Annotated in this window: 40 protein-coding genes (1 of these 40 running past the window's edge); 25 read left to right on the top strand and 15 right to left on the bottom strand. The window is 71.4% G+C overall.

Annotated elements, in window-relative coordinates; translation table 11 throughout:
- Positions 1-1,354 carry the 5' portion of an LptF/LptG family permease gene (locus IPJ95_03230; protein MBK7922629.1) on the bottom strand. Its footprint begins 185 nt before the window's first position, so the window shows 1,354 of its 1,539 coding nt (coding positions 1-1,354); the start codon lies at positions 1,352-1,354; its stop codon lies beyond the left edge, outside the window.
- A 119-nt stretch (positions 1,355-1,473) separates the two neighbouring features.
- Between IPJ95_03230 and sprA the strand changes: the two genes are divergently transcribed.
- From sprA to IPJ95_03180, 10 genes are all read left to right on the top strand, one after another.
- On the top strand, positions 1,474-7,515 hold the full coding sequence (gene sprA, locus IPJ95_03225) for a cell surface protein SprA (protein MBK7922628.1): 6,042 nt from the start codon (positions 1,474-1,476) through the stop codon (positions 7,513-7,515).
- Positions 7,516-7,624: 109 nt separating this feature from the next.
- Complete coding sequence (locus IPJ95_03220; protein MBK7922627.1) at positions 7,625-8,539, top strand: M28 family peptidase; 915 nt, start codon at positions 7,625-7,627, stop codon at positions 8,537-8,539.
- Positions 8,540-8,627: 88 nt separating this feature from the next.
- Complete coding sequence (locus tag IPJ95_03215) at positions 8,628-9,305, top strand: helix-hairpin-helix domain-containing protein (protein ID MBK7922626.1); 678 nt, start codon at positions 8,628-8,630, stop codon at positions 9,303-9,305.
- Between the two features lie 119 nt (positions 9,306-9,424).
- Complete coding sequence (gene pilB / locus IPJ95_03210; protein MBK7922625.1) at positions 9,425-11,140, top strand: type IV-A pilus assembly ATPase PilB; 1,716 nt, start codon at positions 9,425-9,427, stop codon at positions 11,138-11,140.
- Positions 11,137-12,267 carry a type IV pilus twitching motility protein PilT gene (locus IPJ95_03205; GenBank protein ID MBK7922624.1) on the top strand — a complete coding sequence of 377 codons (1,131 nt, stop codon included), beginning with the start codon at positions 11,137-11,139 and terminating at the stop codon, positions 12,265-12,267. Before pilB ends, IPJ95_03205 begins: the two co-directional genes overlap by 4 nt.
- An 18-nt stretch (positions 12,268-12,285) precedes the next feature.
- A complete protein-coding gene (locus tag IPJ95_03200; protein MBK7922623.1) occupies positions 12,286-13,491 on the top strand; it encodes a type II secretion system F family protein in 1,206 nt (401 codons plus the stop codon).
- 173 nt (positions 13,492-13,664) lie between these two features.
- Entirely contained in the window at positions 13,665-14,393 is a 729-nt protein-coding gene (locus tag IPJ95_03195; GenBank protein ID MBK7922622.1) for a hypothetical protein, read from the top strand.
- A 5-nt stretch (positions 14,394-14,398) separates the two neighbouring features.
- Complete coding sequence (locus IPJ95_03190) at positions 14,399-15,136, top strand: ZIP family metal transporter (GenBank protein MBK7922621.1); 738 nt, start codon at positions 14,399-14,401, stop codon at positions 15,134-15,136.
- A gap of 98 nt (positions 15,137-15,234) precedes the next feature.
- Positions 15,235-16,464 (top strand): CoA transferase, encoded by a 1,230-nt coding sequence (locus tag IPJ95_03185; GenBank protein ID MBK7922620.1) that lies wholly within the window; start codon positions 15,235-15,237, stop codon positions 16,462-16,464.
- A 40-nt stretch (positions 16,465-16,504) separates the two neighbouring features.
- On the top strand, positions 16,505-18,382 hold the full coding sequence (locus tag IPJ95_03180; protein MBK7922619.1) for an alpha-glucosidase C-terminal domain-containing protein: 1,878 nt from the start codon (positions 16,505-16,507) through the stop codon (positions 18,380-18,382).
- Between the two features lie 341 nt (positions 18,383-18,723).
- Here IPJ95_03180 and IPJ95_03175 read toward each other — a convergent pair whose 3' ends face one another.
- The 5 genes from IPJ95_03175 to IPJ95_03155 form a co-directional block, all read right to left on the bottom strand.
- Positions 18,724-19,110, bottom strand: a complete 387-nt coding sequence (locus IPJ95_03175; GenBank protein ID MBK7922618.1) for a GxxExxY protein — start codon at positions 19,108-19,110, stop codon at positions 18,724-18,726.
- Positions 19,111-19,209: 99 nt separating this feature from the next.
- Positions 19,210-20,886, bottom strand: a complete 1,677-nt coding sequence (locus IPJ95_03170; GenBank protein ID MBK7922617.1) for an alpha-amylase — start codon at positions 20,884-20,886, stop codon at positions 19,210-19,212.
- Positions 20,856-22,451 carry an MFS transporter gene (locus IPJ95_03165; GenBank protein ID MBK7922616.1) on the bottom strand — a complete coding sequence of 532 codons (1,596 nt, stop codon included), beginning with the start codon at positions 22,449-22,451 and terminating at the stop codon, positions 20,856-20,858. Before IPJ95_03165 ends, IPJ95_03170 begins: the two co-directional genes overlap by 31 nt.
- Before the next feature lie 14 nt (positions 22,452-22,465).
- Positions 22,466-24,418: a 4-alpha-glucanotransferase gene (locus tag IPJ95_03160; GenBank protein ID MBK7922615.1), complete on the bottom strand. Its 1,953-nt coding sequence runs from the start codon at positions 24,416-24,418 to the stop codon at positions 22,466-22,468.
- Positions 24,415-26,487, bottom strand: coding sequence for a glycoside hydrolase family 97 protein (locus tag IPJ95_03155; protein MBK7922614.1), 2,073 nt, complete (start codon positions 26,485-26,487; stop codon positions 24,415-24,417). The genes IPJ95_03160 and IPJ95_03155 overlap by 4 nt, the downstream gene beginning before the upstream one ends.
- A gap of 183 nt (positions 26,488-26,670) precedes the next feature.
- On the opposite strand from IPJ95_03155, the gene IPJ95_03150 reads away from it, so the two are divergent.
- Genes IPJ95_03150 through IPJ95_03140 form a run of 3 tightly spaced genes read left to right on the top strand, consistent with a single transcriptional unit; the run spans position 26,671 to position 29,001 of the window.
- Entirely contained in the window at positions 26,671-28,371 is a 1,701-nt protein-coding gene (locus IPJ95_03150) for a sodium:solute symporter family protein (protein MBK7922613.1), read from the top strand.
- A 7-nt stretch (positions 28,372-28,378) separates the two neighbouring features.
- Positions 28,379-28,597 carry a hypothetical protein gene (locus IPJ95_03145; protein MBK7922612.1) on the top strand — a complete coding sequence of 73 codons (219 nt, stop codon included), beginning with the start codon at positions 28,379-28,381 and terminating at the stop codon, positions 28,595-28,597.
- Between the two features lie 23 nt (positions 28,598-28,620).
- Positions 28,621-29,001, top strand: coding sequence for a hypothetical protein (locus IPJ95_03140; protein ID MBK7922611.1), 381 nt, complete (start codon positions 28,621-28,623; stop codon positions 28,999-29,001).
- Between the two features lie 2 nt (positions 29,002-29,003).
- Here the strand turns inward: IPJ95_03140 and IPJ95_03135 are convergent, their stop codons facing one another.
- The 7 genes from IPJ95_03135 to IPJ95_03105 form a co-directional block, all read right to left on the bottom strand.
- Positions 29,004-30,119 carry a glycosyl hydrolase 53 family protein gene (locus tag IPJ95_03135; GenBank protein ID MBK7922610.1) on the bottom strand — a complete coding sequence of 372 codons (1,116 nt, stop codon included), beginning with the start codon at positions 30,117-30,119 and terminating at the stop codon, positions 29,004-29,006.
- On the bottom strand, positions 30,119-32,743 hold the full coding sequence (locus tag IPJ95_03130; GenBank protein ID MBK7922609.1) for a hypothetical protein: 2,625 nt from the start codon (positions 32,741-32,743) through the stop codon (positions 30,119-30,121). Before IPJ95_03130 ends, IPJ95_03135 begins: the two co-directional genes overlap by 1 nt.
- Before the next feature lie 19 nt (positions 32,744-32,762).
- Positions 32,763-35,240 (bottom strand): DUF4982 domain-containing protein, encoded by a 2,478-nt coding sequence (locus tag IPJ95_03125; GenBank protein ID MBK7922608.1) that lies wholly within the window; start codon positions 35,238-35,240, stop codon positions 32,763-32,765.
- A gap of 39 nt (positions 35,241-35,279) precedes the next feature.
- Complete coding sequence (locus IPJ95_03120) at positions 35,280-36,614, bottom strand: alpha-amylase (GenBank protein ID MBK7922607.1); 1,335 nt, start codon at positions 36,612-36,614, stop codon at positions 35,280-35,282.
- A 159-nt stretch (positions 36,615-36,773) separates the two neighbouring features.
- Positions 36,774-38,357 carry an alpha-amylase family protein gene (locus IPJ95_03115; protein MBK7922606.1) on the bottom strand — a complete coding sequence of 528 codons (1,584 nt, stop codon included), beginning with the start codon at positions 38,355-38,357 and terminating at the stop codon, positions 36,774-36,776.
- Between the two features lie 87 nt (positions 38,358-38,444).
- Positions 38,445-40,016 carry a RagB/SusD family nutrient uptake outer membrane protein gene (locus tag IPJ95_03110; protein ID MBK7922605.1) on the bottom strand — a complete coding sequence of 524 codons (1,572 nt, stop codon included), beginning with the start codon at positions 40,014-40,016 and terminating at the stop codon, positions 38,445-38,447.
- 42 nt (positions 40,017-40,058) lie between these two features.
- Entirely contained in the window at positions 40,059-43,001 is a 2,943-nt protein-coding gene (locus tag IPJ95_03105; GenBank protein MBK7922604.1) for a SusC/RagA family TonB-linked outer membrane protein, read from the bottom strand.
- A 736-nt stretch (positions 43,002-43,737) separates the two neighbouring features.
- On the opposite strand from IPJ95_03105, the gene IPJ95_03100 reads away from it, so the two are divergent.
- The 10 genes from IPJ95_03100 to IPJ95_03055 all read left to right on the top strand — a co-directional run bounded on the left by IPJ95_03100 (position 43,738) and on the right by IPJ95_03055 (position 54,195).
- Positions 43,738-44,616 (top strand): DUF533 domain-containing protein, encoded by an 879-nt coding sequence (locus IPJ95_03100; GenBank protein MBK7922603.1) that lies wholly within the window; start codon positions 43,738-43,740, stop codon positions 44,614-44,616.
- A gap of 98 nt (positions 44,617-44,714) precedes the next feature.
- Positions 44,715-46,340 carry a M20/M25/M40 family metallo-hydrolase gene (locus tag IPJ95_03095; protein ID MBK7922602.1) on the top strand — a complete coding sequence of 542 codons (1,626 nt, stop codon included), beginning with the start codon at positions 44,715-44,717 and terminating at the stop codon, positions 46,338-46,340.
- Positions 46,341-46,493: 153 nt separating this feature from the next.
- A complete protein-coding gene (fae, locus tag IPJ95_03090) occupies positions 46,494-47,042 on the top strand; it encodes a formaldehyde-activating enzyme (GenBank protein MBK7922601.1) in 549 nt (182 codons plus the stop codon).
- Positions 47,043-47,081: 39 nt separating this feature from the next.
- Complete coding sequence (locus IPJ95_03085; protein ID MBK7922600.1) at positions 47,082-49,469, top strand: protein kinase; 2,388 nt, start codon at positions 47,082-47,084, stop codon at positions 49,467-49,469.
- Between the two features lie 89 nt (positions 49,470-49,558).
- The gene (locus IPJ95_03080) at positions 49,559-49,912 is read left to right on the top strand and encodes a transcription initiation protein (protein ID MBK7922599.1); all 354 of its coding nucleotides are present in this window, start codon (positions 49,559-49,561) and stop codon (positions 49,910-49,912) included.
- On the top strand, positions 49,899-51,149 hold the full coding sequence (locus IPJ95_03075; protein ID MBK7922598.1) for an RNA polymerase subunit sigma-70: 1,251 nt from the start codon (positions 49,899-49,901) through the stop codon (positions 51,147-51,149). The genes IPJ95_03080 and IPJ95_03075 overlap by 14 nt, the downstream gene beginning before the upstream one ends.
- Before the next feature lie 68 nt (positions 51,150-51,217).
- On the top strand, positions 51,218-51,955 hold the full coding sequence (locus IPJ95_03070) for a hypothetical protein (protein ID MBK7922597.1): 738 nt from the start codon (positions 51,218-51,220) through the stop codon (positions 51,953-51,955).
- 486 nt (positions 51,956-52,441) lie between these two features.
- On the top strand, positions 52,442-52,591 hold the full coding sequence (locus tag IPJ95_03065) for a hypothetical protein (protein ID MBK7922596.1): 150 nt from the start codon (positions 52,442-52,444) through the stop codon (positions 52,589-52,591).
- Between the two features lie 26 nt (positions 52,592-52,617).
- Positions 52,618-52,863, top strand: coding sequence for a hypothetical protein (locus IPJ95_03060; GenBank protein MBK7922595.1), 246 nt, complete (start codon positions 52,618-52,620; stop codon positions 52,861-52,863).
- A gap of 99 nt (positions 52,864-52,962) precedes the next feature.
- Positions 52,963-54,195 (top strand): RtcB family protein, encoded by a 1,233-nt coding sequence (locus IPJ95_03055; protein ID MBK7922594.1) that lies wholly within the window; start codon positions 52,963-52,965, stop codon positions 54,193-54,195.
- Between the two features lie 114 nt (positions 54,196-54,309).
- On the opposite strand, the gene IPJ95_03050 is transcribed toward IPJ95_03055, so the two are convergent.
- Positions 54,310-55,365 (bottom strand): TerC family protein, encoded by a 1,056-nt coding sequence (locus IPJ95_03050; protein ID MBK7922593.1) that lies wholly within the window; start codon positions 55,363-55,365, stop codon positions 54,310-54,312.
- Between the two features lie 275 nt (positions 55,366-55,640).
- Between IPJ95_03050 and IPJ95_03045 the strand changes: the two genes are divergently transcribed.
- A complete protein-coding gene (locus IPJ95_03045) occupies positions 55,641-56,153 on the top strand; it encodes a hypothetical protein (GenBank protein ID MBK7922592.1) in 513 nt (170 codons plus the stop codon).
- A gap of 62 nt (positions 56,154-56,215) precedes the next feature.
- Entirely contained in the window at positions 56,216-56,752 is a 537-nt protein-coding gene (locus IPJ95_03040; protein ID MBK7922591.1) for an SHOCT domain-containing protein, read from the top strand.
- Positions 56,753-56,758: 6 nt separating this feature from the next.
- Here the strand turns inward: IPJ95_03040 and nhaR are convergent, their stop codons facing one another.
- Positions 56,759-57,658 carry a transcriptional activator NhaR gene (gene nhaR / locus IPJ95_03035; protein MBK7922590.1) on the bottom strand — a complete coding sequence of 300 codons (900 nt, stop codon included), beginning with the start codon at positions 57,656-57,658 and terminating at the stop codon, positions 56,759-56,761.
- Positions 57,659-57,671: the final 13 nt, after the last annotated feature.

Raw genomic sequence — 57,671 nt, 5'->3', positions numbered from 1 at the left:
CCTCGCCCGCGATCAGCCCCACGTAGTAGATGGCGAAGACGAACAGCCCCCCGCCGATCACCAGGCCCATGCCGCCGCGGGGAAAGCGCAGCGCCATCGGGATGCCCACCAGCGCGAACACCAGGCAGGCCACGCTGATCGCCCACTTCTTGTGGACCTCCACCCGGTACTGGTTGGCCCGGCCGCCGGAGGTCTTGATCTCGTCCCGGGCGGCGGAGACCTCCGCCCACGAGGTGAGCGAGGACGGTTCCCGGAGCCCCGGGACGCGGGGGCGCGGCGGGGTGAGGGCCTGCAGCGGCACCACGTCGGGGGTATCGCCGTAGCTCTCCGTGACGGGGTCCTCGAACGCCTCGGGGTGTGTGGCCAGGTCGGCGCTGTCCGTCCCCAGCCTTCGGTCGAGGGCGGCGAATGCCCGGCAGTAGGCCGGCAGGGCGGGGCGGGCCACCCGCATCGGGACCGCCACCGCCGGCAGCACCAGCAGGGCGCGGAGATCCCGCTCCGCGGTGGCCCGCCGGCGGGCCTGGGCCAGGCGCACCTCGTAGTCGGCGCCCTGCACCACCTTCATCATCTCGCAGCTGGTCATCTCGCGGTCGCCGCGCACCCCGTCATTGGCCTCGAGGTCGAGCCGGTTGGAGACGTCGCGCACCCGGATGGTGTTGGTGAGGAAGTCGGTCACCTGCATCAGCGCCGCGTCGCTCTGCCGGAAGGCGTGCACCGAGCCGTCGTACAGCTTGAGCTGCAGGTCGGTGCCCACCTCGGTGAAGCCCATCACGCCGCTGTCGGCGTAGATCACCCGCCGGCTGTCGGTGCCCGCCATGTCGTAGATGGTCACCGAGCGGAGCCGGCCCGAGGTGGCGTCGATCCGGCTGGCCCGCAGGAAGAGCCCGGAGGGGGGGATCTCGTTGATCACCTGCTCCCGCAGCTCGAGGGTCGGCTTCTTCCGCTGGATGTTGATGAGCAGGTTGCGCAGCCGGGCGTTGCTCTCGGGGAGCACCTGGTCGGTGAACCAGAAGTTCACCGCGGTGATCAGCACCCCCGTCAGGATCATCGGGCGGACCAGCTGGCCCACGCTGAGCCCGCTGGCCCGCATGGCGGTGATCTCGCTGTCGGCGGCCAGGTGGCTGAAGGTGTAGAGCATGGCCACGAGCACCGCCATCGGCAGCGTCATGGCGATGATGAACGGCAGGCAGAGCAGGAAGACCTCGCCGATCACCGACCAGGGCAGCCCCTTGCCCACCAGCGCCCCGAACCGCCGGGCGATCTGGTTGAGCAGCATGATGCTGGTCATCGCCAGGAAGGCGAAGGCCAGGGGCGGCACGAACTGGCGGACCAGGTAGCGATCGAGCAGGCGCACGAGCGGCGAAGTCTCCGATTGGTAACGAGTTGTACCCACTCTCTCCGGCCAGTATATTCCCGGTGTCCCGCGGCTACAAGCCTCTTGCTTCCCGTTCCGCCCGAGCCCCTCTCCCGCACGTGCGTCTGCTCGCCTGCGTGGCGCTCCTCCTGGCCGTCCCGGTAGGTCTGGCGGCCCAGGGGGACACGACCTTCACCGCCTGGCTCCGCTTCCGGTCCGCGCCGGGGCTCGCGCTGCGCGCGCCGCCGGTGCTGCGCTCCCCGTGGGACGCGGGGCCCCGCCGCCCGGCCGCCGCGCGGGCGGCCTGGGACAGCGCGGTGGCCGCCGACCGGGACTCGCTCTCGGCGGCCCGGGTCACCGCCTGGCGCCTGCGCCAGCTGTACGGCCGCCGGGCGGTCCCGGGGCAGGATACTACCCCGGCCCGGCGCGGGGCGCTCGGGCTCGACCGCCGCTACGCCGACCTCAACATCGAGGGCAACGCCCGCCTCGAGGTGCGCAGCGAGCGGCTCAAGAACCTGCGCTGCACGCCGGCCCAGTACCTCGACCTCAACTCCGGCTGCCGCGGCAGCTGGAAGGCCCCCCGGCTCGACACCTTCCTGGCGCTGCGCACCGGCGGCCTGATCGGCCAGCGGCTGCACGTCGACGTGGACTACGACACGGAGCGCGACTTCACCGCGCGCAACAACCTGCAGCTCTACTACCAGGGGCTGGAGGACGAGATCGTGCGCCGCGTGGAGGTCGGGACGGTGGTCTTCCGGCCGCCGGCCTCGCGCTTCCTGACCGCCGCGATCCCCGCCAACAACTTCGGCGTCAACGCCACCTTCGACGTGGGCGCCTTCACCTTCCAGGGCATCGCCGCCACGCAGAAGGGCAGCGTGATGGCGGAGCGCACCTACAGCGTGGGCAGCACCGTGGTGCAGCCGCAGGACCGCGAGGCCCGCGACCTCGACTTCGAGGGCAGCCGCTTCTTCTGGGTGGTGGACCCCGCGCAGCTGCCGGGCTACCCGCAGCTCGACATCCTGCAGCTGGCCACCACCGGCCTGCCGCCGGCGGCGACGGTCACGGGGGACGTACGGGTGTACCGCTACCGCCCCCCCTCGCGCAGCGGGGTGAACCCCAACCTCGGCGGCATCAACGCCGTGGCCCTCGGGGCCGACACCGCCCAGAAGGTCACCGCCCAGTGGCAGCTGCTGCAGCGCGACCTCGACTACTACGTGGACCCGACGGGCCTCTGGTTTGCCCTGGCGAGCCGGCTGGACCAGAACGACTACCTGGCCGTCAGCTATCCCAGCGGGGCGGGGCCGGTCGGCACCTTCCCGGCCGCCGACACGCCGGTGCCCCCCGGGCAGCCGCCCCGCGATACGCTGCGCCTGATCGTGCAGCCGCGGGTGGACGCCACCCGCCCCACCTTCCGGCACGAGATGCGGCAGGTCTACCGGGTGGCCGGCGCCGACCTCGACCCGGCGTCCCTCAAGGTCACCCTGAGCATCAACCGGTCGGAGCGGCCGCTGCGCCCGGGCGCCGCGGCGACGTACCTGGCGGAGCTCGGCCTGGCCACGCCCAACGATCCCACCGCCTTCAACCTGCAGGACCGGCTCTTTCCCCGCAGCCGGGACCCCAGCGCGGCGTTCACGATCAAGGAGTCGTACATCGTCCTGCCGTCGGCGCAGCCCTTCGCCGACGCCACGCGCCTGCTGCCGACCGAGCGCAACGATTCCCTGTACCAGACGCCGGGCTACCTGCTCTACAGCGAGGGGCCGCCGGCCAAGTTCGTCTTCCGGCTGCGGTACAACGCCAGCTCCAGCGGGGACCGCTCCACCCTCGACCTGGGGGCCCTCTCGGTCCGTGACGGCAGCGAGACCCTGTACCTCAACGGCCGCAAGCTCGACAAGGGCACCGACTACAGCATCAACTACGACCTGGGCCAGGTCACCTTCACCGACCCCCAGGCCCTCTTCGGCGGCGGCGGCGCCACCATCCAGGCCCGCTTCGAGGAGCGCGGGGTCTTCGCCGTGGCGCCCACCCAGATCTACGGCCTCTCCACCCGCTACAGCCTCGGCGAGACCGGCGGCGTCAACCTGCTGGGCCTCTACCAGGTGGAGCAGAGCGCCTTCAACCGGCCCCAGCTGGGCTTCGAGGCACAGGCCCACATGGTCGGGGGCATCAGCACCGACCTCCGGTTCCGGCCCGACGCGGTGACCCGCTTCCTCGACCGCCTCACCTCCGCGCCGGCCACCGCCCCCTCGCGGCTCGACCTCAACGCCGAGCTCGCCTTCACCCGTCCCGACCCCAACCGCTCCGGCCAGGCCTACCTCGAGGAGTTCGAGGGCGACCCGGGGGTGCAGCTCTCGCTGCGCGAGACGCTGTGGGAGTTCGGCAGCCGGCCGCAGTTCGCCGACGGCGCGGAGGTGGTGCTGGGGAAGACGGCCTTCGACACCACGGACGCGGCGCAGATGACCTGGCAGAACCTGGTCCAGGATCCCTCCAGCGGGCAGGTGGTCCAGCTGCGGGCCCGCGACATCGACCCGCGGATCCAGGTGGTGGGCCAGCAGGACCAGCTCGAGACGGTCCTGTTCATGACCCTGCAGCCGGACACCTCCGCCGGCCGCCTGACGAACCGCGCCCGCTGGAACCTCCCCGCCCGGCTCAACGCGCCGCGCTGGCGCTCGATGGTCACCAGCCTGAGCTCCACCGGCACCGACCTGTCCAAGAACGAGTTCCTCGAGTTCTGGGTGTTCCGGGCGGGGGACCGCTCGGTCGACTCCGCGGGCCTGCAGCTGGTGGTGGACCTGGGCACCGTGAGCGAGGACGCCGTCGCGATGGCGCCGGAGAGCCTCGCGGTCCAGTCCGGTGACTCGGTGTTCACCGGCCGGCAGTTCGTGGGGCTGGGCCGCCTCGACACCGAGCGGCAGTCGACCGGCGTCTTCAACGCCGCGCAGGACGACATCGGCATCCTCGGCGACCGGCCGGACCAGCTGGCGGTGGACGGCGTGCTCACCCCGGACGTCGCGCTGTGCCGCCAGGAGCTGGCCAACGTGGTGACCGTGTACCGCTGGGGCGACCTCGGCGCCCGCTGCAGCAATGGCAATGGCGCGCTCGACGCCGAGGACCTCGACAACGACAACCAGCTCGATGCCACCGGCTCCGGGGAGAACGTCCTGCGCTGGGTGGTCGACCTGCAGGGCAGCCCCTACTTCGTGCGCACCGGCGCGATCGCGGCCGACTCCGGCCAGTGGGAGCTGTACCGGCTGCCGCTCCGCACCGAGGAGTACCGACTCGGCGCCCCGAACATCCGTCTCATCAAGCACCTGCGCATCACCGCCGTGGCCGCGCCCGACCAAGGTGGTCCCGACGTCCGGACCTTCTGGGCGCTGGGGCGCATGCGCTTCCTCGGCTCGCCCTGGGTGCGTCGCTCGGAGAAGCCGGTGCAGAGCCTCGCCGGCGCCACCGACGCCCCGGGCAATGGCGAGGTGGTCTCCTCCACCGTCTCCACCGAGAACATCGAGCTGGGCTACAGCTCGCCCCCCGGCGTCCGCGGCGGGCTCGACAAGAAGGGCGGCGGCAAGGGGGAGTTCGGCAGCCAGGTGAACGAGCGCTCCCTGCGGGTGCTCGCGCGGGAGATCCTCCCCGGCCAGCGCGCCGAGGCCTACTTCCGCTTTCCGAGCGGGCCGCAGAACCTGCTGCGCTACCGGGAGCTCCGGGCCTGGGCGCGGGGCCGGGGGTCGGGCTGGGACACCCGCGACTTCGAGGTGTTCATCCGCGCCGGCAGCGACAGCCGCAACTTCTACCAGTTCTCGGCCAACGCGGCGACCGCCACCTGGGAGCCCGAGCTCCGGGTGCGCCTGGACAAGTGGCGCGAGCTGCGGGCGCAGATCGAGTCCCGCCGGCTGCAGGGACTCCCGGCCGACAGCGCGGCCCGCGTCGCCTGCGGCGGCGACACCGTCTCGGTGGCCTACGTGCTGTGCGACGGCCCGTACCTGGCCCATATCGAGGACCCGGCGGTCAATCCGCCCAACCTGGCCGAGGTGCAGGAGATCGCCGCCGGCATCTACCGGCGCGCCGGGAACGACCCGACCGACAGCGCCGAGGTGTGGGTGGACGACCTCCGCCTGACGGAGCCGATCGCCCGGGTCGGGTCGGCGCTGGCCCTCGACGCGCGGCTGGTGGCCTCCGACGTGGGCGACCTCAGCATCGGCTACGTGCGGCAGGACGGCTTCTTCCAGCAGATCGGGCAGGATCCCTCGTACCGCACCACCGGGACGCTGCAGCTGGCCACCGGGCTCCGGGTGGAGCGCTTCCTCCCGACCAGCCTCGGCATCGTGCTGCCGATCCAGGTGAACTACGCCCGCTCCTCCGTGGCGCCCGAACTGCTCACCGGCACCGACATCCAGGGCAAGGACCTGGCCCGGCTGCGCACGCCCGAGAGCTGGTCGCTCAGCTACAGCTTTGCGGTGCGGCGCACCCAGCGGGGCCGCCACTGGCTGGTGCGCGGGCTGGTGGACCCGCTCAGCGTCACGGGCAGCTTCGCCGACGCCCGCAGCACCACCGAGCTTTCCCAGGCCAGCAACAGCACCCGCAACCTGCAGGCGGCGTACCTGCTCCAGTCGGGGCGGCGCGGGCCCACGCTCAACCTGGAGGGCCTCGTCCGGCGCCTCCCCGGCTTCCTGCGCCACACCGACGGCGCCGCGGCGCTGGCGCGCCCCAGGGTGAACTTCGCCCCCGGCAGCATCCGGCTGGGCTCCGGCCTGCTGCGCAACCAGGGCGACCTGCTGGCCTACGACGTGCCCGTCCGCCGCGGCCTCGACAGCCTGGTGCGCCCCGCCGTCTCGCTCACCCACACCTGGCGCAACTCCGCGGGCCTCACCTGGCAGCCGCTCGGCATGCTCACCCTCTCCGGCGACCTGACCAGCACCCGCGACCTGCGCCGCTACAGCGACAGCACCAGCCTGGGCCGGGTGGCCGGGCAGGCGCGGCGCGACTTCTTCGGGATGGACGTCGGCGTGGAACGGGACCGCCAGCTCGGCACCTCGGTGCTCCTGGCGCCGCGGCTGACCAGCTGGCTCAGGCCCCGGTACCAGACCGCCAGCAGCTTCGTGCTGAGCCGGAGCCTCACCAGCCGCAATCCGATCCGCGAGGATGGTGACACCGCCGGCGCCTTCATCCTGCCGCAGACGCTCAACAAGACCCGCCAGCGGGAGTACGGCGCCGCGGTGGAGTACGGGCGGCTCCTCGGCCGTCTCGTCGGCGACTCCTCCGCCGTTGCCCGGGCCACCCGACGCCTGCGGCCCTTCGACATCAGCGACCGGCTCACCCGTACCGGCACCTTCGACCTCGCCGCCTTCGACCCGGACCTGGGCTTTCAGCTGGCGCTTGGGGGCCTGGACCGGTTCCTCCGCGCCCAGGGCGAGTCCGCCCTCGGCGCCTCCGAAGTCCGCACCACCACGTTCCAGTCCGGCGCCGAGCTGCCCTTCGGCATGAGCTTCCAGCTCGGGTACGCCCGCTCGCGCACCAACCGCTTCCAGCGCACCACCGAGGGGTACCTCACCTCCGAGACGTTCCAGCGGGAGTGGCCCAAGGGCACCTTCCGGCTCACCCGCGCCATCCACGGCTTCCCGGTGGCGCTCGTCGGCGTCGGCGCCACCTTCCGCCAGGTGCGCGGGTCCACCACGGTGCCCAACCCCGGCGCACTCCCCTACCTGAGCCGGCAGCGCAGCCGCACCGTGACCCCGGACGCCCAGCTGACCCTGACCAACGGCATGGTCCTCTCGGTCACCTGGGCCAGCGTGGCCCAGCGCAACCTCGCCAGCGGCAACCGCACCCGGGTGGACCAGGACGACATCACCGCCGGGTTCAGCCACGCCTTCGCCCTGCCCGGCGCGCTGAGCCGCACCCGGCGCGTCATCCGGTCCCAGCTGACCGGCATCCTCTCCAAGAGTCTCTCCTGCCTGCAGCTGAGCGGACAGCTGGCATGCCGGACGGTCTCCGACACCCGGCGGCAGGAGTTCCGCGCCACCTTCGACACCGACCTGGGCCGCATCATGACCGGCGGGCTCCAGTTCAGCTACTCGCTCAACGAGGCCCGGCACCTCGACCGCAAGTTCTCGCAGATGGCGGTCGCCGCGACGTTCCAGCTGTCGCTGTATGCGGGGGACTATCGCTAGGCGGTTCGGCGGTTCGGTGGTTCGGTGGTAGGTTCCGCGTCCCGTCTCCCCTTCCCCCTTCCCCCTTCCCCCTTCCCCCTTCCCCGTCCCCCCTCTTTCTTCCTCGACCATGCGCCGCCTCTTCCTGCCCGTCCTGTTCCTGGCCGCCGCCTGCCGCGACGCCGCGCCGCCCACCCGCGAGTTCAATGGCGAGGTGGCCTTCACCTACCTCGCGCGCCAGGTCGGGTTCGGCTACCGGATTCCCGGCACGCCCGCCCACGCCGCCACCGCCGCGTGGCTCGACTCGCTGCTCCGCACCCGGGCCGACACCCTGGTGGTGCAGGCCTGGAGCCACGCCTCCGGGAAGGGCGACACCCTGCCGATGGTGAACTTCGTGGCCCGCTTCAATCCGGCGGCGCGGGAGCGGGTGCTGTTCCTGGCGCATTGGGATACCCGGCCGATGTCCGACAACCCGAACTACACCGGTCCGCGGACGCCGGTCCCCGGCGCCAACGACGGCGCCTCCGGCGTGGCGGTGCTCCTCGGCATGGCCGACGCGCTCCAGCAGCAGCCGCCCACGGTCGGGGTGGACCTGCTGTTCGTGGACGGGGAGGACTATGCGGACTTCCACGCCGAGCCGAACGACGTGCTGATCGGGTCGCGGTACTACGCCGCGCACCAGCCGCCGGGCCCCAAGCCGCTGTACGCCGTGCTGCTCGACCTGGTGGCCGACCGGGACCTCCGGCTGCTGCCCGAGGGCCAGTCGGTGCTCGGGGCGCCGGAGGTGGTGGACCTGGTGTGGACGGTGGCCAAGGAGGTCGGCCACGGCGCCGTGTTCGTGAACGCGCCGGGGCAGGGTCCCACGCTGATCGACGACCACGTGGAGCTGCAGAAGGCCGGCATCCGGGCCATCGACGTGGTGGACTTCTCCTACGGCCCCGACAACAGCTACTGGCACACCCCCGCGGATTCGCTCGACAAGGTGAGCCCGCAGAGCCTGCAGGTGGTGGGGGATGTGGCCATGGCGCTGATCCGCCGGCACTAGCGGCGCTCCCCCGCCGCGCCCCGTTTTTCCGCCGTGCCCCGCGTCGCCGCGGTCCTCCGGGACCGCGGCGCGTGGTGCACTGTAGGCCATGTCTCCCGAGCGGCGGGCCGTCCTCCTCCTGCTCGGCCTGGCGCTGCTCGGGCAGGGGGTCCGGGTGGCGCTGGGCCGGCCCGGGGTGCCCCCCGGCCAACTGCTGCTCCAGGGCGGCGGTCCCCCGGGAGCCCCCCGGGCCCACCGGGACTCGAGCCTGGCTCATGCCCGGCCCCTGGCCGCGGGCGATCGCATCGACCTGGACCGGGCGGCGGCGGCGGAGATCGCCCGGCTCCCCCGGGTCGGGCCCGGCCTGGCCCGGGCCATCGTCGCCGATCGGGAGCGACGGGGGCCCTTCGGCGGCCTCGAGGGGCTCGATCGGGTCTCTGGGGTGGGCCCGGGCCTCCTCGCGGCGATCGCCCCGCACGCGGCCTTCTCGGCCGCCGGGCGCGTGGCGCCGGTCGGGGGTGGGGACCGGACGGCGGTGCCGGTCGGCGCGCCGCCAGCGCCCCCGGCCCCCGCACCGGGCCAGGCCGTGGTCCTCGACCTGAACGCCGCCACCGTGGCGGAGCTGGAGGGGCTGCCCTTCGTCGGGCCCTACATGGCGGGTCAGATCGTGGCCTTCCGGGACCGGCATGGGCCCTTCCCGGCCGTGGACAGCCTGGTCCGGGTGCCGGGGGTGGGGCCGGCCACGGTGGCGCGGGTGCGGGCGCGGTTGCGGGTGGGGGGGCGGTAGGGCGGGACCATCGAGCCGCCGAGCCGTCCAACCCTCCTTGACACCTCACCCCGACAACCTAGCTTAGATCAATCGGCGTAAACCGTTGTCAGACTTCACAATCCAGCATCAGTGGGGCGATGGCGACTGCAGCGGCCGGAGGAAACGACCGGCTGGGCGATATTCTGATTCGTGAAGGGCTGATCACCCGGGACCAGCTCGGGGCGGCTCTCGCTGAGCAGAAGTCCTCCGGCCACCGCCTGGGATACGTCCTGGTCAAGCTGGGACTGATCCAGGAACTGGAGATCACCAAGGTGCTGGCGCGCCAGTACCGGATGCCGGCGGTGGATCTCACGCGGTTTGAAGTCGACCCGAAGATGCTCAAGCTGATCCCCTCGGACTTCGCGCTCAAGCACGTGGTGCTGCCGCTGAAGCGCGAGGGGCGCACGCTCACCGTCGCCATGGCGGACCCGACCCAGACGGGCGTGCTCGACGACCTCAAGTTCATCACCCGCTACGACCTCTTCCCCGTGATCGCGGGGGAGTACACCCTCCGCAACCTGATCGAGAAGCACTACGAGAGCTCCGACGAGCAGATGCAGACGCTGCTCAAGGAGATGGAGTCGCTCGGGGACAGCGACGTCGAGGTGGTGGAGGAGAAGGAAGACGAGGCGGCGAGCCAGGCGCAGATCAACGACGCGCCGGTGGTCAAGCTGATCAACGGGCTGCTGACCGACGCGGTGAAGCGCGGGGCGTCGGACATCCACATCGAGCCGTTCGAGCACGAGATCCGGGTGCGCTACCGGATCGACGGCGCGCTGCAGGAGGTCATGAAGCCGCCGGTCAAGATGAAGGCGGCGCTGACCTCGCGCATCAAGATCCTCTCCCAGCTCAACATCGCCGAGCGCCGGGTGCCGCAGGACGGCCGCCTCAAGCTCAAGATGGGCAACCGGGTGATCGACTTCCGGGTCTCGACCCTGCCCTGCATCTATGGCGAGAAGATCGTCATGCGGATCCTGGACAAGGGCAACCTGACGCTGGACCTGTCCAAGTTCGGCTTCGAGAAGAAGGCCGAGGACGACCTGATGCGGAACATCCTCAACCCCTACGGCATGGTGCTGGTGACCGGGCCGACGGGGTCGGGGAAGACGACGACGCTGTACTCCGCCCTGTCCCGGGTCAACACGATCGAGACCAACATCATGACGGCGGAGGACCCGGTCGAGTACAACCTGATGGGCATCAACCAGGTGCTGGTGCGGAACGAGATCGGGCTGACCTTCGCGGCGGCGCTGAAGGCGTTCCTGCGGCAGGACCCGAACATCATCATGATCGGCGAGATCCGCGACCTGGAGACCGGCGGCATCGCCATCAAGGCGGCGCTCACCGGCCACCTGGTGCTCTCCACCCTGCACACCAACGACGCTCCCTCGACCATCACCCGCATGATCGACATGGGCATCGAGGCCTTCAACGTGGCCTCGGCGGTGAACCTGGTGGTGGCGCAGCGGCTCGTGCGACGTATCTGCAAGGACTGCAAGGCGCCGCACACCTACACCGACGAGGAGCTCAAGGCGCTGGGGGATAACCCCGCGCAGTACAAGGACATCCCCTTCATGAAGGGGCGCGGGTGCGACACTTGCGGGGGGACGGGCTACAAGGGCCGGGCGGGGCTGTACGAGGTCATGGCCCTCACCCCTGAACTGCGCCGCCTGATCCTCCGGGGCGGCTCCGTGGCGGAGATCCGGGACCAGGCGGTCGCGGACGGCATGCTCACGCTCCGCATGGACGGCATGAAGAAGGTCGAGCGCGGGGTCACCTCGCTCGAGGAAGTCATCAAGGAGACGGCCGGATGACGATCAACCTGCGCGCGCTGCTCGAGGAGATGATCGAGAAGGACGCCTCCGACCTGCACGTCACCGCGGGGGAGCGCGCCAAGCTGCGCATCGACGGCGACATCACCAACGCCGCCGCCCCGGACGTGCTGACCCCCAAGGACACCCTGGCGCTGGCCTACTCGGTGCTGACCGAGAACCAGAAGAAGCGCTTCGAGACCGAGGACGAGCTCGACTTCAGCTTCGGCATCCAGAACCTGGCCCGCTTCCGCGGCAACGTGTTCAAGCAGCGTGGCTGCGTGGCGATGGTGGTCCGGATGATCCCGTTCAACGTGCGGACCTTCCAGGACCTGGGGCTGCCGCCGGTGATGGCCAAGCTGTCCGAGAAGCCGCGCGGGCTCATCCTGGTGACCGGCCCCACCGGGTCGGGCAAGTCCACCACGCTGGCGGCGGTGCTCGACAAGATCAACAAGGAACGCAAGGGCCACATCATCACGGTGGAAGACCCGATCGAGTTCATCCACCGGCACCAGCAGTGCATCATCAACCAGCGCGAGGTCGGGACCGACACCAAGAGCTTCGCCAACGCGCTCAAGTACGCGCTGCGCGAGGACCCCGACGTGATCCTGGTGGGCGAGTTGCGCGACCTCGAGACCATGGCCGCCTGCCTCACCATCGCGGAGACGGGCCACCTGGCGCTGGCCACCCTGCACACCAATTCCGCGGCGGAGTCGATCAACCGCATGATCGACGTCTTCCCGTCCAACCAGCAGCAGCAGGTCCGCGCCCAGCTGGCGTTCGTGCTGGAGGGCGTGGTGACCCAGACCCTGCTGCAGAAGGCCAAGGGCCGCGGCCGGGCCATGGCCTGCGAGATCATGGTCTGCACCCCGGCCATCCGGGCGCTGATCCGCGACGACAAGGTGCACCAGATCTACTCGGCGCTGCAGTCGGGCAAGAAGCACGGCATGCAGACCATGAACGACTCGCTGTTCCAGCTCTACATGAGCCGCGAGGTGACGCTGGAGGAGTGCCTCCGTGCCTCCGGCGACCCCAACGAGCTGATGCGGATGTGCGGCGAGACGCCGCTCGAGGAGCAGGAGATGGGCGACGTGCAGAAGGGTCCCGCCAAGCCGGCGGGCCGCCGCTAAGCCGACCAGGAGCTCCGGATGCCAGTGTTCGAGTACACCGCGCGGAACGCCGCCACGGGCCAGATCATGAAGGGCACGCTCGACGTGCCCAGCCGCGACGACGTCCTGAAGCACATCAAGCAGCAGAAGATGATCGTGGTGAACGTCCGGGAGCAGCCCAAGCAGCTGAGCCTCAGCTTCGGCAAGAAGGGCATCCGGACCCGCGACATCGTGATCTTCACCCGGCAGTTCGCCACGATGATCAACTCGGGCCTGCCGCTGGTGCAGTCGCTGGACATCCTGGCCCGGCAGACCGAGAACCCCTCCCTGGCCGAGGTGACCAAGCAGGTGGTCTTCGACGTCGAGAGCGGCCACACCCTCGCCGACGCCTTCAGCAAGCACCCCAAGGCGTTCACCGAGCTGTACGTCAACATGGTGGCCGCCGGCGAGGCCGGCGGCATCCTGGACACCATCCTGCTCCGCCTGGCCACCTTCCTCGAGAAGAGCGACGCGCTCATCCGGAAGGTCAAGGGCGCGATGGTGTACCCGGGCGTCATCATGTCGGTGGCCGGCATCGCGGTGGCGGTGCTGCTGATCTTCGTCATCCCGACCTTCCAGAAGATGTTCGCCAGCGTCGGGATGGAGCTGCCGCTCCCCACCCGCATCGTGATCGCGATGTCGGACTTCCTGATCAGCTACTGGTGGGCCCTGATCCTGATCATCATCGGGATCGTCTACGCCATCCGGTCGTACTACAAGACGCCCAACGGCCAGAAGCAGATCGACCAGATGCTGCTCAACGCCCCGGTGCTGGGCGACCTGCTGCGCAAGTCCGCGGTCTCCCGCTTCACCCGGACGCTCGGCACCCTGATCAGCTCCGGCGTGTCGATCCTCGACGGCCTGGAGATCACCGCCAAGACCGCCGGCAACCGCGTCATCCACGACGCGGTGATGGAGTCGCGCAACTCGATCGCCGGCGGCGAGACGATCGCCGGCCCGCTGGAGAAGTCCAAGGTCTTCCCGCCCATGGTGATCTCGATGATCGCCGTCGGCGAGCAGACCGGCGGCCTCGACGAGATGCTCTCCAAGATCGCCGACTTCTACGATGAGGAAGTGGACGTCGCGGTCAGCGCCCTGCTCTCGCTGATGGAGCCGATGATGATCGTCGTCCTCGGCGTGATCGTCGGTGGCATGGTGGTGGCCATGTACCTGCCGATCTTCGACATGATGAACGCGGTGCAGTAGCGCCCCGCCCCCATCCGGACCTGCCCGCAGGGGCGGAGCCTCGCGCTCCGCCCCTGCGTCGTCTCCCGGGCCGGTTCACTTTCGCTTCACCCTGTCACCGCTACCTTCCCCTGCCACACCCCGGACGGTGCAGGCCCTTCTGACCCGGCAGGCCCCCGATCACGCCGACCCCGATGGAGACCCAGTCGCTCTTCCTGTGGGGCCTCGCCGCCGCCCTGGCGGCCGGCCCGGGGGCGCTGCTGGGGACCTGGAGCTGGTTCTCGCGGCACGCCGTGGGCTGGGCTACGGCCGCGGCCGCAGGCCTGATGCTCGGGATCGGCTACGTCCTCCTGGCCGCCGGGCAGGCCCGGGCGCCGGCCGCCACGCTGCTCGGGGCGTTCGTGGGGCTCCTGGCCATCCGGCTGGCCGATTCCGGTCCCGTGGCGCGCGCCGGGGAGGCGGCGGCGACCGCCCGCCTCTCTGCCCCCGCCGACACCGATGCCGGGGAGATCCTGGCCAGCGCGCTCCATTCGGCGGCGGAGGGGGTGGCCATCGGGGCGGCGGCGGGGGTGAGCGACCCGCTGGCGCGGTTCCTCCTGCTCACCTTCGCGATCCACAACGTCTCCGAGGGCGCCGTGCTGGGGGCCCTCCTCACCCGCCGGGGCTGGCGCGCCGGGGCGGCGTCGGGGATGGCGGTCCTGGCCCGGACCACCCAGCCGCTGGTGGCGGTCTCGGTGATCTACCTGGTGGCGGCCGTGCCGGGGGCGCTCCCCTGGCTGCTGGGCGCGTCCTTCGGCGCCTTGCTCTACCTCATCGTGGCCGAACTGCTGCCGCAGAGCTACCGGCTGGCGGGCCGCACCGCGATTGCCGTGGTGGCGAGCATCGCGGCCGGGATCGTGGCCCTGATGGGTGGCGGGGGCTGACGCCGATGCTGGGGCTGCCGGTGCTGTGGGTGGTCTTCCTGAGCGCCCTGGTGACCGCGCTGGCCACCGGGCTGGGCGCCCTCCCGTTCCGGTTCATCACGGAGCTCTCCGGGCGGACCGTCGCGGCGGCCAACGCGATCGCGGCGGGCCTGATGCTCGGGGCCAGTCTGGGCCTGCTGGCGGAGGGGGTGCATCACGGACCCACCCGCACGTTCGTGGGGGCCGCGACGGGGGTGCTCTTCATCCTCGTGACCCAGTGGCTGCTCAAGGGCCACGAGATCGAGTTTGCCTCGCTCACGGGGGCCGGGGCTCGGCGGATGCTGCTGCTGGTGGTGGTGATGACCGTGCACTCCTTTGCCGAGGGGGTGGCGGTGGGGGTGTCCTTCGGCGGCGGGCAATCGCTGGCGATCGCGATCACGGTGGCGCTCGCCATCCACAATATTCCCGAGGGCCTGGCGATCACCGCCGTGATGCGGCCCCGGGGCATCTCGCTGTGGGCGTGCGCGGGGTGGTCCATCCTCTCGTCCCTGCCGCAGCCGCTCATGGCCCTGCCGGCCTACCTGCTGGTGGAGCGGGTGCGGCCGGCGCTGCCGGTGGGGCTCGGCTTCGCCGCCGGAGCCATGGTGTACATGGTCCTCATCGAGATCCTCCCCGAGGCGTACGACGCCGCCGAGAGCCGCACGATCGCCCTGCTGGTGGGGGCCACCACGGTGGCGATGCTGCTGTTCCAGCAGTACATCTAGCGGCCTGGCCCGGTGCGCCGGGCCTCGCCGACACGACCGGGCCGCGGCGCGCGTGACCGGCCCATGCTGCAGGATCTTCACGTTCTGCCGGAGCCGTCATGACGACCGAATCGACCGCCCAGGACGCCGCGCCCGCCGGGGGCACGCTGCCGCTGGCCGGCATCCGGGTGCTGGACCTCTCCCGCCTGGTGGCCGGGAACATGCTGACGCTGCTGCTCGGGGACTTCGGGGCCGACGTGGTCAAGGTCGAGGACCCCGGCACCGGCGACGCGCTGCGCGAGTGGAAGGCGGCCAACGGCGAGAGCCTCTTCTGGAAGGTCTACGCGCGCAACAAGCGCAGCCTCACCCTGGACCTGCGGCTTCCCGAGGGCCGGGCGCTGCTGCTGCGGCTGGTGGAGAAGGCCGACGTGCTGGTGGAGAGCTTCAAGTTCGGCACGCTGGAGAAGATGGGCTGCGGCCCGGACCAGCTGCTGGCGCGCAACTCGAAGCTGATCATCGTGCGGATCTCGGGCTTCGGGCAGACCGGGCCCTACCGCACCCGCCCGGGCTTCGGGACGCTGATCGAGGCGATGTCGGGCTTCGCGGCCAAGACCGGCTTCCCCGGGCATCCGCCGGTGCTCCCCAACGTGGCCCTGGCTGACATGGTGGCCGGCACCTACGGCGCCTTCGCGGTGGTCACCGCCGTGCGGGCCCGGGAGCAGCACGGCGCGGCCGGGCAGGTGGTGGACCTCTCGCTGCTGGAGCCGCTCATCTCGATCGTGGGCCCCGACGCCGCGGTGTACCAGCGCACCGGAGAGATCCCGATCCGGATCGGCTCCCGCCTGCAGGTGAGCGCGCCCCGCAACGTCTACCACACGCGGGATGGGCGATTCCTGGCCGTCTCCGCCTCGATGCAGCCGATGTTCGAGCGGCTCATGGAGGCGATCGGCAAGCCGGAGCTCATCCGCGACCGCCGCTTCCGCACCAACTCCGACCGCATCGCGCACGTCGACGAGCTGGACCGGATCATCGACGGCTTCATCTGCGCCCGCACGCTGGAGGAGAACGTGACCTTCTTCGAGGCCGCCGGCATCACCGCCGCGCCGGTGTATGACGTGAGCCAGCTGGTGGCCGACGAGCACATCCTGGCGCGCGAGGTCTTCGTGGATGTCCCCGACCCGAAGCTCGGCACCATCAAGATGCACAACGTCACGCCGCGGCTGACCGGCACGCCCGGCCAGATCCGCACCCCCGCCCCGGAGCTGGGCGAGCACACCGCCGCGCTCTTCGCGGAGCTGGGTATCGACGCCGCGGGCCTCGAGGAGCTCCGGGCCCAGCACGTGATCTGAGGCAGGCCTTCCCCTTGAGACACCAGCAATGGAGACCCCCGTGCATCGGTTTCCCCTCCGTTTCCTTGCCCTGCTGACCCTGCTCACGGCCTGCGCCCGCGAGCCCGCGCCCCCGGCCGCCGCGACGCCCGATCTCGCCGCGCCCGCCTGGGCCGCCGACGCTATCTGGTACCAGGTCTTCGTGGAGCGATTCCGCAATGGCGACCCGGTGAACGACCCGACGCTGGAGGACATCCGGAGCTTCTCCCCCGATCCGGCGCCGGCCGGCTGGCAGGTGACGCCGTGGACCGCGGACTGGTACCGCCAGGAGCCGTGGGCCCGGGCCACCGGGAAGGACTTCTATGGCACGGCCCAGTGGCGCCGGTACGGCGGCGACCTGCAGGGCCTCCTCGACCGGCTCGACTACCTGCAGGCCCTCGGCATCACCGCGCTCTACCTCAACCCGATCAACGACGCGCCCTCGCTGCACAAGTACGACGCGGCGCACTACCAGCACGTGGACCGCAACTTCGGCCCCGACCCGCGCGGCGACGCGGCGCGGATGGCGGCCGAGGACTTCGGCGACCCGGCCAGCTGGGGGTGGACCGCGGCGGACAGCCTCTTCCTCAGGCTTGTGGCGGAGGTGCACCGGCGGGGGATGCGGATCATCCTCGACTACTCGTGGAACCACACGGGCGTCAACTTCCCCGCGTGGCAGGACCTGGTCGCGAAGCAGCGCGCCTCACGCTACGCCGACTGGTACGAGGTGCAGCAGTTCGATGATCCGGCCACCCCCGACACCAACGAGTTCCGCTACCGTGGCTGGGTCGGCGTGCCCTCGCTCCCGGAGTGGAAGAAGGTGGGGCGCCCGGAGGGCCGGACCCATGGCGCCATCGAGGGCAACCTCGTGCCGGAGGTGCGGGAGCTGGTCTACGCCGTGAGCCGGCGGTGGCTCGACCCCAACGGCGATGGCGATCCGTCCGATGGGATCGACGGGTTCCGGCTGGACGTCGCGGAAATGGTGCCGCTGGGATTCTGGCGCGACTACCGGCGCTTCGTGCGGAGCATCAATCCCGAGGCGTACCTGGTGGGCGAAGTCTGGTTCGAGGACTGGCCCCGGATGTACGACCCCGCCCCGTGGCTCCAGGGTGACGTCTTCGACGCGGTGATGCACTATCGGTGGTTCGCGCCGACCCGGAGCTTTCTGGCCCAGGCCGAACCCGCGCTGACCCCGTCGGGCTACGCGCACGCGCTGGACTCCATTGCCCGCGGGATCCCCCCGGCCCACTACCGGGCCATGATGAACCTCACGGCCAGTCACGACACGCCGCGGTTCAGCACCTCGCTCTACAATCCCGGCGTGTTCAAGTTCCGGGTCACCCCGCGCGACAACCCCGCCTACCGGTTGGGGCGCCCCGACGCCCGGACCCGGCAGCTCCAGGTTCAGGTCCTCGTGCAGCAGTTCACCTGGACCGGCGCGCCGCACATCTGGAACGGCGACGAGGTGGGCATGTGGGGCGCGGACGATCCCGACGAGCGGAAGCCGATGCTCTGGGCGGACCTCACCTACGAGGACGAGGCAGCGGACCCGCTGGGCCGGACGCGACGTCGCGATCCCGTGGCGGCGGACACCGCGCTGCTCCGCACCTACCGGGAGCTGATTGCCCTCCGGAAGGCGCACCTCCGCCTGTGGGTGGACGGCGCCACGCGATGGCTGGTCACCGACGATCGGCGTGGCGTGCTGGCGTATGGCCGGACCCTGGCAGGCGAGGAGGCCATCGTGGCGTTCAACGCCTCGGACGTGGCCGTGGAGATCGCCGTGCCGGCCGCCGGGGACTACCGGGCGATCTTTCCGGTGGAGGACAAGGTCGTGACGGTGAGCGATTCCCTCCGGGGAGTGCTGCCGGCCCACGGGGCGCGGGTGTGGGTGCGGGAGTAGGACTTCACGGAGGGATCACCACGGAGGTGCTTGTCTGGCCTTGTGCCCTTCGTGGCTCCGTGGTGCCTTCGTGGACGGTTCTCACCACGGAGGCACGGAGGGCACGGAGGCGGGTGAGTCGCTTCGTGCTCTTCGTGTCTCCGTGGTGCCTTTGTGGACGGTACTCACCACGGAGGCACGGAGGACGCGGAGGGGGGGCTCCGTGCTCTTCGTGTTTCCGTGGTGCCTTTGTGGACGGTACTCACCACGGAGGCACGGAGGACGGAGAGGGGGGGATCCGTGCTCCTCGTGTCGCCGTGATGCATTGATGGGCAGTACTTGCCCCGGAGGCACGGAGATGACTACAGGAGAACCCTCCGGACCCCGCGGACCAGCTGCTCCACGTGGAAGTTGACCAGGAGCCCCGCCGACAGTCCCTTGAGCCGCAGGTAGGTGATCAGCTGGGCGGTGTGGATCGGCATCAGCCGCTCGACCGCCTTGATCTCGACCAGCAGCGTCCCGCCCACCACCAGGTCGATCACGTAGCACTTGGCGAGCCGCTCACCCTTGTACTCGAGCGGCAGCACGACCTCGCGCTCGTAGCTGATACCCCGCAGCTCCAGCTCACGGCCGAGACACGCCTGGTAGCTGGATTCGAGGAGCCCCGGCCCCAGGTGACGGTGCACCTCGATGGCGGCACCGATGGTGGCCTGGCTCAGGTGGTTGGTGTCATGCTCGACCAGGCTCATGGGCCTCCCCGGCGCGACCCCATGATAGCGGTGGCCAGGGAGTTCCTGGTCGCAATCGGATGCGTGACGAACCCTCGCGACGCCGCTCCGGGCCGGCGCCTACCGGGAGAGCAGGAGGAGCCGGTCCGGGGTGGTGAGGGTGACCGTGCCGCCCGTGACCGTCGCCTGCTGGCCGGAGTAGCCATCCGTCAGCGTGGTCCCATCGGCAAAGAGGCCGAAGACCTGGATCGTCTTGCGACCCGCGGGCTGGTCCAGCGCCACCAGCACCCGGTCGGCGTCGAGGGTGCGGCTGAAGATGAACGGGGACGCCTGCAGCGTCTGGTGCGCCCCGGCGCCCACGGCGGGGTGCGCGCGGCGGAACCGGCCCAGCCGGCGCCAGTGCTCCAGGGTCGTGGCAGCGCGCCCGCCGCTGGCCAGGTCGGGCCAGTTCATCGGAGAGCGGAGGTTGGCGTCGCCGTTGGCGCCCGGCACCTGCAGCGGTCGCGCCAGCTCATCGCCGTAGTAGACCTGCGCGCCGCCCGGGGCCAGCAGCAGCCGGGTGCCGGCGCCGAGCGGGTCTTCCCGCGCCGGGTCATAGGGCCCGCCATCGTCATGCGAGCTCACGTAGTTGAGCAGGGCCACGCCGGCCAGGTCCCCTCCCTGCAGCGCGCTGGCGTAACGGGTGTACAGCGAATCCAGCGAACCGTGTGCCTCCGCCTTGAAGGCAAAGTTGATCAGCGCGTCGAACCCGAAGGCGAAGTAGTCCACCGTCCGGTCGCCGAAGTCGTACGCCCGCCCCCCGCCGGGCCCGTAGCCGTAGACCTCGCCCACCATGTAGAACGGCAGGCTGTCGAGCACCTCCGCCGGGTGCGCGCGTTTCCAGTCCTCGTAGGCCAGCGAGGCCTCCCGCTTGAGCTCTGCGCTCACCGCCTCCCCGAAGTGCTTGGCGGTGTCGAGCCGGTAGCCGTCGAAGCCAAAGTCCCGCACCCAGTCGGTCAGCCACTTGATCAGGTAGTATCGCGGCGCGCGCGGGTATCCGGTCCGGCGGAAGAAGGCCTCGAGCCCCGCCTCCTCCTGGGCAAGCCGTCCCTCCGCGCGCCACTTGTCCGCGAGGGCCGGCGGCAGCGCCACCGCGGAGTCGCGGTCGGTGCGGATGTCCGGCAGCGTGGGCACCAGGGTGCAGTCGGTGGTGCTGGCGTAGCTGTCATACCTGCACTGCGGCTCTGTGCGGACCCAGTCGGCGGGCCACGCGGGGTCCTGCGGCGTGACGGGGCCGGGGTGGTTGATCACCGCGTCCATGAGCACCCGGATGCCGCGCTGGTGGGCGGCGTCGACCAGCGCCTTGAGTTCCTCCCGGGTGCCGAGCGCCGGATCCACCGCGGTCCAGTCGCGGGCCCAGTAGCCGTGGTAGCCGTAGGTCTTTCCCGTGCCCTCGTCGACGCTGCCGTGGATCTGCTCCACGAAGGGCGTGAGCCACAGAGCCGTGACGCCGAGGCTGTCGAAGTATCCCGACTCGATGCGCTGCCGCACCCCCGCGAGGTCGCCCCCGTCGAAGTTGCGGAGCAGCGCCCCGTCCCGGGTGCGGCCGAGGGCATGGTCGTTGGCCGTATCCCCGTTGGCAAAGCGATCCGTGAGCAGGAAGTAGATGGTGGCGCTGTTCCAGTACCGCGCAGCCGCGGGCGTGGTGGCGGGCACGGTCGTTGCGGGCTCGGCCGCGGGCCGGGCCGGGCGCTGGCACGCCGTCGTGAGCGCGGCCCCGGCGAGGATCAGGCCGAGGGTGGGAAGCCGGGGTGCCATGGCGTGGTCTGGGCGTCGTCCCGGTCCTCGACCCGGAGGGTGAGCAGGGCGGCGAGGAGGAGGGAGCCCCCGCCGATGGCGAGCGCGTAGATCGCCTCGCCGCCGAAGAACCGCTGCACGAAGAAGCCGAGGATCGCGGCCGCGACGATCTGCGGGATCACGATGAAGAAGTTGAACACGCCCATGTAATAGCCCATCTTCGATGGCGGCAGCGAGCCCGTGAGGATGGCGTAGGGCATGGCCAGGATGCTGGCCCACGCGATGCCCACCCCGACCATCGAGCCGAGCAGCAGGCGCGGGTCCTCGAGCACCAGGATGGAGAGCAGGCCGAGCGCGCCACAGCAGAGGCAGATCGCGTGCGCCACCTTGCGGCTGGTGCGCTGGGCCAGCACCGGGATGGCGAAGGCCACCAGGGCCGCCACGCCGTTGTAGGCCCCGAACCCGACCCCCACCCAGTTGGCCCCCTCGTTGTACCGCGCCGAGGTGGCGTCGGTGGCGCCGTAGAGGTGCGCGGTGACCGCCGGCGTGGTGTAGATCCACATGGCGAACAGCGCGAACCACGAGAAGAACTGCACCAGCGCCAGCTGCTTCATGGTGCGCGGCATGTCGCCGAAGTCGTTGAGGATGGTGACGAAGCCGTTGTCGTAGTGGCCGCCCTTCTGCATCATCCCGCTCGCGATGAGCAGCACCCCCACCACCGCCACCCCGCCGGAGAGGATCATCACCTGGTAGGCCGCCGCCTGGGCCAGCCAGGCGCTGGCGAGGGCGCCCACCACGATGAGGATCGCGCCGAGCTGCACCTGCCGGCCGCCGAGGGCCGCGTAGGCCGCGGGGGTGCGCTCCTCCCGGCCGCTCACCTCCCGCACCTGGTTCTCGGCGAAGGCCGCCATCTCCTCCGGCGAGTACTCACGGGAGCGCAGCACCGTCCACAGCACCGCGGCGAAGAACACCGCCGCGCCGAAGATGAACGAGAGCCGGACCGAGTCGGGGATCACGTGCGGGGGGGCCTCGTTGCTCACCCCGAACCAGGTGGTGAGCACCCACGGCAGCACCGACGCCGCCACCGCGCCGGTGCCGATCAGGAAGCTCTGCATGGCGAAGCCGGTGGTGCGCTGCTCCGAGGGTAGGTTGTCACCCACGAAGGCGCGGAACGGCTCCATCGAGATGTTGATCGAGGCGTCCATGATCCACAGCATCCCGGCCGCCACCCAGAGCGAGGGCGAGTTCGGCATGGCCAGCAGCGCCAGCGAGGCGAGAATGGCGCCGCCGAGGAAGTACGGCCGCCGCCGGCCCAGCCGGTTCCAGGTGCGGTCGCTGAAGTAGCCGACGATCGGCTGGATCAGGAGTCCCGTCACCGGCGCCGCGATCCAGAGGACCGGGATGTCTTCCACCCTGGCGCCCAGGGTCTCGAAGATCCGGCTCACGTTGGCGTTCTGCAGCGCAAAGCCGATCTGGATGCCGAGGAAGCCGAAGCTCATGTTCCAGATGTCCCAGAACGAGAGCCGCGGCTTGGTCCGGACGGCGGACCCGGCGCTGGCGGCGGCGGTGGTGGCGTGGGATGCCATGGGGTTGCGCGGCCTCAGGGGTGGCTGGACGTGGAGTGGCCGGGCGCGGCGCGCCGGGCCTGCTGCAGGTGGTGGAGCAGGGCCGCCACCTGGGGATCGGTGAAGACGTCGTCCAGCAGGCGGTTCATCGGGCGCTGCCAGTTGGGGCGAAGGGTGGACGGGGTGCCCGGCAGGTTCACCGCCACGCCCTCCAGCCAGAGGTCCTCGAGCCACGGCACCACCAGCGGGCTCCCCGAACGGCCCAGCCACTCGAGCAGGCCCAGCAGGAAGGTCGGGCGGTCCTCCGCGGCCACGCCCAGGTGCGCCGCGAGCCAGCCCATGGCCTGCACCCGTTCCTTGATGGCGGCGGGGGCGCCGGACTCTGCCAGCAGCCCGTAGCGCACCCGGTCGGCGATGTCGTTGCCGGCCAGCCACCCCGCGAACGTCGGCGTGTCGTGGGTCCCGATCAGCGCCATGTCGGCCGCGGTGGGCGGCGCGACGTTCGGGCCCGCCGAGGCCTGGAACATCGCCAGGTACATCCCCCAGATCCGGTGCCGCGGCAGCGCCTCGAAGATCTCCTTCGGCACGGTGCCGAGGTTTTCGCCCACCACCTCGCAGCGGTGGCGGTTCGATTCCAGCGCCAGGATGGCGAACAGCTCCTCCGCCGGGTACGACACGTAGGTGCCGTCGTGCAGCCCGAAGCCGTGGGGGATCCAGTACAGCCGGGTCCAGGCCATGATGTGGTCCACCCGCAGCACGCCGGCCAGGCTCGCCTGGTGCGCGATCGACCCCGCCAGGTAGCGGTGCCCCTCGTGGCGCGAGGCCTCGGGCAGCACCGGGCTGAAGCCCCAGTCCTGCCCGCTCGGGAAGCCGCCGTCGGGCGGCGCGCCCACCGACATCCCGCCGGCAAAGAGCTGCTGCCGCGACCAGGGATCGTACCCGTCGGGGTGCCCGCCGACCGCGAGGTCCAGCCCCAGCCGGAAGCCGTCGTGGTCGAGCCGCTCGCGGAGGGCGCGGAGCTGGCCCCGGACCCGGGGCTGGGCCACCAGGTGGAAGCGTTCCTCGTCCGGGTCCACCTGGTCCGGCGTGAGGGTGCCTCCCCGCGCCGCCACCGGCCAGTCGCGCCAGTTGCGGCCCAGCCGCGCCTGCGCCCCGCGGAACCGGGCGTAGCGCACCAGCTCCTCGTCCAGCTCCTCGATCGGCGGCAGTGCCGCCCCCGCGAGCGCGGCACGCACCTCGGTGTCGGCGCGGGTCACGTCGAGCATGGCCGGCGCCGCGGTCGGATGGTGCGCCTCGCCCAGGTCGAGGATCAGTTCCGACCAGAAGAGCCGGCTCACGGGGGAGTAGGGGCTCGCCTCGGGCCACTGGGTGTTGAACGTGGGCAGCAGCGGCAGCACCGTCACCAGGTCGCCGCCCTGACGCTGGACCCAGCGGCAGACCGATTCGAGGTCCCGCAAGTCACCCACCGAGCGGCTGCGGGCAGAGCGCAGGGCGGCGAGGTGTGTCCCCACGCCCCAGCTGTGCCGCTCCCCGGAACGCCGCCAGGCGTGCACCGGCGAGGCGATCACCGTGGTGCTCACCTGCTGGCCGGCGGTGTCCACGGTGAGCCGGTGGTAGCCGGCCGGGAGCGGCCCCTTGGACCGCAGCCAGCGGTCGAACTCCTCCAGATCCGCCAGGCCCCCATCCTCCAGCCGCAGCTGAAAGCTGAGCGGGCCGGAGCCCCCGACGCGGAAGGGCTGCAGGGTCCCGTCCCACGCCACCAGCACCGGCGGCACCAGCTCGGCCCGGCGGCGGGCGCGCACCGCGCGCAGGGCCTCGGCGGCGTCGGCCGTGGAGGAGACCGGGGCCCCCACCGCGGCGCAGACCCGCACCAGCGTCTCGGGGGCCACGGTCACCCGGCGGCCCAGCCCATCGGTGTAGCGGGTGGCGACCCCCAGCACGCGCGCCAGGGCGCGGAGGGGGGTGAGTTCCTTGGTGCGAGCGCTCATCGGGCGGGTCGGATCCGGATGGCCTGGCCGCCGCCGGGGGCCAGCACCACGCGCAGGCGGGTGGCGCTGGTCACCGCGCGGCGGGTGATGGTGACGGGCAGGGGATGGTCGCGCCAGTCGGCCCCGGGGCCGTCGGCGTAGATCTCCGCGATGTAGCGGCGGCCGGGCACGAGGAACGAGAGCGGGAGGTCGAGGGTGCGCGGCTGTTCGTCCGTGATGGCGCCCAGGAACCAGGTCGGGCCGCCGCGTTCCCGGCGCGCCACCGCGACGTAGTCGCCGATGCGGCCCTCGAGCACCCGGGTGGTGTCCCAGTCCACCGCCACGTCGCGGATGAACTGGAAGGCCGGCTGCCGCTCGTAGTTCTCCGGCAGGTCGGCGGCCATCTGCAGCGGGGAGTAGAGCACCACGTACAGCGCCAGCTGCTTGGCCAGCGTGGTGCGCACCCGGGGCTCGTCGGCGGTGCGGGGGCGGCCGGTGCCCCGCTCGATGAGCAGGTCGAACACACCCGGGGTGTAGTCCATCGGGCCCGCGAGCAGGCGGGTGAAGAAGAGGATGGTCTCGTGCTCCGGCGGGTTGCCGCCGTCGCCGCTCCAGGCGTTGTACTCCTGCCCCCGGGCGCCCTCGCGGGTCATCATGTTGGGCCAGGTGCGCCGCTCGCCGGTGTCGTGCAGCGGCTCGTGCACGTCGACCATGATGCCGTGCGCCGCGGCGGCCTCGATCACGCGGCGGTGGTGCTGCACCGCCACCTGCGACCAGTGGTCGTGCCCGCCGTCGATGGTGTCGGTGACGTACCCGGTCTTGATCGCGTCGAGGCCGAGTGACTGGTACAGCGTGAACGCGCTGTCGAGCTGCCGCTCGTAGTTGCGGATGCCGCCCGAGGTCTCGTTGTGGACGATGAGGCGCACCCCCCTGGATCGGGCGTAGGCCGCCAGGGCCGGGAGGTCGTAGTCGGGGTACGCCTGCGTGAACGAGAAGGCGTTGCGGTTGCGGATCCAGTCCCCGTCCCAGCCGGTGTTCCACCCCTCCACCAGCACGCCGCCGAAGCCGTTGGCCGCCGCGAAGTCGATGTACCGCCGGGTGTGCTCGGTGGTGGCGCCGTGCTTCGGGCCGGAGCTCCACGTCATGGTGCCGATGTGCATCCCCCACCAGATGCCCACGTACTTCATCGGGTGGATCCACCCGGTGTTGGCGATGGCGCTCGGCGGGTTGAGCTTGAGGCCGAGCAGGGCGGGGGAGAGGTCGGTGACGCGGTCGGCCAGCTGCAGGGTGCGCCAGGGGGTGACGAGCGGGGCCTGGCCGCGCGCCAGGATCCCATCGGCCATCGGCGCGAGGTCGGCCTGCAGCGTCCGGCACTCGATGCAGCCGCCCTTGAGGTTCATCCGGGGGTAGTCCACCAGGTTCGCCTCGTGCAGCACCATGTAGGTGCGGCCGTCCTGCGACTCCATGGTGAGCGGCGTCTGCACCCGCTGCAGCAGGCTCACCGGGCCCGCGCTGTAGAGCATCTCGGAGCGGTCCATCCGCGGCCGGTCGGACGGGATGAACCAGGCCCGCGGGTTCTCGACGAAGCCGAACTGCGTCAGCTCCTCGGTCAGCGCGTAGCGGCCGAAGCCGGGCTGCTCGGGGACCTCGTAGCGGAACCCGATGCCGTCGTCGAAGGCACGGACCCGCAGCACCAGCCGGCGGCAGCCGGGGCCGACGGCGTCGGGTCCCCGGACGACGACGCACTCCTCTTCCGCCCCGACCGCGAGCTCGTTGTACTGCTCCCGCACCCGCGCCACCTCGCCCCAGGGCTGAGTCCACCAGGCGTCGTGGGCGCTGCGGGTGGTGTCGCGGATGACCCAGCCCGAGTCGATCGGGGCCTGGCCCTCGAAGCGGAGGCCCAGCCGCGACGGGTGGACCAGGGGGCGGCCGTCCCGGTCCAGCCGCCAGGTGAGGCGGTCCTCGAGGACCTCGATGGTCACCCGGGTGCGTCCGTCGGGAGACGCCACGGACACCTGGGCCGGGAGCGGCGCCGCGGCGAGGGCCACCGCGGCGAGGGCGGCGAGGGGAAGTCGGGTGGGACGGGGCATGGGGCTGATTTCGTTAAGGTACGGCCCGCCGGGCTGGTCGGCCAGCGGACCTTGCGCCCGGGGGGCACGGCGTGGAACATACGGCGGGCGTCGCGGCCCTCCCGGGCGGCTGGACCGGGACGCGGCGCCCGGCAGCCCCTCTCCCATCCAGCCCGCACCCCGGATGCCTCCATCGTGCACCAGATCCAGCTCGGCGGGATCGACTACGCCATCCTGATCGTCTACTTCGCATTCGTCCTGGGCATCGGGTTCGTGCTCCGGCGCCACGTGAAGAGCAGCGAGGACTTCTTCCTCTCGGGACGGTCCATCCCCACGTGGATCGCGGGCCTCGCGTTCCTCTCGGCCAACCTGGGCGCCCAGGAGGTCATCGGGATGGCGGCGTCGGGGGCCAAGTACGGGATGATGACGAGTCATTTCTACTGGGTCGGCGCCATCCCCGCCATGGTGTTCGTGGGCATCTTCATGATGCCGTTCTACTATGGCTCCCGCGCCCGCTCGGTGCCCGAATACCTGCGGCTCCGCTTCGACGAAAAGACCCGCGGCTTCAACGCCATCACCTTCGCCGTGATGACGGTGCTGTCGAGCGGCATCTCGATGTACGCGCTCGCCAAGCTGCTCGAGCTGGTCCTGGGCTGGAATTTTCACACCAGCGTGATCCTCTCCGCGGTCATCGTGCTGGTCTACATCTTCTTCGGCGGCCTCACCTCGGCGATCTACAACGAGGTGCTGCAGTTCTTTCTCATTGTCCTGGGCTTCCTGCCGCTGGTGCTGCTCGGGCTCAAGGACGTCGGCGGCTGGTCCGGCCTCACCGCCCAGCTGGAGCCGGTGGCCACCGGCGCCGGCTACGCCGCGGGCGCCTGGTCGGACAGCTGGCGCCACCTGGGCTCCGCCGACGCCAACCCCATGGGCGTCGAGTGGTTCGGCATGGCCATGGGGCTCGGCTTCGTGCTCTCGTTCGGCTACTGGTGCACCGACTTCCTGGTGGTGCAGCGCGCCATGGCCGCGGAGTCCATGCTCGCCGCCCGCCGCACCCCGCTGCTCGCGGCCATCCCCAAGATGCTCTTCCCCATGCTCGTCATCGTGCCGGGAATGATCGCCATCGCCCTGCACCAGGGCCGCGGCGGGCTGCTGCCCCTCGGTGCCGACGGGAATCCCAACTACAACCTCGCCATGCCGGTATTGCTGGCGCACTACCTGCCGTCCGGGCTCCTGGGCCTCGGGCTCACCGCCCTCATGGCCTCGTTCATGTCCGGGATGGCGGGCAACGTCACCGCCTTCAACGCCGTGTGGACCTACGACATCTACCAGTCGTACATCCGGCCCAACCAGACCGACCGGCACTACCTCCGGATGGGGCACGCGGCCACCGTCTTCGGCATCGCGCTGAGCGTCGGCGCGGCCTACGCCACCACCCGCTTCAACAACATCATGGACATGCTGCAGCTGGTGTTCGCCTTCGTGAACGCCCCGCTGTTCGCCACCTTCCTGCTCGGCATGTTCTGGCGCCGCACCACCGGCCACGGCGCCTTCTACGGCCTGCTGCTCGGCACCCTTGCGGCCGCCGCCCACCACGGGCTCACCCTGCCGCACGGCGCGGTGGCCGGCCTCAAGGGCGGCTTCCTGGGCGCGGTGCTCCACACCTACCCGAGCGAGATGGCCCAGAACTTCTGGACCGCCATCATGGCGTGGAGCGCCTGCTTCCTCGCCACCATCGGGATCTCGCTGGCCACCCCGCGGCTCAAGACCGACGACGAGCTCCGCGGCCTGGTCTACGCCCTGACCCCGCGCCAGTCCGACCATGGCCTGACCTGGTACCAGCGGCCGGCCACCCTCGGCGCCGTGGTCCTGGGCCTCACGCTGGTCCTCAACATCCTCTTCTGGTAACCTCGCCATGAACCTCGACCTGCGCCTGCCCATGGGGCTCATGTTCACGATCTTCGGCGTGCTGCTCACGGGCTTCGGGATCGTCTCCGGTCCCGAAATCTACGCCCGCTCCCTCGGCATCAACGTGAACCTCTGGTGGGGGCTCGCGCTGCTCGCCTTCGGGCTGGCGATGCTGCTCCTGGCGTTCCGGGCTTCGCGCGCCGGGTCGCCCACGCCGGATCGCTGACGGCCCGTTTCCCGGAGGCACCCATGCTCGTCCGCCCGCTCCTCGTCCTTGGCCTGTTCCTCGCCACCGCCTGTGGCGGCGGCAATGCCGGTGCCGCCCCCGGTACGCCGGCCCCGGTGCCCACGGCCATCGAGGTGACGAGCAACCACGCCGTCCCGGTCGATGTCTACGTCACCGGCCGCGGCCTCAATCGCCGCCTCGGCACGGTGCACCCGGGCATGGCCAGCCGCTTCGTGATCCCGCAGTCCGCGCTGGTGAACGGCGGCGTGCTCGAGATCGAGGTCCGGTCCGCCGCCGGGCCGGTGTTCCGCAGCGGGGACCTGCTGCTCTCCCCCGGCGCGCTGGTGGAGCTGGTGGTCGCGGCGCGGATCTTCGCCAGCACGGCGAACGTCCGCGCACCCTAGCCTCACGGGGGTGCCAGCGCCGCCGTGGCCGGGAGCGCCCGGCCCTCGCCGTCGAACAGCGCCAGGCTGCCGTTGCCCCAGACGTACAGCCCGGTGGCCGGCACCGCCTCCGGATACCACCAGAGCACACCCACCCCGCGGCCCGCACCGACCGATCCTACCGCTTCCATCAGGTCCCGGAGGAATCGGGCCTGGCCCTCGCGGGTCACCGGCCAGCGCAGCGTGGTGGCGTCGGGGACGATCCCCTCCCACCCGCCTGCCCGCCACGGGTAGGCCGTCTCCACCACCAGGATGCCCCGACCGTAGCGGCCCGCCGTCGCGCCCAGGTTGGCCCGCAGCTCGCCGATCGTGCCGTGCCACCACGGGTAGTAACTCAGGCCGATCAGGTCGAATGGCACCCCCCGCGCCACCAGGTGGTCGAAGAACCACTGCGTCGCCGCGGCGGACCCGCCCTGCGAGAAGTGGATGAGGACGCGGGTCGAGTCACCGGCGCCGCCGCCAGCATGCACGCCCCGGATGCCGGCCTGGAGCAGCCGGGTGAACTGGTCCCAGCCCGTGGTGGTGTCCGGGGCGCCACTCAGCCGCCCCAGCGGCCAGAGCATCCCGTCATCGACCTCATTCCCCACCTGCACGATGTCCGGAGCGCAGCCGGCGGCGCGGAAGCGGGCCAGGACGTCGGCGGTGTAGGCCTCGACCGCCTGTTCCAGTCCCGCGAGGTCCAGGGTGTCCCAGGCCGCGGGGGTCGTCTGGTGGGCCGGATCCGCCCAGGTGTCCGAGTAATGCAAGTCAAGCAGCAGCCCCGCGCCGGAGGCCTTCACCCGCTGGGCCAGGCGCAAGGTGTACTCGAGGTCGTTGACCTGTACCTCGCTGCCATCCGGCTGGAGAAAGAGGCGCAGCCGGAAGAGGTTGGCCCCGTGGCTCCGGAGGATCGCGATGGCATCGCCGGGCGCCCCGTCATCCCGAAAGACCGCCCCGGCCGACTCCAGCCGCTCCAGGGCCGAGATGTCCGCGCCGCGGAGCGCTGGCCGCGGTGCGGAGGCGCCCTGCTCGACTCCCGTGGTGCAGGCGAGGACACCGCCCAGGGCCGCCCACCAGCCCGGCAGCCGCAGGCCGTGCATCAGGGGCCATCCCCGAACTCGAGCCGCACCCATTCCACCTCCACCCCGTACGCGTCCGGCGCCGCCGCCATCCCGTCCACGCGCCGGAGCGAGAGCTGCAGCCGCTCCAGCCGTTCCCGCCGCAGGCCATCCCCCGCGCCGCCCCGCCCCGCCGCCGGTCCTACCCAGTAGTTCCACTCTCCCGGAAACCCCTGCGGCAGGAGCACGCCGCGCGCCACGGTAAGGCTCGCGAGGGGGACCTCCAGTTCGGCCCAGGCACTGTCGAGCGGCACCGCCGCGCTCCAGCTGGTGCCGTCGTCTTCCATCAGGGTGAGGTACAGCCGCTGGCCGGCGCCGAGGCCACGCGCCCGCAGGCGCAGGCGGGTGGCGGCGGCGATCGCCTCTCCGCGGGCGCTCACCCGGTCGGCGACCACCAGTGACGCCGTGTAGTCCTCCGGGCTCCAGCCGCTCCGGTCCACCGGCAGCGGCAGGTGAAAGACGGTGCCCCCAGTGCGCGGCGAGAGCCCCACCTGGAAGCGCCCGCTCCGCCCCGCGTCGCCGATGCGGGTGAAGGCCAGACGGTGCACGTCGGTGGCGGGATCGAACAGCGTGAGCGGGGTGCCGGGATCCACCACCGGCAGGGGCCAGGATCCTTCCGCGCCGAAGTTCCAGTCCCACGGCTGGGCGGCGCGGTGGCCGGGAAAGGTGGTGGCCCTCCCGTCACGGTAGAGCGTGATCACGTACTCGTAGGGCCCCGCGCGCAGCTCCCCGCCGGGGATGCTGGCGGCGTACTCGTAGCCGCCCGCCGGCTGCATGGGGTAGGCGTGGTACCAGTCCCCCGCGGTGCGCCGCAGGAAGAGCCGCGCCGAATCCGGCGGCGTCGGATCCACCACCCGGGCGCGCAGCACCGCCTCGCGGCCGGCCAGCAGCGCCGCCGGGGCGAGGGGCGTCACGACGGTGGGGAGGGTGTCCTCGGGCGGGGCGTGGTACTCGGTCATGCCCACCTGGCCCACGTGGGTCGGGAGCGTGGCGATATCGACCGGGCCGGCGGCGCTCAGCAGGTACACGCCCGGCATCACCACGAAGCGTCCATCCTCCGCCCGCGTGGGCGCGCCGCTGCCGGGGGTCACGGACTGCACCGCGAAGCCCCGCCCCAGGTCCGGCAGGGCCACGGTCATCGGCCACGGGCGGCGGATGGCGCGGGTGACGATCTTGTCCGGTCGCGGCAGCTCGAACGGGTCCCGCACCGGTACCGCGTCGGGATACACCTCCAGGCGCCACAGGCCGGCACGCACCCGGTCCATGAAGTAGATCCCCTCGCCACCGTAGGTCACCGTCGGGGACGAGCCGTACCCCGCGATGCGGCGCAGCGCCGCCGGGTCGGGGGGCACGGACCGGGTGGAGCCGGCGTAGAGGAAGGCATCCGCCGCCACCAGCTCGCCCAGGTTCTCGTCCGCCGACACGTGGAAGTCGCCGAAGCGGGTGTTGCCGGGGTAGGGGCCGTAGTCCCGGCCGCGGGGGAGCCGCTTCATCGCCTCGGCGGCCACGATGGCGCTCATCGCTTTCCGCGGGGTGTAGGCCAGGCTCAGGTAGTGGGTCTGCCACCCCAGGTTGCGCGAGGCCGTCCGCTGCATGTCGTAGGCGAACATCGCCGCGAACTGCGCCCCCACCGCCCGGAAGGCGCGTGCCATCGCCGGGTACATGGTACCGGTGCGGAGGTCGGGGCTGTCGAACTCGTAGACGATCCGCGGCAGCCGCGCCAGCTCGGGACGGCGCATGTCGGGGAAGTCGTCCACGGCGCGCAGAAAGTTGCCCGGGAGCTCGTAGCCTGCGTTCAAGGCGGAGGGGTACCAGCCGAAGGTGATGCCCTGGGCCTTGGAACGCCGGATCGCCTCGCCGATGCGGAAGTCCTGGCTCACGTTGTAGAAGATCGGGGTGCGGCAGCCGGTGGAGCGGACCGCGTCGGTGAGGGTGTTGATGTAGCGGACCGAACCCGCGAGGTCGTCCGGGTGGTGCACCGGCTCGTTCACCAGCTCCAGGAACAGGAACGCCGGCTCGTCCTTGAGGGCCACCCCGGTGTAGGGATTCACGTGATTGAGGATCTGCCGCAGGTAGGTCACCTGCGCGGCGATGGCCGCCGGGTCGGTGCCCATCCGCTCCCGCGGGTAGCGCCGGCCGAAGCCGGGGGCGGTGGTGTCTGCGAGGGCGTCCGGCCACTTGGCGTTGTAGAGCTGGATGGGGCTGAACAGCATGTAGATGCCCCGGGCGCGGGCGCGGGCGATCAGCCAGTCGAGCAGGTCCAGGTGGTCGGTGGCCAGCAGGTTGCCCAGGCTGTCGGCCGACTCCCAGTCGCCCCAGAACGTCAGCCGGAGCCCGTCCCACCCCATCCGGGCAAACTGCGCCATGTCCTCGTCGATCATCGCCTTGCGGTCGCCGCCGGCGTGCCCGGCCGCGCGGTAGTCGCTGGCGGTGTGGATCACGTAGTTGGCGCCGAACAGCGCCACCTCGGTGCGGTCGTCCTTCCAGCGCATCACCCCCGCGCCATCGATGTACGCGGCACGGGTGGCTGGCCGCTGGGCCGGCAGGCTCGCGGGGACGCCGAGCAGGGCGGGGAGCACGAGGGCCAGCGCGGGGATCAGGCGCATGCGGGGCTTTCCGATCGGATCATCGTGGCGCGACGGCTGGGATCGTCGGCGGCACTGGGCCGCTGGCCACGGGGAGTGTCAGGGTAGCCGGAGCGAGGCCATCCGTGGTCGCGGTGACCGTCAGCGTGCCGTGGCCGGCCGCGCGTACCACCGCCAGGCCACGCCCGCTGAAGACCCGGCGCCGGTCGCCGCCGTAGGGCGTGAGGTCCTGCAGGTCGGCGTTGTCCAGGGTCACCAGGGTGCCCCCGCGCACCGCCACCCGCACCTCCGGGCCGGCGGTGGGCACCACCACCCCCGCCGCGTCCACCACCTCCACCCGCGCCAGCAGCACATCGCCGGGCGTGGTGGTGAGGGTGTCGCGCGCCGCGATGAACCGCAGCGCCGCGGCCGGCCCCGCAGTGCGGACCTCCGCCTCACAGGCCGGCGTGCCGTCCCGCCGCTTGCCCACCGCCCGCAGCACCCCGGGTTCGTAGGGCACGTCCCAGCGGAAGTGCAGGTCGGTCGTGGTCGGGTGCACCCGGGGCTCGGCGTAGGTGTTCCAGCCCCCGGCGGTGCCCGGCGCCGGGAACTCCTTGCGTTGCTCGCCCAGGGAGCGGCCGTTGAGGAAGAGCTCCACGATGTTGCAGCTGGAGTAGGCCAGCACCGGGATCACCTGGCCCTCGCGCCCCGGCCAGTTCCAGTGCGGGAAGAGCCGCAGCACCGGCTCGGTGCTCCACAGGCTCTGGTACAGGTAGTAGATGTCCTTCGGCAGGCCGGTGAGGTCCATCGCCCCCGAGGGGAATCCCTTGAAGGGCCAGGTGCTCTCCCCCAGGTAGTCGATCCCGGTCCACATGAAGTTGCCGCTGAAGTAGTCGTGCAGCGTAACCCACTTCCACAGCCGCTCCGCGGTGATCATCCCCGAGGTGTAGTTCGGCCGCGGCACCGCGGGATCGTCCCCCAGCGAGTACTGCTCGTCGAACGACTGGAAGATCGTCCCGCTCTCGGTGCCGATCATCTTCCAGTCGGGGTGGTCGTGGCGGTCCGGCTCGGCGTAGAGCTCCCGCCGCTCGCGCCACCGGTCCACGTAGTTGTAGCCCACGATGTCGAGGGCCTCGAGGAAGGGCAGCGTGGCGGGCCGTCCGTCGGCGGCGATGTTGTCGTTGCCGGTGGTCACCGGCCGGGTCGGGTCCTCGCGGTGGAAGAGGTCGAGCAGCCGCTGCAGCACCGCCACGCCGTCGGGCGTGACCTGCTCGCCGATCTCGTTCCCCGCGCTCCACAGCACGATGGACGGATGATTGCGGTCCCGTCGCACGAAGTCCGTGACGTCGCGCTCCGACCACTCCGCAAAGTAGCGGTGGTAGCCCTCGGGCACCTTGCCGATGGTCCACTCGTCGAACGCCTCGGCCATGACCAGGAAGCCCAGCCGATCGCACAGGTCCAGGAACTCCGGCGCGGGCGGGTTGTGGCTGGTGCGGATGGCGTTGGCGCCCATCGCCTTGAGCGCGGTGAGCCGCTCCAGCCACACCCGTTCCGGTACCGCGGCGCCGAGGCCGCCGGCATCGTGGTGCAGGTTCACGCCGCGGAGCTTCACCGGCCGGCCGTTGAGCAGGAAACCGCGGTCGGCGTCCCAGGCGGTGGACCGGATGCCGAACGGGGTGTCCGCGAGGTCATGAGTGAAGGCGCGCGCGCCCCCATCCGAGATGACCGACCGCAGCATATACAGGTGCGGGGACTCGACCGACCAGAGCCGCGGCGCGGCGAGGGTCAGCGTCTGCTCCAGTTCCAGCGTTTGCCCGGCACCCAGCGAGAACGGTGTCTCCACCCGCGTCAGCAGCCCGCCCCCGGGCCCGACCACGGCCGATGCCAGCACGCCCCGGCGTGGCACGGTCCCGTCGTTCTCGATCCGGGTCCGCACCGCGATCTCGGCGCCCGCCGTGTCGGCGCGCGGGGTGGTCACGAAGGTGCCCCAGTGGCCCAGGTGCAGCGGGGCCATGGTGCGCAGCCAGACGTGGCGGTAGATGCCGCTCCCCGTGTACCAGCGGGAGTTGGGCTCGGCGGAGTTGTCCACCCGGACCGCCACGACGTTCTCGCCGGGGCGGAGCCGGCGGGTGATGTCGTACGCGAAGCTCGAGTACCCGTAGGGCCGCCGGCCCAGGTGCACCCCGTTGAGCCAGACGTCGCTGTTCATGTAGACGCCGTCGAACTCGAGCCAGATGGCGCCGGTCTGCGCGCCCGCCGGCAGCCGGAAGGTCTTGCGATACCAGCCGACCCCGTTGGGGAAGTACCCCACCCGGCCGCCGCCCGGGGCGTCCTCCGTCGGGGTGCCCTCGATGCTCCAGTCGTGCGGCACGTCGACCCGGCGCCACGCGCGGTCATTGAACCCGGGCGCCTCGGCGCCCGCGGGGTCGCCCCTGGTAAAGCGCCAGCCCGGATCCATCGACCAGCGCGTGCCCTGGCCGGCGGCGGGCGCGGCCAGGAGCGTGGCGCAGAGCAACAGGACCGACGCGGGGCGCATCATCGGATCACCAGTGGGCAGGGGTGGCGGCCGGCTCGGCGGTCACTGCAGCAGGAGGATGCCATGCGGCGGGAGCGTGAGGTGGTCGCCGCGCTGGGTGCGGCCGGTGAGCAGGTCCTTGCGGCCCCCGAGCTCGATGCCGGTCACGTGCACCCGCACCGCCTTGGGCCGCGGGTTCACCAGCACCACGATGCCGCCCCGCCGGTAGGCGATCACGTCGTACGGCGCGTCGGTGCTGATCGAGACGAAGTCGCCGCGCATGAGCGCCGGCTGGGTGCGGGTCAGTTCAAGGATCCGGCGGTAGAAGGCCCGCGCGCTGTCCGCCTGTGGCTGGTCCCACTGCACCAGCTCGCGCTCGAACAGCGGCAGCGCCTGCGGGCTTTCCACCTCCTGCCCGTTGTAGAGCAGCGGCCGGCCCGGCAGCAGCGCCGTGGCGGCGAAGGCCGCCCGCGCCCCCGCGCCGGCGCCGAAGATGGCCCCCGGCGGCTTGTCCCACGCCGTCTCGTCGTGGTTGGTGGTGAAGCGCAGCCGCATGCCGCCGGGCGGCATCTGGTGCAGGTCGGCGATCTCGTCGCGCACAAAGTCCGAGGCCGAGCCTCCGCTCCAGACCTTCTTGAGCCGCTTGTAGCCGTCCCAGCCGTAGGTCAGGTCGAACCCCGCGCCGTGCAGCGCGAGGTCGCCCCACTCGGCCAGCAGCAGGATGGGGCGGGGCACCGCGGCGCGGAGGGCCGGCAGCGCCTCGCGCCAGTAGCCGATCGGCACGAACCCGGCGACGTCCACCCGGTAGCCGTCGATCCCGAACTCGGTGAGCCACCATTGCATGGCGGCCGTCATCTCCCGGCGCAGCGCCGGATTGCCGAAGTCGAGCTGGGCCACGTCGGTCCAGTCGGTCAGCTTGCCGTCGGCGTCCCGGGGCACCATCGGCACCCCCTGCGCGTCGCGGAAGTAGTAGTCGGGGTGTTCCATGACCCAATGGTGGTCCGGCGAGGTGTGGTCGGGCACCCAGTCCAGGATCAGCTTCATCCCCCGGGCGTGCACCGCCTCGACCAGCGCGCGGAAGTCCTCCGCGGTGCCGTAGGCGGGGTTGATGGCGCGGTAGTCGCGCGGGGCGTAAGGGGAGCCGAGGGTCCCCTTGCGGTTCTTCTCGCCGATCGGGTGGATGGGCATGAGCCATACCACGTCGGCACCCGCCGACTCGATCCGGTCGAGGCCCTCGATCACCCCGCGGAAGTCACCGGAGGGCGAGAAATCCTGGACGAACACCTCGTACAGGGCGCTTCGGCGCACCCACGACGTGTCCGGGGCCAGCGCCTGGGCCCCGAGGGGCCCCGCCATGGTGGCGAGGGCCACTGCCCCGGCGACCAGTGAATCGTGCATGCGCATCCGTGCCGTCTCCTGAACCGATCGTTGGCGTGCCCGCTTCCCGCGCTCCCTCGCCCCCCGGGTCGCGGCTTCGCCGCTCCCCCACGGGGCTCGGTCGCCGCTTCCCGTTTCCCGCTTCCCGCTTCCCGCTTCCCGCTTCCCCTCTGCCCAGCCTCAGAGCTTCGTCCCCGTGTCCACCGCCACCGCCCGCATCGGGGCCAGGAGCACCGGCGCCGACCCCGTGGAATCCACCACGAGGCTCGCTCCCGCGCAGCTGGCGCCGGTCCGGCCGCCGGTCAACCGGTCGCAGTAGGTACCGGGTACCAGTCCGGTGGGCAGGGCCACCTGCAGGCTGTCGACCTCGCGGTTGATGGCCACGAAGCCCAGTGTGCCCCGTGCAAAGGCGATCGCGTTGGCGCCGTTGTCCCACCAGTGGGTCACGCCGGTGCCGGCCACGGCCCGCCGGAATGCCACCATCGAGCGGATCGCCGGGTCCCGGTGTTCGCACACCCACTGCCCGATCGCGGCGGCCTCCAGGCTGCCGGCGCAGGTCACCGGCAGGGTCCAGCCGTCCGCGTCCGACGGCGGCCCCATGCTGTTTCCCCCGGGGCAGCTGAACGCAAAGCTCGAGAGCACCAGCGGGTAGCCGTACGGCTCGGCCAGCATCCAGACGTTGGCCAGCCGGAACACGTCGCCGTCGCGGTAGTCGAGCCCGCAGCCGTGCTGGGTGTCGTGGTTCTGCAGGAACACCAGCGCCTTGCCGGTCGGCATGATGCCCCAGGCCAGCTCCGAGAACTGCGATCCCGCCGGCCCGGCCGGGTTGAGCTGCGACACATGCTCGCCGTTCGTCCCCAGGAACTTGTTCCCGGTGCCCAGGAAGGTGAACTCGGTGATGTCGGCCGCCCCGCCCGAGGAGTAACCGATCCCGAAGTAGTCGCCCTCGCCGATCGCCTCGCCCGAGGCGCCGCTCACCTCGAGGTACACGTAGGGCAGGGGACGGCCCTCGCCCTGCAGGGTCACGTTGACGGTGTCGAGGATGGCGTCGAGGTCCGCCTGCTGGATGTGCTTGGCGGCGTCGACGCGGTAGCCGGCCACGCCCATCCGGGCCAGGGCCAGCAGGTAGTCGGCGATGGCCCGCCGCACGCCGGGCCGGTCGGTCGCCAGGTCCGGCAGCGAGAACAGCTCGCAGTCCTGGACGTTCGCCGCGCTCTGGTAGTTGCCCACCGTGCAGGGCGGGTGGAAGTCGGCCTGGGTGTAGAGGCCGGGATAGTCGTACTTGCTGTAGGCGGTGCCGTTACTCCCCGTGCCGGGGCTCGGGAAGTTGGTCATGTGGTTGATCACCGCATCCACGATGATGTCCACGCCCACCGCATGGCACCTGGCCACCATGTCCGTGAAGTCGGCCTCGGTGCCGGAGCGGCTGCGGGCCAGGCTGTAGCTCACCGGCTGGTAGCGCTCGCTCCAGTCGTGGGTGGGGACGATGCTGTGTTCCTGCGGCGGCGAGACCTGCACGGCCCGGAAGCCCGACGGGCCGAGCACGTTCTCGCACTCCGTGGCGATGTCGGCCCAGCGCCAGTCGAAGAGGTGCACCATCACGTCGCCGGCGGCCATGTGGCCGCTGGCGCGCCAGGTGGCCGGCACGGTGGGGCGGGGGGGCGGCGGGTTGGGGTTGCCGTGGGCATCGGTGGGCCCGTCGCCGCAGGCCACGAGGGCCAGGGCCAGCAGCCCGGTGCGGAAGGGGCGAGGTGCAGGGGTCATGGTGCGGCCCGGGGAGGGGGAAAGCCCCGCGGCTTCACCGCCGAAACGGCGAAGCCGCGGGTTGGTTCCACTGCGGTGCGGCCCGGCCTAGTAGCCCGGGTTCTGCGTCAGGTTCGGGTTGGCCGACAGCTGGGAGGCCGGGATCGGGTACAGGTTCAGGTGGTCCGGCGTCGAGGTGCCGGCCTGCACGTTCCCCTTCCACGACCAGATGTACGTCCCGCCGGTGAACTGCCCGTAGCGGACCAGGTCGGTGCGGCGGTGACCTTCCCACAGCAGCTCCCGGCCCCGCTCATCCAGGATGAACTGGAGGTCCATCTGGCCGAGGGTGATGTCGCCGCTGTTGTCGCCGTACGCCCGCTGCCGCAGGGCGTTGACGTAGCCCAGCGCCGTGCCGCTGTTCCCGCCGCCGCCGCGCAGCACCGCCTCGGCGTACATCAGGTAGGCGTCACCCAGGCGGAACATCGGGAAGTCGGTGTCCGGGAAGGCCGCGTCCGAGCCCTGGCCGCCGGTTGACTTGATGTTGGTGAACTTGGGCGCCGGGATGCCGTTGGCGAAGTTCGTCAGGCTCGCGATGGCGATCGACTGGGTCGTCGTGTCGTTGTAGAAGAACGCGGCACGCGGATCGCCCACCGAGCGGTTGTACGCCTCGGGCTTGAGCCGCAGCCCCCACCAGCAGCCGTCCACCCCGTAGTCGGCCGGGTCCATCGCGTTGCCACAGGAGGCGTGGATCAGGAACGTGGTGCCGCCGTAGCTCTTGCTGTGGATCCCGTCCTGGACGATCGGGAAGATGATCTCCGGGGAGGTGTGGTTGTCCGCCTGGAACAGGTGGTCGTAGCTCGGATCCAGGGAGAACGGCCCGGCGATCACGTTGCTGAGTTCGGCCAGCGCCAGGTCGTAGTGCGGCGTGCCGGTGTAGACCTCGGCGTTCATGTACACCTTGGCGAGCAGCATGGACGCCGCCTCCTTCGTGGCGCGGCCGTAGGTGCCCGCGCCCGCCGACGGGAGGTCCGGCTGGATCGCGATCAGCTCGCTCACGATGAAGTCGTACACCTCCTGCCGGGTGTTCTGCTTGGGGGGCGTCGGGTTGTTCACCGTCACCACCGGGATCGGCCCGAACAGGTCCACCCCGTGCCAGTACGCCAGCGCCCGGAGGAAGCGCGCCTCGGCCCGGAACTGCTGGATCTGCGCCTTGAGGCCGGCGCTCACCCCGCGCTCCGTCAGCAGCCCGTCCGTGGTCTGCTTCAGGAACTCGTTGGTCCACCCCACCTCCAGGTAGATCCGGGCGAACATCGCCCCCAGGAAGTCGTTGCTGGAGCCCCAGGCCTGGCCGTTGAACTCCTGCACGGCTCCGTCACCCCAGGCCAGCACCGCCTCGTCGCTCGAGAGCTCCTGGTGTTCCCAGTAGAGCCGCATGTACTGGGAGAAGCCCTCGTCGCTGATCGTCTGGATGTCCTTGTTGCCGGCCGGGCCCTGCTGGCCGGTGGTCGAGAACCCGGCGTAGATCTTGGCCAGGAAGGCCTGGTACGAGGCCGGGTCCTTGAAGATGTTCTCTTCGGTCACCGTGCTGGACGGCGAAACCGTCGGGTCGGTGCAGCCGGCCAGCCCCGCGCAGAGCACGGTGGCGGTTCCGGCGAGCATCGCGCGTAACGTGCGATTCATGTCTCAGTCCCTTGTCGAGGGTTCAGGGTTCCGGTCGGGCGCCTAGAAGCGGAGGCTCAGGCCACCGCTGAAGGTGCGCGAGCGCGGATAGAGATTGTTGTCGATGCCGTTGAGGCCCGCCGTCGGGTCCACCCCGCTGTAGCCGGTGATGGTGAAGGCGTTCTGCAGCGTGCCGTACACCCGGGCCGACTGCCCCCGGAGGTCGAAGGAGTACCCCACCGTGATGTTGTCCATCCGCAGGAACGACGCCTTCTCAATATAGTAGTCCGAGAAGAGCTGCTGCGTGGTGAAGTCGGTCTCCAGCACGGACGAGTGCAGGTTGTACGGCGAGCCGCGGGTCACCTCGGAGTAGGTGCCGAGGTTGGACGCCACGTTGTTGTACACGTAGTTGCCCAGGTAGGCCCGCAGCGTGAAGCTCGCGTCGAACTTGCCGTAGGTCAGGTACGACGAGTGCCCCAGGATCCACTTCGGCGCCGGGTCGTGGAACGGCCGGCGGTCGTTCTGGTTGATCACGCCGTCGTTGTTCAGGTCCTTGTACGACCCCTCGACCGGCTTGCCGTTCTGGTACAGCTGCTTGTACACGTAGAATGAGTTGACCGCCTCGCCCGGGCGCAGCACCTGGATGGTCTGGCCCACGCCGCCGGCGATGCCGCCGGTGAGGATCTGCTGCGCGGCGCCGCCGAACGGGGTGATGGTGAGCAGTTCGTTGCTGTTGTGCGCCGCGGTCACGTCGGCCGTCCAGCGCAGGCCGTTGCGGTTCTCGGCGCTGCCCTGCAGCACCTTGGCGCTCAGGGTGAACTCGAGGCCGCGGTTGCGCATGCTGCCGATGTTGGTGGTGACGAAGTCGCCCGGCACCGTGCCGGCCGCCGCCGGGACCGAGAAGATCAGGTCGGTCGTCTTCTTGTCATACCAGTCGACCGTGCCGGTGAAGCGCTGGTTGCTGAACCCGAAGTCGAGGCCCAGGTTGAACGACCGGGTGGCCTCCCACTTGATGTTCGGGTCCACCGCGCTCGGCCGGATGGTGGTCACGAACCCGTTGCCCATCCAGTACTGCGACTGCGCGTCGCCCACCGTGTAGGTGGACTGGAACAGGTAGTCGCCGAACGACTGGTTGCCGGTCCGCGCCCACGAGCCCCGCAGCTTGAGGTCCGACAGGCTGTACCGCCCCTTCAGGAACGACTCCTCCGACAGGCGCCACGCCAGCGCCACCGAGGGGAACGTGCCCCACTGGTTGCCGCTGCCGAACCGCGACGAGCCGTCCCGCCGCAGCGTGAAGGCCGCCAGGTACCGGTCGTTGACGTTGTAGTTGGCCCGCCCGAACAGCGAGATGAGCCGCGCGTCGGTGACGAACAGCCGGGCCGTGGTGGTCTTGGCCGACGGCACGCCGTCGGTGCCCAGCAGGTCGGTGCTCAGGCTCTCGGCCTGGACCGTCGGGAACTCCGCGTGCGACTTGGCGAACGAGTAGCCGCCGGTCAGGTCCAGCGCCCCGGGGCCCACCTGCCGCGGCACGGCGTAGTTGAGGTACGCCTCGGCCAGCGCGTTCTGCTGGGTCGGGTTCTGCCGGAAGTAGTTGCCGAAGTGCGAGTTCTTGGTCTCGCTGTGCATCACGCTCGGGTTGAACTGCACCCGGTCGGCCTTGGTCACGTCGAAGCCCACGTTCACGTTGGCCTCGAGACCCTCGATCCACGGCAGGCGGTACCCGCCCTGCACGTTGCCGATGCCGCGATACGTGGTGGCCTCGTCCCGCGCCAGGCTGAGGATCGCCACCGGGTTGTCGGCCGACTGGATGCCGCCGGTCCACTCGAAGAAGCCGGTCGACGACAGGCTGTCCTTCACCGGCTGGGTCGGGCCGTACTGCGCCGCGTTCGAGACCACGCCGCCCGGCGTGAACTTGTCCTCCTGCCGGCTGCCGCGCAGGTTCGTCTTGATGCTCAGCCGGTCGTCCAGCAGCAGCTGGTTGTAGTTGATGCCGAGGCCGATCCGCTTGGCGGTGGTCCCCTGGATGATGCCGTCCTGGTCCAGGTAGTTGAACGACAGCCGGTAGTTGGAGCTGTTCCCGGCGCCGCTCAGGGCGAAGTTCTGCTCCTGTCCGTAGCCGGTGCGGCTCACCAGGTCGAACCAGTCGGTGTTCGCGGTCTGCAGCTGCGCCACGTTGCCCGGGGCGTACTGGGTGACCGCCGCGCGGAACTGCGCCGCGTTGAGCATCGAGGGCGTCTTGGTGATGCTCGACGCCGAGACGCTGCCGCTGTACTCGAACCGCGGCGAGGTGCGGCCCTTGCCCGTCTTGGTGGTGATGATCACCACGCCGTTGGCGGCGTTGGCGCCGTAGATCGCGGCCGCCGAGGCGTCGCGCAGCACCGTGATGCTCTCGATGTCCTGGGTGTTGAGGAAGTTGAGCGCGTCGCGGCCCACGCTGACGCCGCTGCCCGAGCCGGTGCCGAGCGGCATGCCGTCGACCACGATCAGCGGGTCGCTGCTCGCGTTGATGGAGGTCGCGCCGCGGATCCGGATGGTCGTGCCGCCGCCCGGCTCGTTGTTCTCGACCACCTGCACGCCCGCCGCCTTGCTCTGGATGAGCTCGGTCGGGGTGATGATCCGGCCGGTGTTGAAGCTCTCGGAGGTGACGCTGGTGACCGCGCCGATGATGTTGCCCGCCTGCTGCTCACCGTAGCCGATCACCACCATCTCGGAGAGGTCCACCGCCTGCGCCGTGAGCGCGATGTCGAGGTCGGCGATCTCCCCCGCCGCCAGGCTCACCGCCCGCACCGCGGGCGCGTATCCGATCATCCGCACCCGCACCGAGTCCTCCCCGGCCGGCACGCCCATCAGCTGGTAGGTCCCGTCCTCCCGGGACAGGGTGGTGCGGCCGCCCACCGAGACCGTCGCGCCCGCCACCGGGCGCTGCGACGCCTCGTCGGTGATGTGCCCGCGCAGCCCGCCCGTCGTCTGCTGCGCAGCGAGGGGCGTGAGCCAGAGTGCCGCCATGAGCACGCCTAACATGTGCCTTGGCCGATTCATAGTCGCGCGCTTCCTTTCAGGAACGTTCAACAACAAAAAGCCCCGGCCACCGGGCCGGAGCATGGGAACAACCAATGTCGGGGTGGCCCGGAGCGCAGCCAGCGCCTCGGGGCGCTGCCTGGCACCAGCCTGTGCTGTCCACGGGTCGGGCATGCCCGCATGTGGTCCACGCGTTCGGGAGGCAGGCGGATGGCTGCATCGATGCGGCCCGGGGCGGCCACCCCGGGGGCGGGCGAGGCAGGATCGCGTCTAGGAAACGTGGGCAATCGGGGGGGCCAAAAACGGAGTGGTGCTCCAAGACCGTCGCCCACGCGGCAGCCAATATTCCGGCCGATACCGGGACCGTCAAGAGGCATTCTCCACCACCTCCGGCAGTTCGAGTGAGGTGCACATGAAGGTATCTTTATGCATTGCAAGGACCTCCGACCGCTCCCAGGGGTCGTGCGGGGCCTCAGAAAGTCGCGGTCGCCGCGCCCGCCCATTCCGACGAAATTGTCACCATAAAGGAGGGATTCTCGCGAGAACGCCAGACTGCGGCGGCCACACCACAGGCCACGGGCCTGCGCCTGCTCCGCCGCCCGCCCCTCCCCGGCCCAGAGACCCCCTGACCACGCCGCCCCCTCGCCCGCCGTGACCGCGCGCCAGGGTCGCGTTATTCTTCCCCCTCGGCCATGCTGATCGCTGCGGTCCACCGGAGTGCCCCATGAACGCCACCGACCAGAAGCTCATCGTCACCATCGCCCTCGCCGCCGCCCTCGCCGATGGCCGCGAGGATCCCCGCGAGACCTCCGCGCTCCGCGCCGTCGCCGACGCCGCCGGCATCACCGACCTCGACGCCCTCGCCCGCGAGATCGCGGAAGGCACCGTGCGCCCCGCCGAGCTGGCCCGCCAGCTCTCCGACGAGCCGGCTCGCCGCCTGGCCTACCAGACCGCGCTGGTGGCCTGCCACGCCGATGGCCCCGCCTCCGAGGCGGAGCAGCGCTTCCTCGACGAGCTCCGCGCCGCGCTCGGCATCGAGGGGAACGCCGGCCCCACGGCTCCGCCCGAGGTGGGCAGCGGCACGCCCCCGAGTCCCGACCTCAATGACCTCATCATGCGCCAGGCGATGCTCACCGGCGCCCTCGAGCTCCTCCCCGAGCGCCTCGCCACCATGGCGATCATCCCCCTGCAGCTCCGCCTGGTGTACCAGATCGGGCAGCGGCACGGCCAGCAGCTCGACGCCAACCAGATCAAGGACCTGGCCGGCACCCTCGGCATCGGGGCCGCGGCCCAGGTCATGGAAGGCGTGGTCCGCGGGGTGCTGGGCGGACTCACCAAGGGGCTCTTCGGCGGCATGATCGGCGGGGCCGCCGGCGTCGCGGCGGGGGCGGCGGTGACCTTCGCGTCGACCTATGCCCTGGGGCACGTGGCCAGCCAGTACTACGCGCAGGGACGGTCGCTCAGCGCCGCCGACCTCCGCGCGCTCTTCGCCCGCTTCCAGGAGGAGGCCCGCACCCTCTTCCCGCGGGTGCAGGAGCAGATCCAGGAGCAGTCCCGGACGCTCAACCTCCAGACCGTGCTGGCCACCATCCAGGGCCGCTAGCCCCCGGCCGGCGGCTCAACGCCGCCGGCCGCCGCCACGTAGCATCCACGGGCCGGCGTCTGCCGGCCCGCCGCTCATCCCCCAATCGGATCCACGCCATGCGCCCACTGTTCGTGCGCGGCCTCGCACTGCTGGCCGTCCTCACCGGGCTGCGCGCCCCGCTCACCGCCCAGACCTTCACCGCCGACGACCCGGCCCTCCGCCGCATCTGGACCCTCGGCATGGACAGCTCGCGCGCCGAGCCCCTGGCGCAGGTGCTGTTCGACTCCATCGGGCCCCGCCTTACCGGCACCGCGCTCCAGAAGAGCGGCAACGACTGGCTGGTGCGCACCTACACCAGCTGGGGCATCACCGCCCGGAACGAGCGGGCCGGCAGCTGGCGGGGCTGGCGCCGGGGCACCTCACATATCGACCTGGTGGCGCCGCGGGTGCGCTCCCTCGAGGGCACCATGCTGGGCTTCAGCCCCGGCACCCGGAAGAAGGACCTCACCGCCACGACGGTCATCCTCCCCCGATTCGCCGACAGCACCGAGTTCGTCCGCTGGCTGCCGCAGGCGCGGGGCAAGTTCGTGCTGGTGTCGGCGCCGCAGCCCACCTGCCGCCCGGTGGAGAACTGGGAGAAGAACGCCACCCCGGACGCGAAGGTACGGATGGACAGCCTGCGGGCGCAGGCCCGCCGGGAGTGGGCCGGCCCGAGCGTCCGTGGCACCGGCTACAGCCTGGCGCTCGGCACCGGAGAACTCGGCCTCCGCCTGGAGCAGGCCGGCATCGCCGGCATGATCACCAGCCGTCCCAAGGACGCCTGGGGCACCATCGAGATCTTCGATACCTACAACACCCGTGCTCCCGCCGTCGCACTGTCCTGCGAGGACTACGGGCTGGTATACCGCCTCACCGAGCGCCACCAGGGCCCGAAGCTGCGCCTCAATCTCGACGCCGAGCTGCTGGGCGAGCAGCCGGTGTTCAACACCGTGGCCGTGATCCCCGGGACCAGCCGGGCGGGAGAGTACGTGATGCTCTCGGCCCACTTCGATTCGTGGGACGGCAGCTCCGGCGCCACCGATAACGGCACCGGCACCGTGGTGATGATGGAGGCCATGCGGATCCTCAAGCAGGTGCTCCCCCGGCCCAGCCGCACCATCCTCGTGGGCCACTGGACCTCGGAGGAGAACGGCCTGGTCGGCTCCCGCGCCTTCAGCGAGGACCACCCCGAGGTGCGTGAGGGGCTGCAGGTGCTGCTCAACCAGGACAACGGCACCGGGCGCATCGTCCGGCTCGGCGCGGCGGGCCTCCCTGACCTGGCCCGCCACCTGGAAGGCTGGCTCGCCCGGCTGCCGGAGGAGCTGCGCAAGCCGATCACCTTCAGCGGTCCCGGGTTCCCCTCGGGCGGCGGGAGCGACGACGCCTCCTTTGCCTGCTGGGGCCTCCCGGCCACCAGCCTCGGTGCCCACGGCTGGGACTACGGCAGCTATACCTGGCACACCAACCGCGACACCTACGACAAGGTGGTCTTCGACGACCTGCGCGCCACCGCGACCCTCGCCGCGATGCTCGCCTACATGGCCGCGGAAGACAGCGCGACCGTCACCCGGGAGCGCGTGGACCTGGCGGCCCTCGCCGAACGGGCCCGGGCCGACACCACCCGTGGACCGCGCCGGCCCATCCCCACGGCCTGGCCCGAGTGCCAGGCCGCGCCGCGCAGCACCAAGCCGCGCCTCAAGTAACCGGTCGTGCGGGCCGGGGGACGGAACCACGCCGTCCCCCGCGCCCCTTCCCCCCTCCCTCTTCCCTCTTCCCTCTTCCCTCTTCCCCACTACCATTTCTGGGCTTCTGCTTCCCGTTTCCCGTTTCCCGTTTCCCGTCTTCCAGGACCCTCCATGTCCCAGCGCATCGTCCTCCGCACCGGTGAAGCCCTTGTCGAGGCCGAGCCGTCCTGGTCTGCCGCCGAGCCGGAAGTGGTCATCGGCGAACTCGATGGACCGGTGGGGACCGCGCTCGCCACGCTGGTGGGGGACCAGGTCAAGGGCCACACCAGGGTCTTCGCCATCCTCAACAGTGACGTCCAGGTGAAGCCCGCCACCCTGATGGTGAGCAAGGTGACGGTGGACGACAGCCGCTACACCAACATCTTCATGGGCACGGTGCAGGCGGCGATCGCCAACGGGGTGCTCGACGCGGTGCGCAGCGGGGACATCCCGAAGGACCGGGTGGAGGAGCTGGGCATCATCATCGCGGTGTGGCTCGACCCCGCCGTGCTCGACGCGCCGGACTTCGACCACAAGGTCCTCTTCCAGACCCATCGCGAGGCCACCGCCAAGGCGCTCCGCAAGGCGATGCGCCGCGAGCCCACGATCGACTGGCTGCTCGAGCACCAGGACGAGGTGGTGCACTACTACCACCAGCTCGGCCTCGACGGGCAGCTCTAGGCAACCCTTCGCCCCGGCCGGCTGTCTCACCAGGACCCCATGGACCTCCGCGACGCCCTGCAGCAGTCCCTTGGCGCCCAGTATTCCGTCGAACGGGAGCTGGGTGGCGGTGGCATGTCGCGCGTCTTCCTGGCGCTGGACCGGACCCTCGGCCGGCGGATCGTGGCCAAGGTGCTCGCACCGGAGCTGGCCGCCGGGGTGAACCGCGAGCGCTTCGAGCAGGAGGTGCAGCTCTCCGCCCAGCTGCAGCACCCCAACATCGTCACCGTGCTCGGCACCGGCGTGCTGGGGGAGCTCCCCTATTACACCATGCCGTTCGTGGCTGGCGAGTCGCTGCGCGCCGCCCTGGAGCAGCGCGGCACCATCCCGCCCCGGGAAGCGGTGCCGATCCTGCGCGATGCCGCGCGGGCGCTCGCCTTTGCCCACGCCCGCGGCGTGGTCCACCGCGACATCAAGCCCGACAACGTGCTGCTCTCCGGCGGCGCGGCGATGGTCACCGACTTCGGCGTGGCCAAGGCGCTCTCCGCCGGCCACGAGCGGCCGGTCGCGCCCACGGCCTCGGGTGGCGCGCCGCTCACCGCGCTTGGCACCTCGCTCGGCACCCTCGGGTACATGGCCCCGGAGCAGGCCGCCGCCGATCCGTCCACGGATCACCGCGCCGACCTCTACTCCTTCGGCGCCATGGCTTACGAGATGCTCGCCGGCCGCGCCCCCTTCGCGGGGCTCCCTCCACGCGAGCTGCTCACCGCCATCGTGGCCCGTGAACCGGAGCCGCTGGCGTCGCTGGTGCCCGGGGTGCCGCCGGCGCTCGCCGCGCTGGTGCATCGCTGCCTGGCCAAGGATCCGGCCCAGCGCCCCGCCACGGCCGACGAGGTCGTCGCCGACCTGGATACTGCCTTCACGGGCAGCGGCCCCGTCGCGGTCGTCGCGCCCGCGCCGCGCTGGCGCCTGCCGGCACTGGTGGGCGTCGCCGGGCTCGGCCTGGCCCTCGCCTGGTGGATGCTCGGGCGCCGGGATGCGCCGGCCGGCGGTGTCCCGCCCAATTCGCTCGCCGTGCTCCCGCTCACCCTGAGCGGCGGCGACTCCGCCGACGCCTACTTCGCCGACGGCATCACCGAGGAGCTGACCATCGCCCTCTCGCGGGTGCCGAGCCTCCGGGTGGCCTCGTCCACCTCCGCCTTCGCGATGCGCGGGCGCGGCGCCGATGTGCGCGAGGTGGCCCGCCAGCTTGGCGTCGCCAACGTGCTGGCCGGCTCGGTGCGCCGCGGCGGGGACCGGGTCCGCGTGGCGGTGCAGCTCACCAGCGCGTCGGACGGCCTGGTGCGCTGGGCCGAGAGCTACGAGCGCGAGGTGACGGACGTCTTCCAGGTGCAGGAGGAGGTCGGCCGCGCCATCGCCAGCGCGCTCGAGGTGGCCTTCGAGCCGGCCGCGCCCGTGGCCACCCGAGCCACCGGCGACATGGCGGCCTACGATCTGTTCCTCAAGGGCCGTTTCCACTGGCGCCAGCGGGGCGAGGCGTCGCTGCGACTCGCCGCGGGGTACTTCGAGCAGGCCATCGCGCGCGATTCCTCCTTTGCCCGTGCCTGGGCCGGCCTGGCCGATGCCCTCGGCCTGCTGCCGGTCTACGGGCCCACCCCCGTGGACTCGGTGCTGCCCATCGTCGAGCGCGCCGCAGGCCGCGCCCTCGCGCTCGACAGCACCCTCGCCGACGCGCACGCCGCCCGCGGCCAGCTCTACAAGACGCTCGGGCGCTGGAGCGATGCGGAGACCGCGCTCCGCCGCGCCATCGCCGCCGACTCGACCTATGCCTCCGCCCACCAGTGGCTCGGCGAGCTGTACGCCAGCGTGGGCCGTCCCGCCGACGCCGTGGCCGCGATGCAGGCGGCGGCGCGCATCGATCCGATGTCGCCCATCATCACCGGGGAGCTGGGCTACCTGCTTGCCCTCGCCGGGCAGCACGACTCCGCCGCGGCCGTCGGACGGCGCGCCATCGCGCTCGCCCCGGGCCTGTGGACCGGGTACGCCTTCCTCGGCTCGACCCATCTCTGGGCGGGCGAGCCGGCGCAGGCGGTCCAGCCCCTCGAGGAGGCCATGCGCCTGGCGCCGCAGAATCCCTTCGGGGGCGTGCACGTGGCGGCCGTGGCCGGCGCCGGTGACCGTTCCCGGGCGCAGCAGCTCCTGCGGGAGCTCGAGGCTGCGGGGCGGGCGGGGAAGGCGTCGCCCACCTCGGTGGCCATCGGACTGGTGAGTCTCGGGGAGCGCGCCGCCGCCCTCGACTGGCTGGAGCGCGCTTACGCGGCGCGCGACGGCATGCTCTACTCCGCGCCGCTCAACGTCTCATGGTTTGCCCCGATCTGGGACGAGCCCCGATTCCAGGCGCTCCGCGCGGCCATGAACCTCGCCGCCCTCCCGGCCCCCTCCCGCTGACCGGGCTGTCGAGCGGGTGCCCGCTCGCCCGTCTGTAGGGTGAGCGGCCGCCACGGGGGCGGTCGCGAACCCCCTTCCTGGAGCCGATCGTGCCATCCTACCTCCTGCTGCTGCACGAGGATCCTGCCACCTTCGCCGAGCTCTCCCCGGCCGACATGCAGGCCATCGTCGCGCGCTACGCCGACTGGACCCGCCGCATGGCGGAAGCCGGGAAGCTCACCGCCGGGGTGAAGCTGCGGGACGGGGTGGGCCGGCGCGTGGGCCGCGACGCTGCGGGGCGGGTCACGGACGGTCCCTTCACCGAGACCAAGGACGTGGTCGGAGGCTACTTCGTTGTCGTGGCGCCGGACCTCGCCGGCGCGCTGGCCATCGCGCGGGACTGCCCCCACGTCGACAACGGCTGGGTGGAGGTCCGCGAGGTGGAGATCGGTGAGCACGACTGAACCGATCGCCGGCCTGGTGGCCGACCTGTTCCGGCACGCCTACGGGCGGGTGGTCGCCGCGCTCGTGGGCCGGCTGGGGCCGGAACGGTTCGACCTGGCCGAGGACGCCACCCAGGACGCGCTGCTTGCCGCGCTCCGGACCTGGCCCTTCGCGGGCGTGCCCGCCGATCCCGCGGCGTGGCTGTACCAGGCGGCGTGGCGCCGTGCCCTCGACCGGGTGCGGCACGAGTCCACCGCCCAGCGCCTGGAGCCCGCGCTGGCGGCGGAGGCGGCGCTCGCCACGCCCGGCGAGACCGACGTGCCGGACGACCTGCTCGCCCTGCTCGTCACCTGCGCCGCGCTGCCGCTGCCCCGTGAGGTGGGGGTGCCGCTCGCGCTCAACGTGATCGCGGGCCTGAGTGCACGCGAGATTGCGCGGGCGTTGCTGCTCGAGGATGCCACGGTGGCGCAGCGGCTGGTGCGGGCCAAGCGGAGTCTCCGCGCGGCACCGGAGCTGGTGGCGCTGCGCTCCGATGGCGCCGCCCTCGCCGCCGCGCTCCCGGCGGCGGTGGAGGTGGTCTACCTCATCTTCAACGAGGGATTCGCCCCGACCCGGGGCCCCGACCCGATTCGGCTCGATCTCTGTGCGGAGGCGCTGCGACTGGCCACGGCGCTCGCCACGCACCCGTCGACCCGCGGCTCCACCACCCATGCGCTCGCCGGGCTCACCTGCCTGCTCGCCGCGCGGCTGCCGGCGCGCGCCGATGGCGGGCAGCTGATCCTGCTGCCGGACCAGGACCGCACCCGCTGGGATCCCCGCCTGGTGGCCGCCGGCTTCCGGCACCTGCAGTCCGCCATCGGCGGGGATCCGGTCACCCGCCTGCACCTCGAGGCCGAGATCGCCGCGCTGCACGCCGCGGCGCCGTCGTTCGGGGAGACCGACTGGGGGCGGATCGTCGCCGCGTATGACAAGCTGCTCCAGCTCGAGGACTCCCCGGTGGTCCGGCTCAATCGCGCGGTCGCACTCGGCGAGCTGCGCGGTGCCGCCGTCGGATTCGCGGAGCTCGAGGTGCTGTCGGGTGTCCCGGCGCTGAAACGTTCACCCTGGTACCACGCCGCACGGGGCCGGCTGCTTGCCGCCGGCGGGCGGCGGGACCTGGCGCATGTCGCGCTCACCTGCGCGCTGGCCCTCACCGAGACCGGCCCCGCCCGGGACTTCCTGGCCCGCGAGCTGGCCCGGGTGGCCGTCCCAGCCTGAAACTGTCCCTCAGGGGGGGCCGTAGGGCGCCAAGTATCCCGCCCCATCGCACGTTTCAGGGAGGACCCATGAAGAGCCTCTGGTCCAGGATCGGTCTCGGCGCCCTCGGCGTCTTTGCCGTCGGCATGCTGCTCATCACCCTCGGGCGGCAGGCCAAGGCCGCCACCGGGCACGCCATCGCCAGCGCGGTGCAGCATGCCGCGGTCTGGACCAGTGAGGGCGCCGCGCGCGCGGAGATGCCCTTCCGGCTCAACGGTGAAGCCGTGGGCACCGTACGGCAGGTGGCGGTCCGGCGGGCCCGGGCGGGGGAACTGCCCGAGCTCAACGCCACGGTGGTCCTCACCTCGCCGACGGCCGGGCGCACCCTGCAGGGCTGCGTGCTCGAGCCCGAGGGCGGGCGCGACATGGACATCGAGCGCGGCTTCCGCTGCGCCACGAGCGAGCAGGGCCGGGTGAGTCTCGGTGAGGTGACCTTCGAACCCTCGGGCCTGGTGCGCCGGGTGATGGTCACGCGCGACGCCGAGGCCGGCCTCCGAGAGGGCGATCCCTTCGAGCTGCACGCGGATCTCGGCGGCAAGGTCCAGGTCGAGGCCACCGGCGACCAGGGGGAGCTGGTGCAGCTCTTCGCCGACCAGCATGGCGCCAACATCAAGGTCAACGATGAATTCGGGCGCAGTCTGGTGCGGTTGCTGGCGGATTCCGCCGGCGCCATGCTTCGGGTGCGGGACAAGAACGGGCGCGACGTGGTCCGGATGCAGGCGGGCGCCAACGGCTTCTCGCTCACCGTGGATACCGCCGGCCACTGAGCCAGAACAACTATTGACAGCGCGTGGCCGCGTTCGTATAGTTGGCCCCGCTTGGGAGTCGCGTCCCGATGGCATCGTGTCCCGCCGCCTCATCATCGAGGCGGGACACCCGCCCCGGAGACGCGACTTTCTTTTTTTCCGGTACCTGAGGCAGGCATGACATTCGGCGGATCGAAGACCATCGCGCGGTACCCTGACGTGCAAGGCGCGGCCCCGGCCGCGTTCCCGCGCGGCCAGAGTGCTGCGGCCGATGCAGGCACGAACAGAATCCACGGCACCCAGGTGACCTCGGCGGACTGACCCATTCGGTCGCGTTCGCGAGGGCAGATCGCCCCACCTGTGCCGGTCACGGGTGGGGCGATCTGCATTCATGGGGCAGGGGTGGCCGGCGGCCGGTGGCCACGCGGACCACGGGCACGCGACTCCCGGCACGGGTGGACCCCGTCCGCCGCGCCACTCCTGCCCCCCCACGCGAAAGGAGGGCCCATGCTGGATATCCGTCTCCTGCTGCTCGAGACGCCGGAGGATCGCTACGAGCCCTCGTTCGCGATCCGCGCCGCGGAGCGTGCGGTCTACCCGCTGCTCCGCACGGCCCGCGCGCGTCCGGTGGCACACGCCGAACTGCTGCCCGTGTAGGACCCACGCCAACCCAGGAAGCCCGGATGAACACGGACTACTTCCTGGTCTGCGCGGAGTGCGGGCACTGGTCCGTCTCGGCCACGATGGCCCGGGCGATCGAGCACCAGCTGGCCCGGTGGCTCGCGCCCCGGTGGATCACGTTCGTGGACCTGACGGGCGCCAGGATCCGGATCCGCGCCGACCAGGTGCGCTCGGTGAGCCAGTGCTACGCCGAGAACCGGGCCGCCGAGCGGACCTTCCGCCGGCGGCTGGATGAAGAAGAGGAGTAAGATTCCCAGGGGAACGGGGGCGGACGCCCGCGAGGGTCATCCGCTTCCCGCACCCCGATTCCCGCATCCCCCGCTGGCGGGGAGGCGGCAGGAGGTGGCATGCAGGTCTTCGGGATGCACGACGAGAACACCCTGCTCCAGCTGCGCAAGGTGGCGGAGCGGGCGCGGAAGGTGGCCCTCATGGCCGACGGCCACGTGGGCTACGTCATGCCCATCGGTGGCGTGGCGGCCTACCGCGACCAGGTCTCGGTGGTGGGCGTGGGCTTTGACATCGCCTGCGGCAACGCCGCCATCCGCACCGACCTGACCCTCGAGGCCCTCGGCGCCAATCCCGGCAGGCAGGGCAAGGCGCTGCGGGCGTTGGCCGACGAGATCGCGGACAGCATCAGCTTCGGGGTCGGTCGGAAGAACCGCGCCGATGACGCGCCGGTGGACGCGCCGCTGTTCGATGACCCGGCGTGGGATGTCGTCCCGCCGCGGCACCGGGGCAACCTGCGGGAGAAGGCCCGCGCCCAGCTCGGGACCGTGGGGAGCGGCAACCACTACGTGGACGTCTTCGCCGACGAGGCGGGGGCGCTCTGGGTGGGAGTGCACTTCGGCAGCCGCGGCCTGGGTCACACCGTGGCCTCGGCGTTCCTCGCGCTGGGCCAGGGCGAGGCGTGGGACGCGCGTGTGCCGGAGCGCGAGGTGCTGCTCGACCTCGGTGTGCCCATCGGGCACGACTACTGGGCCCTCATGAGCCTGGCGGGCACCTACGCCTACGCCGGCCGCGAGTGGGTGGCCCGCAAGGTGGTGCGCCTGCTGGGTGGCCGGGAGCTGGAGCTGGTGCACAACCACCATAACTTCGCCTGGAAGGAAACCCACGAGGGCGAGGAGCTGGTGGTGGTGCGGAAGGGCGCCACGCCCGCCTTCCCCGGGCAGCTCGGCTTTGTCGGCGGCTCCATGGCCGATGACGCGGTGATCGTGCGCGGCGCGGCGCCGGGCCCGGACGCCATCGGCGAGCCCGTGGCCGAACTGCAGCGGTCGGCGCTGTTTTCCACCGTGCATGGGGCGGGGCGGGTCATGTCCCGCACCCAGGCGGCGGGGAAGGTGCACCGGAAGACCGGCCGGGTGATCACCCCCGGGCGGGTGAGTCCCGAGGCCATGCGCCGCCGGGTGGATGAAAAGGGTGTCATCCTCCGCGGGGGCGGGCTCGACGAGAGTCCTCAGGTCTACCGGCGGCTGTCGGAGGTGCTGCGCGCCCAGCGCGGGACCATCGAGGTGCTGCACACCCTCCGGCCCCTGGTGGTGGTGATGGCCGGCGCCGGCGAGGTCGATCCGTACAAGGACTGAGCCGGTGGCGGCCCGGCACACGAATCGGCCCGCCCCTCGCGGGACGGGCCGGGCAGGTTCGTGTGGAGGAACCGGTGCGGGTCCCGGCCAGGCCGGGGTCGGTGGCGGGTCCGGTCAGGCCGCGCCACCCAGTCGCTCGCCGCTCCGCCGTGCTGCGATGACGGAGGCCACGACGCCTGTGGTGAGAATCGTGAGCACCACGACGAGCGACACAGTCGTATCGATCTTCCAGGGCGAGTGCACCAGCAGCACCTTCACCCCGACAAACCCGAGCACCCCGACCAGCGCCGGCTTGAGGTAGCGGAACTGGTCCATCATCGCCGCGAGGCAGAAGTACAGCGACCGCAGCCCCAGGATCGCGAAGACGTTCGAGGTGAGCACTAGGAACGGGTCAGCGGTGATCGCGAAGATGGCGGGGATCGAGTCCACCGCGAACACCAGGTCGGTGAACTCCACCATCACCAGCGCGAGCAGCAGCGGCGTGGCGGCGCGGCGCCCGTCGATCCGCGTGAAGAACCGCTGCCCGTCGTAGGACGGACTCACCGGCATCACCCGCCGCACCAGGCGGACCAGGATGTTCCGCTCCGGGTCGATCGCCGCCCCCGAGGTCCGCGCCATCTTGATCGCGGTGAGGATCAGGAAGCCGCCGAAGAGGTAGATCACCCAGCTGAAGTGCTGGAGCAGCTGTGCCCCCACCGCGATCATCGCCCCGCGCATCACCAGCGCGCCCAGGATGCCCCAGAAGAGCACCCGGTGCTGGTACTGCGCAGGGGTGCCGAAGTAGCCGAAAATCAGCGCGATCACGAAGACGTTGTCGAGACTCAGCGACTTCTCGACCACGTACCCCGCGAAGAACAGCTTGGCCGCCTCAAGCCCGCCCACCAGCGGACGGGTGCTCCCGTCGAGCTGGGGCACGTCGAGCCCGAGCCCCAGCCGGTGCGCCTCGTAGAAAAAGTAGATCGCCACATTGAACGCCAACGCGGTGGCCACCCAGACCACGGTCCAGGTGGCGGCCTCGCGCATGCCCACGACGTGGGCCGTGCGGTGAAACACCCCGAGGTCGAGCGCAAGGAAGAGGACCACCAGCGCCAGGAAGGCGCCGTAGGCCCAGGTGATCGGCGGCAGGTCGATGAACAGGGCCACATGGGCGGCGAGGAGGCTCAGCAGCATGGCGCCAATTGTAGCGGCCAATGGTTCAGCGAACAAATGGAACAATTGGATCTTTAGCATTGTTTTTCTCAATGTATTGTTAGGGGAACTGCGCTGATATTGCATTGAGAAAAACGATGGGATGATTAGGAAAGTTCGGCTGGTAAATGAGTGGCGGCGGTCCTAGCTTGGGGCCGTCGGGTGGAGGCGGAGTCCGGACCGTGCAACTCCCCCCAGCCCGGCCCGGGCTCCGCCCGGACACCATCGACCGACTCGCTCCCATCGGAGGAGATGCCATGTTGACCCTGCTGACCGCCGCCACGCTCCTGGCCACGACCCCCGCCGAGGCGCCGGCCCCCCGCTTTGCCGACACCCATGCCGCCGAGGCCCACCGGGAGGTCCTGCAGGGCCTCTCGCGTGGCCGCAGCCAGCTGCTCGGCCTCTACGACTGGGCCAGCAGCCGCGTGACCCTCGACCGCGACCTCACCGAACCGCAGGCCCGTCAGGTCGGGGAGGCCGTACGGGCCACCGCCGCCGCGTGGACGCGGATGGCCGACAAGCTCCCGGCCGCCCAGGCTGGCCTGGTGCAGACCGAGGTGACCTTCCTGCGGGATCTCTTCACCAAGGCGGACGGGCTCGCCGCGCGCCTCGCGGAGGAGGCGGCGACCCCGGCGCCCCGTCGCACCGAGGTGCGTCACCTCTCCTCCGGCCTCTACGGCTCGCTGGCCATGGCGGAGGACCTCCAGCACACCCTGGCCCGAAAGCTGGGGATCGCCTCCGAGGCCCCGAGCCCCGGCCGCGCCCGCTGACCCCTGACCGCTCATCCCTCACGGCTCGGGCGGGCGCGCCCGCCTGGGCCACTGGAGTCCAGATGCTGAACGACATGCGATTGACCGCCCCGGTCCGCCCGCGCCACCCCTCCCGCCCGGATGACGCCCCCGATGCGGAAGCGCTGGTGGCCGAAAGGGCCCCCGGGGAGACCCCCGCCCGCTGGGTGGGAGGCCGCGAAGATGAGGCGACGGTGCTCTGGGTGGCCACGGAGGGGCGGGTGCTGCTGCTGGAGCGGGAGTATCACGCGCGGAAGGTCACCGAGGTCCGCTACCCGGAACTGCACGAGGTCCATTGGACCCGGGACCGCCAGGGGGCGCGGGTGCGGCTGTACGCGTCGGGCCGCAAGTTCGCGCTGGAGGGAGCGGACCCGGCCCGCGCGGAGGGGTTCGTCCAGTGGGTGCGCGACCGGCTGCCCTCCCGGGCCGCCTACGCACCACCACTTGTCGGGCCCACGCCGGCCCCGCCCGCCACCCAGGAACGGCTGGCGAGCCTGGCCGACCTGGCGCGGCTGCTCGATCGCGGCGTGCTGAACGAGGCGGAGTTCATGGCCCTCAAGCGGCGGCTGCTCGGCGGGTGAGGCCCGTCAGGCGAAGAGCCGCTCCCGCGCCGCCTCGGAGATCGCCACCACGGCCGGGTGGCGGAGGCGGCGCTCGACCGTGATGGCATAGAAGGCCTCGCGCACGCCATCCAGCGGACCGATGGCCTTCACCTCGTACTGCCGGCGGATGTCGTCCCCGATGGCGGTCGGGGCCGCGAACAGCCCGAGCCCGCCCATCCCGAAGACCTTGAGCAGGGCGCTGTCGCTGAATTCCCCCACGATCGACGGCCGGACCCGCTGCCGGTCGAACCACTCCTCCAGCGAATGCCGCAGGGCCGTGCCGGCGGCGGGGAGCAGGAACGGCGCACCGTCCAGCGACCGGGGAAACCCACGCCGGTACTTCTCCGCCAGGGGCGCCACGCCGAACACCGCCACCCCGGTCTCGCCGAGCAGGTGATTGAAGGCGCGCACCCGGGTCTCGGCGGTCACCGGGGCATCGCTCAGGACCAGGTCGAGGTCATGCGTCGTCAGGTCGGCGAAGAGCCGATCCGGCTTGCCCTCCCGGCAGAGCAGGTGCACCGGCTCGGCCAGCCCGAAGGCCGGGGCCAGCAGCCGGTGGGCCAGGAGCTTCGGGAGCTGGTCGGCGATCCCGACTGACAGCCGGAGCGGCCGCCCGGTGGGCTGTCCCGCGAGCACATCCTGCAGCTCGCGGCCGAGGGTGAAGATCTCGTCGGCGTAGCGGTACACTACTTGGCCCACCTCCGTCAGGACCAGCCGCCGGCCGCTGCGCGTGAACAACTGCTCGCCGAGGCTCTCCTCGAGCCGGTGGATCTGGGCGCTGATCGTGGGCTGTGTGAGGTGCAGCTTCCGGGTGGCGCGGGCAATGCTGCCCTCGCGCGCGACCGTCCAGAAGTACAAGAGGTGATGGTAGTTGAGCCACGCCATGCTGGAAGGTGCG

The organism is Gemmatimonadota bacterium (genome assembly GCA_016713785.1).
Taxonomy (GTDB): Bacteria; Gemmatimonadota; Gemmatimonadetes; order Gemmatimonadales; family GWC2-71-9; genus JADJOM01.
This window is presented reverse-complemented; position numbering and strand designations above follow the sequence as displayed.

What these genes read in the sequence shown, in the direction of transcription:
- IPJ95_03220 (MBK7922627.1), top strand. Translation starts at nt 7,625, where the DNA reads ATGCGCCGCCTCTTCCTGCCCGTCCTGTTCCTGGCCGCCGCCTGCCGC.
- IPJ95_03215 (MBK7922626.1), top strand. Translation starts at nt 8,628, where the DNA reads ATGTCTCCCGAGCGGCGGGCCGTCCTCCTCCTGCTCGGCCTGGCGCTG.
- pilB (MBK7922625.1), top strand. Translation starts at nt 9,425, where the DNA reads ATGGCGACTGCAGCGGCCGGAGGAAACGACCGGCTGGGCGATATTCTG.
- IPJ95_03205 (MBK7922624.1), top strand. Translation starts at nt 11,137, where the DNA reads ATGACGATCAACCTGCGCGCGCTGCTCGAGGAGATGATCGAGAAGGAC.
- IPJ95_03200 (MBK7922623.1), top strand. Translation starts at nt 12,286, where the DNA reads ATGCCAGTGTTCGAGTACACCGCGCGGAACGCCGCCACGGGCCAGATC.
- IPJ95_03195 (MBK7922622.1), top strand. Translation starts at nt 13,665, where the DNA reads ATGGAGACCCAGTCGCTCTTCCTGTGGGGCCTCGCCGCCGCCCTGGCG.
- IPJ95_03190 (MBK7922621.1), top strand. Translation starts at nt 14,399, where the DNA reads ATGCTGGGGCTGCCGGTGCTGTGGGTGGTCTTCCTGAGCGCCCTGGTG.
- IPJ95_03185 (MBK7922620.1), top strand. Translation starts at nt 15,235, where the DNA reads ATGACGACCGAATCGACCGCCCAGGACGCCGCGCCCGCCGGGGGCACG.
- IPJ95_03175 (MBK7922618.1), bottom strand. Translation starts at nt 19,110, where the DNA reads ATGAGCCTGGTCGAGCATGACACCAACCACCTGAGCCAGGCCACCATC.
- IPJ95_03170 (MBK7922617.1), bottom strand. Translation starts at nt 20,886, where the DNA reads ATGGCACCCCGGCTTCCCACCCTCGGCCTGATCCTCGCCGGGGCCGCG.
- IPJ95_03165 (MBK7922616.1), bottom strand. Translation starts at nt 22,451, where the DNA reads ATGGCATCCCACGCCACCACCGCCGCCGCCAGCGCCGGGTCCGCCGTC.
- IPJ95_03160 (MBK7922615.1), bottom strand. Translation starts at nt 24,418, where the DNA reads ATGAGCGCTCGCACCAAGGAACTCACCCCCCTCCGCGCCCTGGCGCGC.
- IPJ95_03155 (MBK7922614.1), bottom strand. Translation starts at nt 26,487, where the DNA reads ATGCCCCGTCCCACCCGACTTCCCCTCGCCGCCCTCGCCGCGGTGGCC.
- IPJ95_03145 (MBK7922612.1), top strand. Translation starts at nt 28,379, where the DNA reads ATGAACCTCGACCTGCGCCTGCCCATGGGGCTCATGTTCACGATCTTC.
- IPJ95_03140 (MBK7922611.1), top strand. Translation starts at nt 28,621, where the DNA reads ATGCTCGTCCGCCCGCTCCTCGTCCTTGGCCTGTTCCTCGCCACCGCC.
- IPJ95_03135 (MBK7922610.1), bottom strand. Translation starts at nt 30,119, where the DNA reads ATGCACGGCCTGCGGCTGCCGGGCTGGTGGGCGGCCCTGGGCGGTGTC.
- IPJ95_03130 (MBK7922609.1), bottom strand. Translation starts at nt 32,743, where the DNA reads ATGCGCCTGATCCCCGCGCTGGCCCTCGTGCTCCCCGCCCTGCTCGGC.
- IPJ95_03125 (MBK7922608.1), bottom strand. Translation starts at nt 35,240, where the DNA reads ATGATGCGCCCCGCGTCGGTCCTGTTGCTCTGCGCCACGCTCCTGGCC.
- IPJ95_03120 (MBK7922607.1), bottom strand. Translation starts at nt 36,614, where the DNA reads ATGCACGATTCACTGGTCGCCGGGGCAGTGGCCCTCGCCACCATGGCG.
- IPJ95_03115 (MBK7922606.1), bottom strand. Translation starts at nt 38,357, where the DNA reads ATGACCCCTGCACCTCGCCCCTTCCGCACCGGGCTGCTGGCCCTGGCC.
- IPJ95_03110 (MBK7922605.1), bottom strand. Translation starts at nt 40,016, where the DNA reads ATGAATCGCACGTTACGCGCGATGCTCGCCGGAACCGCCACCGTGCTC.
- IPJ95_03105 (MBK7922604.1), bottom strand. Translation starts at nt 43,001, where the DNA reads ATGGCGGCACTCTGGCTCACGCCCCTCGCTGCGCAGCAGACGACGGGC.
- IPJ95_03100 (MBK7922603.1), top strand. Translation starts at nt 43,738, where the DNA reads ATGAACGCCACCGACCAGAAGCTCATCGTCACCATCGCCCTCGCCGCC.
- IPJ95_03095 (MBK7922602.1), top strand. Translation starts at nt 44,715, where the DNA reads ATGCGCCCACTGTTCGTGCGCGGCCTCGCACTGCTGGCCGTCCTCACC.
- fae (MBK7922601.1), top strand. Translation starts at nt 46,494, where the DNA reads ATGTCCCAGCGCATCGTCCTCCGCACCGGTGAAGCCCTTGTCGAGGCC.
- IPJ95_03085 (MBK7922600.1), top strand. Translation starts at nt 47,082, where the DNA reads ATGGACCTCCGCGACGCCCTGCAGCAGTCCCTTGGCGCCCAGTATTCC.
- IPJ95_03070 (MBK7922597.1), top strand. Translation starts at nt 51,218, where the DNA reads ATGAAGAGCCTCTGGTCCAGGATCGGTCTCGGCGCCCTCGGCGTCTTT.
- IPJ95_03065 (MBK7922596.1), top strand. Translation starts at nt 52,442, where the DNA reads ATGCTGGATATCCGTCTCCTGCTGCTCGAGACGCCGGAGGATCGCTAC.
- IPJ95_03060 (MBK7922595.1), top strand. Translation starts at nt 52,618, where the DNA reads ATGAACACGGACTACTTCCTGGTCTGCGCGGAGTGCGGGCACTGGTCC.
- IPJ95_03055 (MBK7922594.1), top strand. Translation starts at nt 52,963, where the DNA reads ATGCAGGTCTTCGGGATGCACGACGAGAACACCCTGCTCCAGCTGCGC.
- IPJ95_03050 (MBK7922593.1), bottom strand. Translation starts at nt 55,365, where the DNA reads ATGCTGCTGAGCCTCCTCGCCGCCCATGTGGCCCTGTTCATCGACCTG.
- IPJ95_03045 (MBK7922592.1), top strand. Translation starts at nt 55,641, where the DNA reads ATGTTGACCCTGCTGACCGCCGCCACGCTCCTGGCCACGACCCCCGCC.
- IPJ95_03040 (MBK7922591.1), top strand. Translation starts at nt 56,216, where the DNA reads ATGCTGAACGACATGCGATTGACCGCCCCGGTCCGCCCGCGCCACCCC.
- nhaR (MBK7922590.1), bottom strand. Translation starts at nt 57,658, where the DNA reads ATGGCGTGGCTCAACTACCATCACCTCTTGTACTTCTGGACGGTCGCG.